We start from the raw sequence: 55687 nt of genomic DNA on the forward strand, positions 1-55687 counted from the left end.
GCCGCGGGCATCGGATGCGGTCAGGCAGGGTGCGGCGCCGACGGCGCAGTCGACGTCGGCGACCACCCCGCAGGACCGGCACGCGAGGTGGTGGTGGTTGTCCCCCACCCGCGCTTCGTAGCGGGCCAGGGAACCCATCGGCTGGATGCGGCGCAGCAGCCCAGCGGCGGTCAGCGCCCGCAGCACGTCGTAGACGGCCTGGTGGGACACCTTCGGGAGCACCTCCCGCACCGCACCGATGATCGACTCGGTGTCGGCGTGCGGGTGGTCGTGCACGGCGGACAGCACCGCGACCCGCGGCCGGGTCACGCGCAGTGCTGCCTCGCGCAGCATGCGCTCGAGATCGGCTGTCGTCGGCACGAGCGGCAGTCTGGCCGGTTTTCTGGACCGAATCAAGAGTGTTCCGCGGATCGATATGATTTCTATCAACACTGAAACTATCGACGATCATGAACCGGGACGGCGACCCCGCACGCGCCGCCGATCACCTTGAGCCCCCGCTCCGGTCACCGATCCGGGAACAGCGCCTGCGGCAAGGAGAATCCGGGGGAGCACCCCCACCCCACCCGCCGCCGCCCGTACCCGCTCCACCGCGGATGTTCAACGACTGCGCCGAGATCTACCCAGAAGTGTCCACTGTAGATGTCGGGACGCGCCGGGTTCGCTATGTTCGCGGTGCCCCCCTCGAAACGCAGTGAGGAGACGTGATGAGCCTGTCCCGGGAACTCCCGATCCACATGCAGCGCAACGGATTCGACCCGGTCCCGGAGCTGAGCGCGATACGGCGGCGCGAGGGGGTGGTGCGCAGCACCAGCCCGTTCGGCATGGACAGCTGGCTGGTCACCCGCTACGCCGACGTCCGGTGGGTGCTCTCCGACTGGGAGACCTTCAGCAACGTCCTGCCGATCTACTCCTCGCCACCCGGCTCCCCCGAGGAGGAGGACGAGAACGTCATGCGCCAGGCGGGCAACGTGCTCGTCGTCGACCCGCCCGAGCACACCCGGCTGCGGCGGACCGTCGCGCCGGAGTTCACCGCCCGGCGGCTGAGCCGGTTGGAGCCGCGCATCACCAGCATCGTCCACGACCACCTCGACGAGCTGGAGCGCGCCGGATCGCCCGGCGACCTCGTCACCGCGTTCTCCATCCCGGTCCCGTCGCTGGTCCTCTGCGAGCTGCTCGGCGTCCCGCACGAGGACCGCGAGGACTTCCTCCGGTACACCAACGGTTTCCTCAACACCGCCTTCACCGACGAGGAGCGCAAGGCGCTGCACGCCGAATCGCACGCCTACCTCGCCCGGCTCGTCGCCCGCAGCCGGGTCGATCCCGGCGAGGGGCTGCTGGGCCGGGTGACGCAAACCCACGGCGACGAGCTCACCGACGCCGAGATCGTCGGCCTGGTCAGCCTGCTCCTGCTGGTGGGGCACGAAACCACCGCGGACATGCTGTCGCTGGGCACGCTGGCGCTGCTGCAGCACCCCGAGCAGCTCGACCGGCTGCGGCGCGACCCCGAGCTCATCGACCCGGCGATCGAGGAGCTGCTGCGGTGGCTGGCGATCGCGCACGCCAGCACGGTCAAGGTCGCCACCCGGCAGGTCGAGATCGCCGGGCAGGTGATCAACGCGGGTGATCTGGTGATGTGCTCGTTCCCCGCGGCCAACCGCGACCCGGACTTCGTGGCGCGGCCGGACGAGCTGGACATCACCCGGGCCCCGTCCCGGCACGTGGCGTTCGGGCACGGGGCGCACCACTGCATCGGTGCGCCGCTGGCCCGCCTGCAGCTGCGGATCGCGCTGCCCCTCCTGCTCGACCGGTTCCCCGGGATGAAGCTGGCCGCCGACCCCGAGTTCCGCACCGGTCACCTGACCCACGGGCTGAAGTCCCTGCTGATCGCCTGGTGAACCGCGAGGTGGTCCGGCGCCGCCGGATCACCTCGCCGCCGCGACCCGGTCCCGCCGGGCGCTCCCCCGGCCCACCGGGATCACCAGGTGGGTCGGGGCGGGGGCGCTGTCGTCGATGCTCGCGGTGAACTCCTTGCCGTCGTCGCGGCAGACGAACTGCATCACCTGCCGCCCCGCGGCGGCGGCCCGGATCAGCCCGCCGGTGGTCGCCCACACCCCGGAGAGGTAGAAGTTCGCCAGGCCGGGCAGCCGCGGCCCGTGCTTCTTGATCACCTTCTCCATCGTCTCGCCGCCCTCCACGAACGGCTGCCAGCCCAGCACCGTGCCGTTGTAGTTGCCGGTGTAGCGGACCTGGGTGAGCGGGGTGGAGATGTCCCGGACGGTGACGGCGTCCTTCAACCCCGGGTAGCGCGCGTCGAGGAAGTCCACGATGACGTCCTTGACCCGGCGCTTGGCGGCGTAGTAGTCGGCGCCGCGGCGCACCGAGAGGGTGTGCCGGGGCTCGCCCTTGCGCATCCGGGTCGCCTGCTCCGGCCCGGTGGCCAGCTCCCGCCACGGTCCGATGTCGCAGAAGTAGGTGGCGTAGACGATGGTCCGGCCCTCCGGCGCGAGCTCCGGGTAGTGCGAGCTGCGGAACTGGACGTTGATGCTGGGGTGCCGGATGCCGGTCAGCTGCGCGGCCACCTCCTCGTCGAGCAGGTGGGTGGTGCACGGCTCGCCGTCCGGGAACGGCCGGTCCAGGCCCAGGAACAGCGCGAAGTAGCCCGGGAAGATGTTGCCGGGCTCGTCGATCGTGCTGGTGTAGAGCTCGCGGTGGGTGTCGGTGAGGTAGCGGCCGCCGAGCAGCTTCATCGTCGTGGTGCGGCCGTCGCAGGCCGACACCACGATGTCGGCGCGGAACTCGCGCCCGTCGCTGAGCCGCACGCCCACCGCGCGGTCGTCCTCGACGAGCACCTCCTCGACCTTCGCGTTGTAGCTGATCTCGCCGCCGAGGTCGCGGTAGCGGCGCTCGATCGACTCGGCCAGCCCCAGCGAACCGCCCTCCGGGACCCCGGCGGAGCGGTTGGCGTGCGCGGCGAGCTGGAAGTAGAACGGCAGCACCGGGAACGCCGGGTGCTTCTCGTAGAGGATGAAGTTGAACGCCTCCCGGAGCAGCGGTTCGCGGAACTTGGCGGAGTAGTCCGTCATCAGCGTGCCGATCGACCTGCGGATGAGGTTGAAGTACGGCGCGAACGAGGCCAGCATCCGCCAGCGCTCGAAGGTGCCCATCAGGCCGACCGGTTTGAGGAACGGGTAGACCGACAGCAGCTTGCGGAACTTGCGCAGGCCGTTGCAGAAGTCCCGGATCAGCTTGGCGTCGGCCGGGGAGATCTCCAGCAGGTGCTCCTGCAGCCGGTCCGGGTCGGAGTAGAAGTAGACGGCCCGGCCGTCGCGGCCGCGCACGATGTTGAACACGTCGAAGTGGCGCATCTGCTTGCCCTGCAGGGCACCGAGCTCCAACCAGATCTGGTGCATCTCGTTGCCCGGGCCGTTGCCCAGCAACCAGCTCACGCAGCAGTCGAAGGTGAAGTCCCCCTTGTCCCAGGCGGTGCAGCAACCACCCGGGATCTCGTGCATCTCGAAGATCTGGCTGCGGTACCCGTTCATCTGGGCGTAGCACCCGGTGGACAGGCCGCCCAGCCCACCACCGATGATGATCATGCTCTGCCGCGACATCCTCAGGCCTCCTCGGTCAGCTGCATCGGGCGGACGTCCAGTTGCGGTAGGTGGCCGAGCATCTCCGGCCGCCAGGGTTGGTCGTCGGGGCTCTCCCAGGCCCGGAACGGGATGCCGAGCTCCTCGCACAGGAACTGGATCGCGAACCGGCCGCTCGAAGCCGCCTTGATCAGCCCGCCACCACCGATCCACTGCCCGGCCATGGAGAACCCGGCCAGCCCGGGCAGCCGCATCCGCTGCCGGTTCACCAGCCGGGTGGCCAGGTCGTCGGCCTCGGTGAAGCCGATCCAGCCGAGGATGCTGCCGTTGTGGTTGCCGGTGTAGCGGTGGTTGGTCGTCGGCGTGGCCACGTCGACGACGTCGATGCGCCCGCCGATCTCCGGGTGGCGCTCCGCCAGGAAGGCCCGGACGAAGTCGGCGGCCTTGCGCTTCTGCGCCCAGTACTCGCGCCGGTTGCGGGTGCGCAGCTCCCGCCAGTACCCGAAGTCGCTGAAGTAGGTGCAGTGGAACAACGACTTGCCCGGCGGGGCGCAGCCCGGCCAGTAGCGCGACCGCAGCTGGACCACGAGGCTGTCCTGCATCACCCGCGGCAGCTGCGCGCTCTCCTGCGCGGAGAGCAGGTACGTGGTGCTGTGCGGGGTGTCCGGCGGGAGCTCGACGTCGACGCCGACGAACACCGACATCATGCCCGGGTACACCGCTTCGGGCTTGTGCAGCAGCTCGCCGTAGAGCTTGTCCAGCTCCGGGGTGGTGTACTCACCGCCCAGCAGGCGGTAGATCGTGGTGTACCCGTCGCAGGCCGAGATGACGTGATCGGCGTGGTGGCGGGTGCCGTTCTTGAGCTCGACGCCGACCGCCCTGCCGTCCTCGACCAGGATCCGCCGCACCCGCGCGCGGTAGCTGATCTCGCCGCCGAGCCCGGTGTAGCGGTCCTCGATGGACCTCGCCAGCCCCAGCGAGCCGCCCTCCGGGATTCCCGCGTTGCCGTGGTGGGCGCAGGCGATGTTGTACAGGTACGGCAGCAGCGGGAACTGCTCGTGGTCCTGGAAGAAGACGTTCGGGAACCCCCGCCGCAGCAGCGGGTCCTCGAACTTCGCGCTGAAGTCGGCCATCCGCCGCGCCGAGTTCCGCCAGAACAGCAGCAGCGACGGCAGCACCTCGCGCAGCACGGCCAGCTTCTCGGGCAGCGTCTTCAGCGGCGGTGGCTTCAGGAACGGGAAGACCTCGAGGTCCAGGAACCGCCGCAGGTCCCGGCAGAACGACTTGATCAGCCGCGCGTCGCCCGGCGAGAGCGCGAGCAGGTGCCGCTCCAGCCGATCCGGGTCGTGGTAGAACCGCACCTCCCGCCCGTCCTCGCCGACGACCCGGTTGAACACCTCGAAGTTGGTGATCTCCTTGCCGTCGAGCGCCCCGAGCTCCCGCCAGATCTGGTTGGCCTCGTTGCCCGGTGCGGTCCCGATCAGCCACTCGATGCAGTAGTCGAAGATGTAGCCCTCGCGCGACCAGGCGGTGCAGCACCCGCCCGGCAGCACGTGCTTCTCGAGGATGCGGCTGTCCAGCCCGCTCATCTGCGCGTAGCAACCGGCCGCCAGGCCCGCGATCCCGCCGCCGATGATCAGGACGCTCGGCTTGCCGCTGTCAGGCATCGCGGACCGCTCCTTCCAGGATCCCGCGCACCAGACCGGCGTTGGTCGGCAGGTGCGCCTCGTCGAGCATCTCGGCGTGGTCGCCCGACCCGCGGTGCACGTCGCTGCGCGTCGCGGAGCTGCCGTGCCAGCTGCCCGGGGCGCCGGTGGCGTACTGCTCGGCCTTGAGCTCGTCGGAGATCACGCTCACCGCGGCCCGCACCGTGCCGGTGTTCGGCGTCCGGCTGCTGTAGTCCAGGTAGTCCCTGGCCTGCTCGCGGGTCTCCGCGGCCACCACCTCCGAGCCGGTGTGCCTGCGCAGGTGCTCGGCCAGCTCGGTCTCGAACGCCGCGAGGTGCTCCTCGCCGAGCTGGAAGGACTCGCCGATCCGGTAGGAGTCCACGATGATCACGTCGGAGACCTCCCGGCCGCGCCGCTCCAGCTCACCGGCCACCTCGAAGGCCAGGTTGCCGCCCAGCGAGTAGCCGAGCAGCGCGCAGCTGCCGTCGGGCTGCAGGTCCTCGACCAGGTCCGCGTAGCGGGCCACCTTGTCGTCCCCGGTCAGGTAGTTGAACGCCACCACGCGGTGCTCCGGCAGGTGCTCGGCGAACTTGCGGTAGACCAGGCCGTGCCCGCCGGCGGGCGGGAAGCAGAACAGCGGGGCGCCGAGGTCGCCGAAGGTCAGGTAGGGCTGGGCGCCGCCGATCCGGCCGGTGATGATGTGCTCCAGCGTGGTCGCCATGCCCTGCAGGGTGGTGACCTTGAACAGCTGGCTGACCGGGATGCTGATGTTGAACTCGTGCTGCAGGTGGTGGATGAGCTCGATCAGCCTGATGGAGCTGCCGCCGACCTCGAAGAAGTCGTCGCGCAGCGCGACCTCCGGCAGGCCCAGCACGGACTTCCAGTGCTCGGCCATGCGCTCCTCGAACAGCGTCACCGGCTGCTCGTCGGCGTCGTCGCGGGTGACCTCGGGCTCGGGCAGCGCGGTGAGGTCGACCTTGCCGTTGGAGGTCAGCGGCAGCGCGGCCACCTCGACCAGGTGGGTCGGGATCATGAAGGTCGGCAGGTACTCCGCGAGGTGCCTGCGCAGCGCCCGCACGTCCAGCGCGGCCCCGTCGGCGGGCACGCAGTAGGCGCACAGCACGTTGTCGCCGTCGGCTCCGGCGCGGGTGGTGACGACCGCTCGCGCGAGTCCCGGCCAGGAGGCCAGCCGCGCTTCGATCTCACCGGTCTCGATGCGGTGGCCGTGCACCTTGACCTGCGAGTCGGCCCGGCCGAGCAGGTGCGCGGTGCCCTCGGCGTCCCAGCGGGCCAGGTCGCCGGTCCGGTACAACCGCACCGGTTCACCGCCGAACGTGCGGGTGACGAAGCGCTGCGCGGTCAGCTCCTCGTCGAGGTAGCCGAGGGACACCCCGTCGCCGCCGACCCACAGCTCGCCGGGCACGCCCGGCGGCACCGGCCGCCCGTGCCGGTCGAGGATGTAGAGCCTGCTGTTGGGCAGCGGTCGGCCGATGGGCACCAGCTGCCCCGGCGCCAGGTGGTCGGTCGGCCCCTCGAAGTAGGCGCTGTCGATGGTGGCCTCGCTGAGCCCGTAGGAGTTGACCACGCGGGTCCGCGGTCCGCACAGCTCCCGCAACCGCTGGTACTCCTCGACCTTCCACGCGTCGGAGCCGACGACCAGCAGCCGCATGAAGTCGAGCCGGTGCCCGGCGCGTTCGCAGTGCTCCACCAGCCCGCGGACCACCGCGGGCACGAACTCGGCGCAGTCGACGCGCTCGGCGCGCATCACGTCGTGGAGCCGGGCGGTGTTGAACAGCAGGTCCCGGTTGACCAGCACGAGGGTTCCGCCGGAGCACAGCGCCCGCACCAGGTCGCCGGTGAACACGTCGAAGGCGGAGCTGGCCAGCTGCAGGTGCACGTGGACGTCCTCGCCGAGCCGGTACTCCGCGTGCCAGGCGTGGTAGGCCGAGGACAGGTTGCGGTGGCTGACCCGCACGGCCTTCGGTCGGCCCGTCGAACCCGAGGTGTAGATGACGTAGGCGGGCGATTCCGGGTCCAGCGGGCGGTCGGCGGCCTCCGGCCCGGCCTCGGCGCGCAGCTCGGCCGGGGTCAGCACGACGCCCGCGCCGCCCAGCTGATCGCGGTGGGCGTCGTCGACGACGGCCAGCACGGCTCCGGCGTCGCGCACCATGTCGGACAGCCGGTCCGCCGGGTGGTCCGGGTCCAGCGGCAGGTAGGCGCCACCGGCGTGCAGGACCGCGAGCAGGGTGGTGATCAGCTCCGGCGACTTCTCCATGCACAGCGCGACGACCGCGCCGTTGGTGACGCCGAGATCGCGCAGCCGGTGCGCCATCCGCCGGGACTCCCGTTCCAGCTCCCGGTAGCTGAGCCGCCGCGTCTCCCCCGCCTCCGACGGCATCGAGACGGCGATCGCGTCGGGGTTCTCGGCGGCCGCCCGGCTGATCAGGCGGTGCACCGCCACGTCGTCGGCCGCCCGCCGGATCGCGCCGCTGAAGTTCTCCAGCAGCTGCTCGGACTCGACGTCGTCGAGCATCCGGACCTGGGTGGCGGGTTCGGCGGCGGGAGTGCTGGTCAGCGATTCGACCAGGTTGCGGTAGTGCCCGGCCATGCGGCGGATCGTGGCGGGCCGGAACAGGTCCGAGTTGTACTTGAAGACGCAGTGGAACCGGCCGTCCGCCTCGTCCTCGTAGGCCGACAGCGTCAGGTCGAACTGCCCCTCCTCCTCCGGCAGCTCGATGTAGTCCAGCCGGTAGCCGTACTTCTCGGTGGCCACCTTGTGCACCAGCAGGATGAACATGGCCTGGAACAGCGCCGACCGGCTCGGGTCGTGCTTGCCGCCGAGCTCGTCGACCAGCAGCACGAACGGGTACTCCTGGTGGTCCAGTCCGTTGAGGACGGTCTCGCGGGTGCGGGCCAGCAGCTCGCCGACCGTCGGGTCTCCGGACAGGTCCACGTACAGCGGCAGCGGGTTGATGAAGTAGCCGTACACCGAGGCGAACTCGTCCTGCGTGCGGCCGCTGACCGGGCTGCCGACGATCACGTCGTCCTGCCCCGAGTACCGGCTCAGCAGCAGGGTGTAGGCCGCGAGCAGGACCACGAACACCGTCACGTCGTGCTCGCGGGCCAGCGCGTGCACCCGCGCGGTCAGCTCCTCGTCGAGCACGAAGAACTCCGAGGCGCCGTTGTTGGTCTGCACGGGCGGGCGCGGGCTGTCGGTGGGCAGGTTCAGCACCGGCGGTTCGGCGGGCAGCGCCGTGCGCCAGTACTCGAGCATCCGGCGCGCGTCGTCGCTGGCCAGGAACCGGTTCTGCCAGTTGAGGAAGTCCAGGTAGGTGGCCGCCACCGGGGGCAGTTCGGCGCGGCGCCCGGCGCGCAGCGCCTCGTAGACCGCGAGCAGCTCCTCGATGAAGGTGAACGTGGAGATCGCGTCGGAGATGATGTGGTGCACCGCCTTGGTGATCACCCACCGGTCCGGCCCGCGCCGGAACAGCCGGAACCGGATCAGCGGGTCGTTCTCCAGGTCGTAGGGCTTGCGGTACTCGTGGATGATCAGCTGGTAGACGTCCTCCCAGGGCTGGTCCTGCACGTCGAACAGCTCGACGTCCGGCTTGACCTCCGCGGAGATCCGCTGCACCGGTTCGCCGTCGACGAGCGCGAAGTTGGCCCGCAGGCTCGGGTGGCGCTCCAGCATCGCGCGGAACGCCTCGAACATCAGGTCCGGGTCGAGCTCGGTGCGCACCTCCACCGCACCGCCGATGTTGTAGGCGAAGCCGTCCGGGTTGAGCTGCTTGAGGAACCACAGCGCCTGCTGGTTCTGCGTCAGCGGGTACTGCCGCTCGTCGTGGAACACCTCGACCTCCGCGCCGGGGCCGGCGTCGGCGCCGGACGCGTCGAGCTGCTCGTGCAGCCGGCCCACGAGCTCGGCGACCGGGGAGCTGCCCAGCAGGGCCACCACCGGCAGCGCGACGCCGAACTCGGCGTGGGTCCGGGCGCGGACCTCCATCGCCAGCAGCGAGTCCAGCCCGAGCGCGTTGAGCCCGGCGTTCTCGTCGACCTGCTCGGGCTGCACCCGCAGGACGGTGGCGACCAGCCCGGTGAAGTGCCGGGCGAGCAGGTCGCGCCGCTGTTCCGGCGCGGTGTTGCGGAACTCCTCCAGGAACCCGCCGCCCGCCTCGGCGCGGTCGGCCGCTTCCGCGCCCAGCTCGGCCACCAGCGCGGGCGGCGTGGTGTACCAGGCCAGGAACACCGGCCAGTCGACGATGGTGGCCACCAGCAGCTGCGCGTGCGCCTGGTCGACGACCCGTTCCAGCACGTCCATCCCGGCTTCCGGGGACAGCGAGCTCATGCCGCGGTTGGTGCGGTAGTGCTCGACCAGCCCGAGGTCGGCGATCATGCCGGTGGCCCACGGCCCCCAGTCGATGCTCAGCGCCGGGAGCCCGAGCGAGCGCCGGTGGTGGGCCAGCGCGTCGAGGAAGGCGTTGCCCGCCGCGTAGTTCGTCTGCCCCGCCGTGGTGAGCACCGAGGCGATCGAGGCGAACAGCACGAAGTGGTCGAGCGGTTCGTCCCGCAGCTGCCGGTGCAGCACGGTGGCGCCGATCGTCTTGGGGTCGTGCACGGCGTCGAAGGTCTGCCGGTCCATCTCCGGCAGCAGCGTGTCCGCGACGTTCCCGGCGAGGTGGAACGCACCGCGGATGGGCGGCAGGTCCTGCTGCCGGTAGTCGGCGAGCCAGGTCGCGAAGGCCGCTTCATCGGTGATGTCCAGCGGCACCAGGAGCGGCTGCGCGCCGAGCGCCTCCAACTCCTTGACCAGCGCCACCTTCTGGCCGATCGGGGTGTCCGGGTCGACCTCGCGCCAGCGCTCGCGGGCGGGCAGTTCGGTGCGCCCCACCAGGATCAGCCGTCGGGCGCCGCGCCGGGCCAGCGTCCGGCAGGCCAGCCGACCGAGCGCGCCGAACGCGCCGGTGACCAGGTAGGCGCCGTCGGAGCGCAGCCGCAGCGGCAGCGGTTTCAGCAGGTCGTCGGGCCTGCGGAGGCGGCTGGTGCGGCGGCGGTCGCCGCGCAGCGCGATCTCCTCCTCGTCGTCGGCGCCGATCTCGCGCAGCAGCGCGGCGGCGTCGGCGGGCACGTCGGTCCCGGCCGGGTCGAGGTCGATCAGCGTGACCCGGTTGGCGGTGAGCTCCTGCTGCCGCAGCACGCGGCCGATGCCCCAGGACGGCGCGGCCAGCGGCTCGACCTCGTCGTCCGCGGTCACCGCCTGCGCGCCGCGGGTGACCACGTGCAACCGGGCCCGGGACTGCTCGGCGGCCAGGGCCTGGGCCAGCGCGATCAGCGAGTAGGTGCCTTCGGTGCGCTGGCGCGCGAGCTCCGGTTCACCGGCGGTCTCGAACTCCGGCCGGTCCAGGTTCCAGAGGTGCACCACGGCGTCGAAGGGTCTGGGCAGTTCCCCGAGCAGGCGCCGCAGGTCCTCGGCGCTGCCGGGCACCACCTCGGACGCGTGCTCGCCGCGCCGGTAGGCGGTGCCGGGCCGGACCAGGTGGCAGCGGCCGCCCCGTGCGGTGACCTGCGCGGCGAACTCCTGCCCGATGCCCTGGGAATCGGCCAGCACCAGCACGTCACCGGGCACTTCGGGGGGTTCGGCGAGGTCCGGTGCCGGGATCCAGGTCGGGGCGAGCAGCCAGCTGTCGATGGTGGCCGCGGCGACACCGGCCGAGGCCTGCTCGACGTCCGCGGCGCGGAAGCCGTCGATGTGGCCGAGCACCGCGCCGTCGTCGCCGTGCACGGTGATCTCGCCGATGAGCTCGTCGCCGTCCCGGCGCACGATCCGGGCGTGCGCCCAGATCGGCCGGTCGCCGATCGGCTCGGTCCGCACCTCCGCGATGGACAGCGGCAGCCGGATGCCGGTCTCCGGCACGTCCTCGGCGGTCAGCGGCGTCAGCAGGGTCTGGAAGCAGGCGTCCAGCAGCGCCGGGTGGAAGTGGTGCTCGCCGGAGCCGCTGAGCGCCTCGCTCGGCCGGATGCGGGCCAGCGCCTCGTCCGGTCCGATCCAGACCTGCTCGATGCCCTGGAACGCCGGGCCGTAGTGGTAGCCGAGCTCGGCCAGCGCCGCGTAGCAGGCCGGGCCGTCGAGGTGCTGCGGGCAGCGGGCGCGGATCGCGTCGGCGTCCAGCCGCGCGCGCGGCCGGTCCGGGCGACCGGCGCGCAGCACCCCGGTGGCGTGCACCGATCGCCGGTCGTCGCTGACCGTGGCGATCGCGAACTCCGCGTCGGCGGTGCAGGACAGCTGCACCTTCCTGGCCTCGTCCTCGGGCAGGAACAGCGCCTTGCGCAGCTCGACGTCGGCCAGCGCGACCGACGTGCCGCCGGTCACGGCCCGCACCGCCTGCGCCGCCATCTCCAGGTAACCGGCGGCGGGGAACACCACGTCGCCCTGGATCCGGTGGTCGCGCAGGTACGGCGCCTGCTCGACGTCGAGGGTCGCCTCCCAGGACGGCTCGGTGGTGGGCATGCGGCGGCCCAGCAGCGGGTGGTCGAGGCGGCCGAGCCGGACCTGGGCCACCGCCTCGGGCTCCACCCAGTAGCGGTCGCGGCGCCACGGGTAGGGCGGCAGCGACACCGCGCGGCCGCCGGGTTCGAGCACGTCCCAGTCGATGTCGACGCCGAGGTTGTGCAGGTCCGCCAGGGACGTGGTGAACCGCTCGGCCTCGTCCTCCTCGCGGCGGATGGACGGCACCGCGGCGCCCTCGATCTGCTTGTCCAGCAGGCATTCCCGGATCGAGTGGGCCAGCACCGGGTGCGGCCCGACCTCCAGGAACAGCCGGTAGCCGTCGTCGGCGAGGCGGTCCACCGCCGCGCGGAAGCGGACGCTGTCGCGGACGTTGCGCCACCAGTAACCGGCGTCCAGCTCCGGGCCTTCGGCGGTGCCCTCCTGACCGGTCAGGTAGAGCGGCACCTGCGCCGGACCGGGCCGCAATTCGTCCAAAGAGGACAGCAACTCGTCCTTGATGAGGTCCATCCGGGCGCTGTGGTAGGGCACGCGGACGGCGAGGAACTTCGCGAACACCTGCTCCTCGCGCAGCTCGTCGGCGAGCGCGGCGAGCGCGTCCTCGTCCCCGGCCAGGGTGCACGCGGCGGGGGCGTTGATCGCGGCCACCGAGACGCGATCGCCGAAGCGCTGGACCCGCCGCTGCGCCTCCGCCTCGGACAGGCTCACCGCCAGCATCGTGCCGGTCCCGACGAGCTTCTGCTGCAGGCGGCTGCGGTGGACGATGATCCGCACCGCATCGGCCAGGTCGTAGACCCCGGCCTCGTAGAACGCCGCCACCTCGCCGGTGCTGTGCCCGACGATCGCGTCCGGCCGCACGCCATGGTGCCGCCACAGCGCCGCCAGCGCCACCTGGACGGCGAAGTTGGCTGGCTGGGCCAGCCAGGTCTCGGCCATCTGCGAATCGGCCTCGTCCGCGGTGAGCTCGGACAGCAGCGACCAGCCTGCGATCCGGGCGATCTCCCGGTCGCAGCGCTCGATCATCTCGCGGAACACCGGTTCGCCCGCCAGCAGCTGGCGGCCCATCGCCCACCACTGCGGCCCCATGCCGGTGAACACCCACACCAGCCGACGCTCGTCGCGGGCCTGACCGGTGCGCGCGAGCGGGTGCGCCTCGCCGCGCGCGCACTCGGCCAGCCGCTGCGCCAGCTCGTCCTTCGACGAGTACACGATGGACAGCCGGTGGTCGTGGTGCTGGCGGCGGTGCGCCAGGGTGTGGCCGAGGTCGGCCAGGTCGAGCGCGTCGAGCCGCTCCGCGATCCGCCCGGCCAGCTCCGGCAGCGCCGCCGGGTCCCGCGCGGTGAGCGGGAGGATGCGGTGCTCGCGCTGGGCGGGCCGCCGCTCGGGCTCCGGCCGCTGCGGCGCCTCCTCCAGGACGACGTGGGCGTTCGTGCCGCCGAAGCCGAAGGAGTTCACCCCGGCGCGGGCCGGGCCGTCGTGCTCGGGCCAGTCGGTGAGCCGGTCCGGGATCTCGTAGGGCTGGGCCGCCAGGTCGATGTCCGGGTTGATCCGGTTCAGGTTGATGTGCGGCGGGATCTTGCGCTCCGCCAACGACAGCGCGGTCTTGATCAGGCCGGCCATCCCGGCGGCCGATTCGGTGTGCCCGATGTTGGTCTTGACCGAGCCGATGTAGCAGCGCTCCCCCGGCTTGCGCCCGATCGCCAGCGCCCGGCCCAGCGCGTTGGCCTCGATCGGGTCGCCCACCGGCGTGGAGGTCCCGTGCGCTTCGACGTACTGCAGCGCGCCGGGTTCGATGCCCGCCTCCGCGCAGACCCGCTCGATCAGCTCGATCTGGGCGTCGGCGTTGGGCACCGTGATCCCGTTGGTGCGGCCGTCCTGGTTCACCCCGCTGGCGGTGATCACCGCGTGGATCGGGTCGCCGTCGCGCAGCGCGTCGTCGAGGAGCTTCAGCGCGACCACCGCCACGCCCTCGGCGCGCACGTAGCCGTTCGCCTCGGCGTCGAAGGTCCGGGACCGCCCGTCCGGGGAGAGGAATCCGCCCTTGGTCTCCGCGATGGTGTACTGCGGCGCCATGTGCAGCAGCGTGCCCCCGGCCAGCGCGAGGCTGCTCTCGCCGCGGCGCAGGCTCTGGCAGGCCAGGTGCACCGCCACCAGCGAGGAGCTGCAGGCGGTGTCGATCGAGACGCTCGGCCCGCGCAGGTCCAGGCAGTAGGAGATGCGGTTGGACGCCATCGTCATCATGGTGCCGGTCGCGGTGTGCGCGGCCAGCGTCTCGAAGCCCAGGTCGGCGAACTGGACGATCTTGTAGTCCAGGGTGAACGCGCCGACGAAGACGCCGACGTCGCGTCCGGCCAGCTCGTCGGGCCGCTGCCCGCCGTCCTCCAGCGCCTCCCACGCGACCTCCAGCAGCTTGCGCTGCTGCGGGTCCATGTGCTCGGCCTCGCGCGGGCTGATCCCGAAGAACGCCGGGTCGAACTCGTCGAACCCGGTGATGTAGCCGCCGCGCCCGCCGACCAGCCGCCCCGGTTTCGCCTTGTCCCGGCTGCCCAGCGTCGCCACGTCGTAGCGGTCCACCGGGGTCGGCACGATGCAGTCCTTGCCCTCGGCCAGGTTCTGCCAGAACGACCGGTGATCGGAGGCGTCCCCGGGGAACCGGCAACCGATGCCGATGATCGCGACCTTGGTGCCGGGAGCAGGATTCTGCGAATTCACCATCGTTTGATTCCTCAGGTCGGGCGCGGTGGCGCGAACATGAAAAGATCACTCGAATGTCTTGTACGGGCCGACGAACTGATCGAAGGAGGACGACGGGCATCAGCTGACCGAGCCGGTGCGAGCTCGAGCAGCAGGCTCATCCGGGAAGTCCCCGGGTCCGGGGCGGGCGACCTGCCGGACGCGTCGGGAGCATCTGCGAAACACCGCTGGTTGCAACGGGATTCGGAGCGCCTCGCGGGTCTCCCCCGATTCGCATCGAATCCCCCGTCTCGCGTCCCGACGATCTCCGCACACATCAATACCGGGGAACGGAACACCCCACCACCCGACTCCTCCTTCCAGGTGGAAAAAGTGGAATATGCCGGGAAAAGCGAAGAAATGTTGCAGTTTTCCGCGCCTCGGCAGGGGAATCGGAGATCGCTCCGATTCGGTACTGTGCACGACGGGAGAGAGGAGCGGGCATGATCGAGCAACCCAGGATCGGCCGATTCACCGCACCCAGCGACCGGGACGTCGTGGTGCTCCTGCTCGGCATGCGGATCAACACGCTCTCAGCGGTGCGCAGCTGGGCACCGGTGGTCGCCGGTTTCCGGCGGATGATCCGGGAGGTCGCCATCGACCAGGGCAGCGGTTACCTCGGCCACCTGGTCGTGCGCCGCCTGCCCCGGCTGGTGATGAGCGTGCAGTACTGGGAATCGGCCGAGCAGCTCTACGCCTACGCCGCGGACCCCGGCAAGCAGCACCGTCCCATGTGGACCAATTTCCACCGGCGCGCCAAGCGGGCCGGGCACCACGTCGGCATCTGGCACGAGACCTACCTCGTCCCGGCCCGATCGCACGAGAACATCTACGTGGACATGCCGGTCCTCGGCCTGGCCGGGGCCATCGGCAGCGCTCCGGTCGACCGCCGGACCAACCTGGCGGCCGACCGGTTGCGCGGCGACGGGTAACCGGTCAGTCCCAGTCGACCGGGAGGCTGCGCACGCCGTAGTTGACCGTGTCGTCGCGGATCGAGATCTGGTCCGGCGAACCCGCGAGCCGCAGGCCCGGCAGTTCCCGCGCCAGACCCGAGAACCCGATGCGCAGCACGGTGCGCGCCAGCTGCGCGCCGAGGCAGTGGTGCACGCCGTGGCCGAACGCCACGTGCCCGTTCGTGGAACGGCTGACGTCCAGCCGGTCCGGGTCGGGGAACTGGGCCGGATCGCGGTTGGCCGCCGACAGCGACAGGGTCACCAGGTCGCCGCGGCGGATCGTCTCGCCGTGCAGCTCGACGTCGGCCAACGCCACCCGGATCACCCCGAACTGGAGGATCGTCAGGTAGCGCAGCAGCTCCTCGACCGCCGCTTCGGCCAGCGAGGGGTCGGCGCGCAGCGCGGCGAACTGGTCCGGGTTGACCAGCAGGGCGTAGGTGCCCAGCGCGAAGGTGGTGGTCGTGGTGTCCTTCGCACCGGTCACCAGGAGCACGCCCATGGTGATGACCTCGTCGGTGGTCAGCTCGTCGTCGGCGACCAGCGCGCTGAGCAGGTCGTCACCGGGCCGCTCCGCCTTGTCCCGCACGAACTCCGCCACCACCTGGCACAGCTGCTCCCACTCGGCAATGCCCGGCTCGCCGTCCAGGACGAGCATCCGCTCGGCGACCCGGCGGAAACCCGCCTCGTCGGCGAGCCGGATGCCGAGCAGCTCGCCGATCACCTCGTCGGTCAGCGGCGCGGCGAAGGACGTCACCAGATCGGTGGGGCCGCCGGTGCGCCGCATCGCGGCCAAGCGCTCGCCGACGAGCTGCTCGACACGTGCCTCCAGCACCCGCATCCGGCGGGCGCTGAACCAGGACGCGAGCTTGCGCCGGTACCAGGTGTGCTCGGGCGGGTCGAGCACGCTGAACATCCCGGCCGGTGGCGGCAGTTCCACCTCCGGGATCTTCGGGAAGAACTGCAGTTCCAAGCCGGTGCCGAAGCGCGGGTCGACCAGCACCTCCCGGACCAGCGCGTGGCTGGTCACCAGCCAGCCGCGGCGCCCGCCGGGGCAGTGCATGCGCGCCAGCGGCCGCTCCTCGCGCAGCTCCCGCAACCCGTCGTGCGGGTCGAACGGGCAGCTGCGCGTGGTCGGGTGCACCACCGGTTCCGGTAGGGCCTCGGTCATCTCACGCTCCTGGAACTCCGCTGGACTGGCCGGTAGGCATGATCCGCCACCCCGCGGCGGCGAGCACCGCGAGTCACCCGACCAGTCCGCGCCCGGTGGCGTGAACGCCCTGGGGCGCAACGGAGTTCGGCAGCTGTCTCAGGTGTTCCGCACCTCCTCGGGGGTGGTCTCGCGCAGCGTCCCGTCCAGCAGCAGCCACCGGGTGATGCCGATCGACTCCAGGAACGGCACGTCGTGGCTGGCCACGATCAGCGCGCCCGCGTAGGACTCCAGGGCCGTGGTGAGCTGGCGGGCGCTGGCCATGTCCAGGTTGTTGGTCGGCTCGTCCAGCATCAGCAGCTGCGGTGCGGGCTCGGCGAGCACGAGCGCAGCGAGGGTGGCGCGGAACCGCTCCCCGCCGGACAGCTCCGCCACCGGCTTGTCGGCGCGCTCCCCGGTGAACAGGAAGCGGGCCAGCCCGGCCCGGATCCGGTTGTTGGTCGATCCGGGCGCGAACCGCGCCACGTTCTCCGCGATGCTCGCCCCCTCGTCCAGGACGTCGAGCCGCTGCGGCAGGAAGCGCAGCGGGACGTGCACGACCGCCTCCCCGGCCAGCGGCGCCAGCTCACCGGCGATCGTGCGCAGCAGCGTCGTCTTGCCGGACCCGTTCCGCCCGACCAGCGCGACCCGCTCCGGCCCGTGCAGGTCGAACCCGCCCGGCGCCTGCGTCCCGTAGCGCAGGCGCAGCTCGCGCGCGGTCAGCACGGTGCGCCCGGTCGGCACCGCCGTGCGCGGCAGGTCGACCCGGATCTCGTCGTCGTCGCGCACCGCCTCCGCCGCCTCGGCCAACCGCTCCGCGGCCTCGGCGAGCTTCGTCTCGTGCATGATGCGGTGCTTGCCCGCCGACACCTGGGCCGCGCGCTTGCGCTGCGCCATCACCGCTTTCGGCTCGCGCTTGGTGTCCCACATCTTCTGGCCGTAGCGCCTGCGCCGGGCCAGCTTGACGTTCGCGTCGACGAGTTCGCGCTGCTGCCTGCGCAGATCGGTCTCGGCGACGCGGACCATCCGCTGCGCCGCTTCCTGCTCGACCGAGACGGCCTCCTCGTACGCGGCGAGATCGCCGCCGTACCAGCTGATCTCGCCGTCCCGCAGGTCGGCGATCCGGTCCACCTCGGCCAGCAGCTCGCGGTCGTGGCTGACCACGACCAGCACCCCGGGCCAGGCCGCGACCGCCGAGCGCAGCCGCCGCCTGGCCCGGCGGTCCAGGTTGTTGGTCGGTTCGTCGAGCAGCAGGACGTCCGGCCGGGCCAGCAGCAGCGCGGCGAGCCGGAGCAGCACCGACTCCCCGCCGGAGACCTCGCCGATCGTCCGGTCCAGCCCGACGTGCCCCAGGCCGAGACCGTCGAGCACGGCCGACGCGCGCTCCTCGACGTCCCAGTCCTCGCCGATCGCGGCGAAGTGCTCCTCGCGCACGTCACCGGCGCGGACGGCGCGCAGCGCCGCGCGGATCCCGGCGATGCCCAGGGCTTCGTCGACGCGCAATCCGGTGTCGAGCGCGACGTTCTGCGGCAGGTAGCCGATCTCGCCGCTGACGCGGATCGCACCAGCGGTGGGGGTCAGCTCCCCGGCCAGCAGCTTCAGCAGCGTGGACTTCCCCGATCCGTTGAGCCCGACGAGCCCGGTGCGGCCGGGCCCGAAGGCGGCCTGCAGGCCGTCGAAGACGCGGCCGCCGTCGGGCCACTCGAAGCTGAGCCCGACGCAGCCGACGCCGGGGTGTTGGTGCGGGGACGATGACATGAGGACCTCCCGGAGTCCGGATCGAACGGTGTGCGCGACACGTTCGAGACGCCGCGAGCGACACAGCGGAGGTCCGCGCCCGGTGCACGGGTGGGAAGACGGCTCACATCGCAGAGGTCGCAACCGGTTCCGGGCTCAGCACGAGCCACGGCACAACGGCGTCTCGAGGACCTCAGATGAACAACGTCTCTCCCCGCGGGCGGCAGCAGAAGCACGGCGAAGCTACCGCCTGCCCGGACGGGGCGTCAACGGATTAAACCGGCCCCCGCTTCAGCGGGTCCGGAACGCCCGGCGGTAGGGCGTCGTGCCCAGCGCGCGGAGGAAGCGCCGGTGGAGGTTGGTCGCCGAGGAGAGCGTCCAGCGTGAGGCCGGAAGTCTCCAGCAGCTCCCGCGCCGCGGCGATCCGCCGGGACAGCAACCACTGCCCGGGCATCCGGCTCCGCTCGCTGTGGCGCGGGGACGACGGCGCGACTGCCCACGTGCTCGAGATGGACCCGAACACCTGCTGGGAGGGGATCGACGTGCACGACCCGGGTCCCGAGGAGGTGTTCGTGGCGTCCGGGGGGGCTTCAACGACGGCGTCCGGGACTACCCGGCGGGCTCCTTCATCCACGCCCCGGCCGGGACCTCGCACATCCCGCGGACGGCGACGGGCTGCGCGCTGTTCCTCTTCTACCCCGAGGGGTAGGCCGGAACCGGCCGTCCGCAACGGTTCGCGGACGGCCGGGTTGCACCACCGGGACCAGTCGGCATCCGCCGATCAGCCGAATCGCACCGGAACTGGCACCGACCGGTTACCGTGGGCGACATGCATCAGAACTCCCGGGACGCGGAGTTGGCGGCCAAGGTCTCGCACGCGGACCTCGACAACCCCAACATCGCGCGCATGTACGACTACCTGCTCGGCGGATCGGCGAACTTCGCGATCGACCGGGAAACCGCGGAGCGGGCGCTGGAGTTCGCCCCGACGGAGCGGGACTACTGCTACATCAACCGCGGATTCCTCGGTCGCGCGGTGCGCTTCCTGACCACCGAGGCCGGGATCGACCAGTTCATCGACCTGGGCTCCGGTGTGCCGACGGTCGGCAACGTGCACGAGATCGCCCACGCGCACAACCCGGAGGCGCGGGTGGCCTACGTGGACTGGGAGGCCGTCGCCTGCCACCACGCCCGGCACCTGCTCGGCGACGACGAGCGGGTGACGGTCACCGAAGCCGACGTCTGCGACCCCGACGCGGTGCTCAACGCCCCGACCGTGGCCGGTCTGCTGGACTTCTCCCGCCCGGTCGCGGTGCTCGCCTTCGGCATCCTCGACATCATCCCGAGCCCCGACGGCGCGTCGCTGGTGGCCCGCTACCGGGACGCCTGCGTGCCGGGCAGCGCGCTGGCGGTGTCCAACAACGCCCAGCTGAGCCGCACCGACGAGGAGATCGCCGAGCTCCGCGCGCTGCTGGCCGAGACCTCGACCCCGCAGATGCACATCCGCAACGCCGACGAGGTCGCCGCGCTCTTCCCCGGCTACACGCTGGTCGAACCCGGGGTCGTCCCGGCCGCCTACTGGCGCCCGGACCACCCGGTCGACGACGCCGCGGCGCGCCGCGGCAACGTCCTGGGCGCCGTCGGCTTCCTCGACCCGAAGCCCGCCTGACCACAGTGGACTGATCCGCCGGACGCGGGCGACGGGGGCGCGCCCCCGTCGCCCGCGCGGCGTCAGCCCTGCGCGTCCAGCCCGCGCTCGATGGCGGCGATGATGTCCGGGCGCAGCCGTTCCGGCCGGACGATCGCGTCCACCGAACCGACCTCCACCGCGCGCTGGATGCTGTGCACCGAGTCGAACTCCGCGGCCACCTCGCCGAGCTTCTCGGCCCGCACCGACGAGCGCAGTTCGGCCAGCTCGGTGGCCAGCGTGGCGCGCTCGACGTCGGCGGCCCCGGTCACCCGGGCCTCCAGCTCCTGCACCCGCGGGTCCTTCGCGGTGCGCGCGTCGACCTCGCCGGAGAAGACCACGGCCGCCGCCGGGGCCCCGCCGATGACCGAGGCGAACGACCCGTCCACCGCCAGCACGGTCATGTTCGGGTTGAGCGCCTTGGAGAAGACCACGAACGCCCCGCCGTGGTACCGCGAGATCACGCAGAACACGATCGGGCCCTCGAAGTTCACCACCGCGCGGCCGATCTCGGCGCCGTACTCCAGCTGCAGCTTGCGCATCGACTCCGGCGAGCCGTCGAAGCCGGACAGGTTCGCCAGCACCACCAGCGGCCGGTTCCCGCTGGCCGCGTTGATCGCCCGCGCCACCTTCTTCGACGACCGCGGGAACAGCGTGCCGGAGGTGTAGGTGTCCGGGCCGTCGGTGGGCGGGAAGCCCCGGCGCGGCACCGACCGCGACTCGATCCCGACCAGGCAGACCGGCAGCCCGCCGAGGTGCGCGTCCTGCACCACCGCGGTCTCCGCGTCGGCCATGCCCGCCCAGCGCTCCAGCACCGGGTGGTCCTGGTCGGCGATGGCGCGCATCACGGTGCGGATGTCGAAGGGCTTCTTGCGGTCCGGGTTGGTGGCCGCCGAGAAGATCTCGCCGACCGTGCTGAAGTCGCTGCCCACCACCGCGTGCGGGTAGTCGGAGATGTCGCGGTCCACCGGGTCGGAGGTCCGGGCCCGGCGCGGCGCGGTCTCGCCCGGCACCACGTAGGTGTGGTCGTAGTGCCCCATGAGCACCCGCCGGGCACCGGCCAGGTCGGCCGCCCAGTACTGGGCCTGCCCGTTCGGGCCCATCACCCGGTCGTAGCCGCCGATGCCGAAGTTGTCCTCGGCGGAGACGCCGCCGGAGAAGTCCAGCGACTGCTTGCCGGTGAGCACCATCGCCGAGTCCGGCGTCATCACCAGGATCCCCTTGGTGTGCATCAGCATCGTGGCCTCGGCGTTCCAGTACGGCTGGGCGCCCACGTTGATCCCGGCCACCACGACGTTGATCTCGCCGCCGTCCTGGGTGAAGTGCACGATCCGCTTCAGCGCGGCGGCCACCCAGTCCATGTTCTCGGTGCCGGAGTCCATCGAGATGCGGGCACCCGCCGACAGCGCGTACCACTCCACCGGCACCTGCTCGCGCTCGGCGAGGTCCAGGGCGGCGATCACCCGCGAGCACTCCGGTTCGGAGAGCGCGCCGAGCGCCTTGGTCGGGTCGCCCAGCAGCACCACGCGCTTGACGCCCTCCGGGTAGCGCTCGGTCGGCGTGCTGGCCACGCCCGCCACGATGCCCGCCTTGTTCAGGCCCTTCGGCCGGTCCACCGGGACCAGCGCGCCGGTGTCGTCCAGGTCGTGCTCGACGAAGGTCCCGTTGGCCCCGGCCACCACGTCGATCAGCTCGTACGGGTAGACGTTGCCGCGCCGCCGGGCGCGCAGCACCTTCTGGCCGTAGTCGTCCAGCGGCTGGATCGGCTCGGTCGGCGGTTCGGTCAGCTCGATGGTCAGCCCGGCCCCGGCCCCGTAGGCCAGCCGCAGCGCGACGTCGCTGAGCTCGCCGGTCTCCTGGTCCCGCTGCCGACCCAGGTACAGGACCTCCTCCAGCCCGGCGCCCGCGGTCCGCGGCGCCACCCGAGCGGCGACCGCGTTGAGGGCCTGCTCGGAGATGTCGCTGGACGGCCACACGTAGAGCACGATCCGGTTCGCGTCGAGCCGCTTCTTGGCCGGGCGTTGGGCCTGGACCCGGCGGATCGCGTCCAGGCAGGCGTCCAGCACCGCCTCGGCGGCGGGCAGCGCCACGACCCGGCCGTCGGAGTCGCGTAGCGGCGTCAGGTCGCGGATCTGCGCCATCGCGACCAACCGCTCGTCGGCCGGGTTCTCCGGCGCGACGCAGCGCAGCAGGTGGACGTCCTCGTCGGCCGACGGCAGCCGGGTGATGTCGAAGTTCTCCAGCCGGTGCAGCTGCAGCCGCTGGGCGACCAGCGGGTGCAGGCCGCGGATGATGCGCTCCTCGACCAGACCGCTCTCGCCCGGGCGGAAGGTGAAGTGGTGGTGCATCACCGCGCCGCGGCGGCCCGCCACCGTGGTGGTCACCCGCCGCAGCTCGTTCGGCAGCGGCAGGTCGGCCAGCGCGTCGCGCAGCGCGACGGCGGTGGCGTCGGCGTCCTCCGGCTGGTCGTTCCAGGCCAGGTAGATGTCCGCGACCAGCTCGGCCGACGGGCTGGCCGTCTCGGCGACCGCCCGGACCGCGTCGGCGAGCTCGCCGAACTCGGCGGCCGTGGCGACCAGCTGCAGGCGCTTGCCGTCCAGGTCGTACTCGGCGGTGACCAGCGAGCGGTCGCCGCTGCGCAGGCACCGCAGGTCCTCCAGCGCCCGGTCCCGGTAGTAGCGCCTGCTGAGCACCTCCAGCAGCGGCCCGTGGTCCGAGCCGTCGCGCCCGATCCGCTGGCCGAGCAGCCGCACCAGCGGTTCCGGGCTGGCCACCATGGCGGCGATGCGCTCGGGGCGGTCTGCTGCGTCGGGGTGCTCGTCGAGGTGGCGCAGGTGCCTGCGCACCTCGGTGTAGACCTCGGCGCGGGTGCGCCGCAGCATCGGCTGCGCGAACCAGCGGAACACCAGGCTGCGCGCGAGGTCGCCGACGACCGGGAAGCGCACCTGGGTCGCCACGATGAGGTGTTCGAGGGCGTGGCCCACCGTCTCCCGCACCGCGGCCGGGGGCAGCGGCTCGGTGAGCCACTGCTTGAGCAGCGTGGTCACCACGACCACGTCCGAGGCGGCCCGCTGCTGGGCCAGGAAGATGCGGAAGACCGCCTCCTCCAGCGCGGGGGTCCGGTCCAGGCCGTCGACGCCGTAGTGCCCGACCACGCGGGTGAGCCGGTTCTGGAAGGTCTCCGGGAGCCCGGCGCGCTCGACGTCGAGGCTCTGCAGGTAGGTGTGGAAGAACTCGCGCGGGCTGTGCACCTGGACGTCGGCGGTGGAGTCCTGCGCGGCCGGTTTGTTCCGGCTCAGCTCGGACAGGTCGGCGAAGACCCAGAGCAGGTCGACCTCGCCGGTCAGCGGCCGCTCGCCGGAGGCCACCAGCTCGGCGCGGGCAGCGAGGTAGTCGGCCAGCACGCGCTGCTGGTCGTGCGGGTCGGCGTCGAACCCGAGCAGGCGGCTGCGCAGGTCCTGCAGCCCGCGCTGCACGCGGTCCTGCGCGGACACCCCGGTGGGCGCCGCGGGCAGCACGACCTCGGCGGTGCTCGTCGCGCTCGCGGCCTCGTCGCCGTCCTCTCCGATCGGCTCCAGGCGCAGCAGCGGAGCGCCGGTCTCCACCTGGCTGCCGACCGAGACCAGGCATTCGCGCAGCCGGGCGCGGAACGGCGCGCGCAGCACCGTCTCCATCTTCATGCTCTCCAGGACGAGCACCGGTGCCCCGGCCTCGACCTCGGCGCCGACCTCCAGCGGGGTGGCGACCACGAGCGCCGGCGACTGCGAGCGCAGCACGCCGCCCTCGTCGCGGCTGATCCGGTGCGTCACGCCGTCCACCTCGACCAGGTGGATCGGGCCGTGCGTGCCGGTGACCAGCCGGAACCGCTGCCCGTTGACCAGCAGCTGGCCGGTGGCGGCGTCGAACCGCTCGAGCTCGGCGTCGACCATGCGCACGTCGTCGCCGTTGGCGAAGCCGACCCGGTAGCGCTGCGGGCCGACCTGGGCGACCAGCACGCGGTAGCTCGCGCCGCGCAGCTTGAGGTCGATCGCGCGGCCGCCCTCGTGCTGGACCTGCGGTCGACCGCCGTGCGCGGTGGACAGCAGCCGCTGCAGCTCGACCTGCGCCTCGTCCTCGTAGGCCTCGATCGCCGCCGCGGCCAGCGCGACCCCGGAGCCGCTGTCGCACACCAGGCGGCCCTGCTCGCGGACCCGGTCGATCCAGCCGGTGTCCGCGCTGCCGTCGATCACCTCGGGTTCGCCGAGCAGGTCGAGCAGGAAGCTCTTGTTGGTGGTGCCGCCCTCGATGATCACCGTGGTCTGGGACAGCGCGCGCCGCAGGCGGCCCAGCGCCTCGTCCCGGTTCCGCCCGTAGGCGATGATCTTGGCGATCATCGAGTCGAAGTCGGCGGGGATGGTGTCGCCCTCGCTGACGCCGGTGTCGACGCGGATGCCGGGGCCCGCGGGCAGGTCGAGCAGGGCGATCCGGCCGGGCGCGGGCGCGAAGTCGCGGTCCGGGTCCTCGGCGTTGAGCCGGGCCTCGACCGCGTGCCCGATCTCGGCCGGGGGCTCGCCGTCGAGCTTGCCGCCCGCCGCCACGTGCAGCTGGGCCTTGACCAGGTCCACGCCGGTGGTGGCCTCGGTGATCGGGTGCTCCACCTGCAGCCGGGTGTTGACCTCGAGGAAGGCGAACAGCTGCTCGGCGGGCTGGTACAGGAACTCGACGGTCCCGGCGCCGCGGTAGTCGGCGGCCAGCGCCAGCCGCTCGGCCGCGGCCTTGAGCTCGCGCACCTGCTCGGCGCCGAGCACCGGCGAGGCCGACTCCTCGATGATCTTCTGGTTCCGGCGCTGCACGGAGCAGTCCCTGACCCCGAGCGCCCAGGCCGTGCCCTGCCCGTCGGCGATCACCTGGACCTCGACGTGGCGGGCGCCGGTGACCAGCCGCTCCAGGAACAGCACCCCGCTGCCGAAGGCGCGCTCGGCTTCGAGGCTGGTGCGCTCGTAGGCCTCCGCCAACTCCTCCTCGGAGTGGATGACCCGGATGCCGCGGCCACCACCACCGGCGGTCGCCTTCAGCATCAGGGGGTAGCCGATGTCCTTCGCCGCGCGCAGCGCGCCGTCGAGGTCCTCGACCGCTCCGCGGCTCCAGGGCGCCACCGGCACCCCGGCCTCCTCGGCGAGGAGCTTCGCCCCGATCTTGTCACCGAGCCGGCGCATGGCCTCGGGGCTCGGGCCGATGAACGTCACGCCCAGCTTCTCGCAGAGCTCGGCGAACGCCGGGTCCTCGGCCACGAAGCCCCAGCCGACCCACACCGCGTCGGCGCCGGTCTCGCGCAGGGCGCGTTCCAGCACGTCGAGGTCCAGGTAGGGGCGCGCGGAGGCGGGGCCGAGGCAGTAGCCGATGTCCGCCTCTCGGACGAAGGTGGAGGTGGCGTCCACATCGGTGTGGAGCGCGATCGTCCGGATCTGCGCCGTGCCCTCGGCGTTGATCTCCCGGACGGCGTGGATCAGCCGCACGGCGGCCTCTCCCCTGTTCACGATGGCGATACGACTGAACACCGAGCCTCACATCTCCGACAACACGAGAAAGGCGACGGCCCCCGGTGCGGAAACGTCGCCGAACTTGACCTCAACCCTGCCTGATGGCGATCGGTTGCGAGAGGAGCAACGCGCCAGCATTCGAGACCGAGATTTGTAGGGTCCCGCCAAAAGCCCTCGCCCCGGGGTCCCTCCACCCCCACCGAAGCACGAGCGCATCACCCGATCAACACCGCCTGCGACCACCGAGCCACGCACGGAGATCACCCTCCGCGACGACCGCGGTCCCCGCCGCGACGTGATGATCACGACAAATCGCCGCGATCAGCCCGCATCCCGGTCCGCCGCCTTCGGCAGGCCCTGCGCCCGGTACCACGCGCCCCACTCCTCGAGCCGCTGGATGACGTCCTCCAGGGTCCTGCCGATCTCGGTCAGGCTGTACTCCACCTTCGGCGGCACCTGCGGGTACACCTCGCGGTGCACGATGCCGTCCGCTTCGAGCTCGCGCAGCTGCCGGGTCAGCATCCGCTGGGTGATCGACGGCAGCTCCCGCCGGAGCTCGCCGAACCGGTGCGGCCCGGCGGTGAGGTGCTTGAGGATGGCCATCTTCCACTTGCCCCCGACCACCTCCATCGCCGCCTCGACGGTGCAGTGCTCGGGCATGTCCGAAACGCTCTCCCGCACGCCGAACACCTCCTGGGTGGTATACGAACTGACACTACGGCACTTCGAAGACCGTACTTGTCCCAGCGCATCCGTCGGACGGAGGATCGTCCCGCGTCGATCGAGGACCGCGGCGCACCACCCGCTCTCCACGGAGGAACTGCGATGTCGATCCACCCTGCCCTGACCCCGGTTCGGATCGGCGGCACCGAGCTGCCCAACCGCGCCGTCATCGCCCCGATGTCCCGGGTCAGCACCGCCGGGGACGGCGTGCCGACCGCGCAGATGGCCGACTACTACGGGGGATTCGCGCGCGGCGGGTTCGGGTTGATCACCACCGAGGGCACCTACACCGACGACGAGCACAGCCAGGCGTACCCGGACCAGCCGGGCATCACCGCCGCTGCGCACGTCGCGGGCTGGCGGGAGGTCGTGCGCGCGGTGCACGACGCCGGGGGCCGGATCGCGCTGCAGCTCATGCACGCGGGAGCCCTGTCGCAGCTCGACCGGCGGTCGATCGCGCCTTCGGCCGTGGCCCCCAAGGGCGCCAAGATGCCCGCGTACGGCGGCGGGTCCGGGCCGTTCCGGACTCCCGAGGCCGCGACGGAGGAGCAGATCGCCCAGGCCGTCGCGGGCTTCGCCGCAGCTGCCGCACGGGCGCGCGAGGCCGGGTTCGACGGCGTGGAGGTGCACGGCGCGAACGGCTACCTCGTCGACCAGTTCCTCACCACCTACACCAACCTCCGCGAGGACCGGTACGGCGGATCCCCGCAGCGCCGCGCGCGCTTCGCCGCCGAGGTGCTCCGGGCGGTCCGCGGCGCCGTGGGGCCGGATTTCCCGGTCGGCATCCGGCTGTCGCAGACCAAGGTCAACGACTTCGGCTACCGCTGGCCCGGTGGCGTCGGCGAGGCGGAGGTGATCTTCGACTCGGTCGCCGCCGCGGGAGCCGACTACCTCCACCTCGCCAGCGAGGGCCGGGACTGGGCCGAGAGCGCCGAGCTCGCCCCGGGCGTGACGATCACCCGGCTGGCCAAGGAGCGGACCGGGCTGCCCGTGATCGCCAACGGCGGGATGCACGAGCCCGCGCGGGCGGAGTCCGTGCTCGCCGCGGGCGAGGCCGACCTGGTGGCGCTGGGGCGCGGCGCGCTGGCCAACCCCGACTGGCCCCGCCTGCTGGCCGACGGCGGGGAGGTGCGCGAGTTCGACCGCGCCATGCTCCAGCCCGACGTCACCCTCGCCAGCCAGGCGGCCTGGTCCGCACCGGCGCTGCGCTGACCCCGGGAGGCGGTCCGCCCGCAGACGGGCGGACCGCTGCTCAGCGCACCCGCAGCACGAACCAGGAGACCGCGGCCATCGCCAGCAGCACTCCGCCACCGGCGGCGACCGCGATGGTGAAGCCGCTGTCGAACGCGGTCACCGCCGCACTGCGCAGCGCAGCACCCGCTGGCCCGTCCAGCTCCGCCGCGATCTTCACCGCGGCGCCGAGGGAGCTCTGCGCCTCCGCGTGCTCTGCGGCCCCAACGCCCGGTAACGGCTGCAGGGCGCTCCGGTAGATCACGGTCGACGTCGTGCCGAGGATGACGATGCCCAGCCCGGAGCCCAGCTCGAACGAGGTCTCCTGGATCGCCCCCGCAGCACCGGCCCGGCTCGGGTCCGCCGCCGACATGATCGTGTCCGAACCGAGCGTCGTCACCACGCCGGTCCCCAGCCCGGAGCCCACCAGCAGCACGGCGACAGCGCCGTAGCCGCTGGAGCCGAGCAGGGCGAGGCCGAACATCGAACCGGCGAAGACGAACAGCGCGAGGGCGATGGCGCCCCGGTTGGTCAGCACCGCCCGCAGCTGGGGCGCGAAGACCGCGCCGAGGGCGTTGGCGACCGCCATCGGCAGCAGCGCCGTCCCGGCCAGCAGCGGCGAGTAGTCCGAGATGAGCTGGAAGCGCTGGGTGGTGAAGAACATCAGCGCGATGTAGCCCGCGAAGCAGGCCAGGATCGCCGCGGTGGCCACGGAGAACTTCCGGTCGGCGAACAGCGACAGCTCCAGGAGCGGTTCCCGGATCCGGCGCTGCCGCAGCACGAGCACGACGAGCAGCGCCACCGCCACCGCGCCGACGAGCAGGTACGGCGCGGAGACCGAACCGTGCTCGCCGATCTGCTTCAACGCGTACACCAGCCCGCCGAGGCCGAGGACCGACAGCGCGGCGCTGAGCGCGTCCCACCGGCGCCGCACCTCGTCCTTGGATTCCGGCACGACGACCGCGCCGACGACCAGCGCGACGACCACCACCGGCACGTTGATCAGGAACACCGACCCCCACCAGAAGTGCTCCAGCAGGAATCCGGCCGCGATCGGCCCGATGGCCGCGCCGACGCTGTGGCACGCCGACCACACCCCGATGGCGAACGCGCGCTCCCGCGCGTCGGGGAAGACGATGCGGATGATGGCCACCGTGGCGGCCGCGATCATCGCCGCGCCGAACCCGAGCGCGGCGCGGAAGCAGATCAGCATCGTGGGCGTGGTGGCCAGCGCCGCCCCCAGCGACGCCGCGCCGAACACGGCGAAACCGCCGAGCAGCACCTTCTTCCGGCCGATGCGATCGCTCAGCGTGCCGCAGGTGATGAGGAAGGCCGCCACGGTCAGCGGGTAGCTGTCGACCATCCACAGCAGTTGCGACGCGCTGGGCAGGAGGTGCTGGGACAGCGTCGGAACCGCGACGTGCAGGATCGTCAGGTCCATGCCGACCAGCAGCAGCGTCGAGCACAGCACCGCGAGCACCAGCCACTTGTGGTGCGCCGTCCCATCCCGCTGCGTCCCGCTGCCAAACCCCGCTCGGGGCATGCTCTCGATGTTCACGACGGAATCGTCGTCGGGCGGAGCAGAACCGCACAAGTACGGAATTCGTTGTGCCGTAGGCACATCGCGTATACCGACCTGATGTCCTGTCCCCTTAGGACATCGCTGCGCGCTTGTCGCTCAGGCTGCGGAGTTCGCGGACGCTGTCAGCGAGCGTGCGGTCACCGAGGGAGGCCAGCACCGCTTCCTCTGCTTCCGCGGTGAGTTTCGCGAAGTACTCGCTCGCGTGCTCCGTCACCAGGCACACCTGTTCGCCGTGCGGCGAGCAGTTCCACAGCGGCTTGTCGCCGACCGCGCACCGGTAGATCTCCGCCAAGGTGATGTCGTCCGCCGGGCGTCCCAGCCGCGCGCCACCGGCCCGCCCCTTCGCGCACACGACCAGTCCCGCGTCCACCAGCGGGACCAGGAGCTTGCGGACCAGGCTCGGGTTGGCGTCGAGCTTCCCGGCCAGCTGGGCGGAGCTCAACGCGGTCGAGTCGTGCTCGTCGGCGATCGCCAGCATGAGCATGAGCTTCAGCGCCCGGGAGAACCGGATGTCCAGCACGGCCGCCACCTCCCGCCCGCAGATCGGCGATGATCCTACCCGACCCATAATAGCAACTCTCACAGTTGCACTTATGCTCCGAAACTGTACTCTTGTCTCGAACATTTTCTGCCCGGCACGTCTGACAGGAGACCGCCACGGTGAGCACCCGCGCAGCTCAACTACTGTCCCGCCCGTTCGAACTGGGTTCGGCGACGCTGCCGAACCGGATCGTCATGGCCCCCATGACCCGCCAGTTCTCCCCGGGCGGCATCCCCGGCGACGACGTGGCCGTGTACTACGCCCGCCGCGCCGCGGCGGGCACCGGCCTGATCATCACCGAGGGCACCACCGTCGACCACCCGTCCGCCGGGTTCAGCGACGACGTCCCCCGATTCCACGGCGAGGAGCAGCTCGCCGGGTGGGCCCGGGTCGTGGAGGCCGTGCACGCCAACGGCGGCAAGATCATGCCCCAGCTCTGGCACGTGGGCGTCCAGCGCCCCGCCGGAGGCCCGCCGGTGCCCGGCGCGCCCTCCATCGGGCCGTCCGGGATCGGCCTGGACGGCACCCCCGCGGGCCAGGCGATGACGCTGACCGACATCGACGACGTCGTCCGCGCCTTCGCCGACGCCGCGCAGGCGGCCGAGCGCATCGGCTTCGACGGCGTGGAGCTGCACGGCGCGCACGGCTACCTCATCGACCAGTTCCTGTGGGAGCGCACCAACAAGCGCACCGACGCCCACGGCGGCGACCCGGTCGCCCGCACCCGGTTCGCCGCGGACATCGTGCGCGCCATCCGGGAGAAGGTCGCCCCCGACTTCCCCGTCGTGCTGCGCTTCTCCCAGTGGAAGGCCGACAACTACGACGCCCGGCTGGCCGAGAACCCCGGCGAGCTGGAGGCCGTGCTCGCCCCGCTGGCCGACGCCGGGGTCGACGCGTTCCACGCCTCCGGCCGCCGCTACTGGACGCCGGAGTTCCCCGAGTCCGGCTCCGAGCTCAACATCGCGGGCTGGGCGAAGAAGGTCACCGGCAAGCCGGTCATCACCGTCGGCTCGGTCGGCCTGAACAAGGCCTTCGAACCCGGATCCCTCACCGGGGCGGAGGCGGCCGCGGAGAGCATCGAACGGCTCCTCGACCGCCTGGAGCAGGACGAGTTCGACCTGGTCGCGGTCGGCCGAGCCCTGCTCGCCGACCCCCAGTGGGCGGAGAAGGTCCTCGCCGACCGCACCACCGAGATCACCCCCTTCAGCAAGGCTGCCGTCGACAACCTGCACTGACCCCGATCAACCGCAGTCGCCCGCATCCGCCGGTCCCACGGCGCGATGCGGGCACTGCGGCTCGACCGCGAGAGGCTGAGGCCCGAGGGGTATCCCGAGCACCGGATCGTGGAATCCGCCTGGATGACACCAGAAACCGGTCTCGACATCGTGGTAGTGCCCTCCTCGCCTGATCGGGAACACGGGCGGGAAACCGACTGCGACACCGCGGATGTCGAGCAGTTCCCCGGGCGAGCCGTCCGGATCGGTGATGACGGCGAAGAACCGCTCGTCTGCCCACCTGCTGGCGTCGTGGCGGATCGGTGACCGCTCGGAGTGCGTCAGGACCTCCCCGGTGTCGGGCTTGTACTCCCAGGCGGTGGCCCGCGCGTCCCCCAGTGCGGGCCCGTTGGGCCGCCGGTCGGTGTGCGCCCGCTCCGCCAGCACCGACCCGTCCCAGGAGAACTCGACCTGCTCGACGACGCCCCGGCCGTCCGGGGTCAACCGCTGCTTGGCGACCCGGCGGCCGAGGGGGTCGTAGCGGTAGCGCCAACGCGCCCCGTCCGGGGTCGTCACACCGACCAGCCGGTCCTCGTCGTCCCACGAGAAGTGCCAGCTGCCGCGGGAATCCCGGTGCAGCACTCGACGTCCGCGGTCGTCGCACTCGATGCGCTCGCCGCCGATCCGCTGCGGCCCGACCGCGGAACCGCCGCCGAACGTGCGCCGGGACCGCTGGTCGCCGATCACCTGCGCGACCTCCCGCCCGCGAGCGTCCCGCTCCCGGACCAGGACGACCTCGCCGCCGAGCGTGCGCCGGACCTCCCGCCCCGCCGCATCGTGGACGAACCGCAGCGTCCGCCCGGCGGTGCGCATCGCGACCGGTCGACCGGCCGCGTCGTACACCCAGGTGCTCTCCGCGTTCGACGGGGTCCGGCGGCGGACCCGCCGCCCCAGCGCGTCGTACGCCGAGGTCACGGTGCGCCCGTTGATGGTGTCGGTCAGCAGGCGACCGGCGCGGTCGTAGGTGAAGGTGACCTGGGTGTCGCCGTCCATCGCTGTCACGAGCCGACCGGCCGCGTCGTAGTCGAAGGTCGCGATCGCCGCGCCGCGCCGCCGCTCGATCACGTTGCCCTGCACGTCGCGGACCAACCTCAGCTCGACGCCACCCGCCAACTGTCCCACCAGCTGCCCGGCCGCGTCGTAGCGGTAGTCGGTCGCGCGACCGGCCGCGTCGATCTCGCGCACCAGCAGGCCGCGCGGGTCGTACTCGTACCGGTGGACCGCGCCCGATCCCCGGCGGACCTGCACCAAGCGCATCTCGGTGTCGTAGGTCCGTTCTTCACGGGTCAGCTCGGGGTCTGGCACCGCCTCGCACCGGTGCACCGCCCCGGTGGGCTCGGTGATCGCGGTGACGTTGCCGAAGGCGTCGCGCTCGTACAGCGTCGCGTTGCCGAGCGCATCGACCGCGGCCGTCGGCAGTCCGGTCGCGTTGAGCTCGAACGTGCGCGTGTTGCCGAGCGCATCGGTGATGGCGGTGACGTGTCCGCGGGAGTTGCGCGCGTAGGTCGTCGTCGCGCCCGTGGCGTCGACTTCGCGGATCAGGTTTCCGCGCTCGTCGCGGAACCAGCGGTGCACTGCGCCGTCGGGGTGGACCACTGCGATGACCAGCCCGAGCTCGTCGTAGTGCCAGCGGGTTCGGAGACCGTCGGGGCGTGTCGTCGAGACCCGGTTCCCCGCGTCGTCGTAGCTGTGCCGGGTGGTGCGGCCGAGCGGGTCGGTCGTGGCGAGCAGGTGACCGCGCTGGTCGTGCTCGAAGGTCGTTTCGCCGCCGAGCGGATCGACGATGCGCTCCACCCGCCCATCGGCGTCGATGTCGTAGGTGGTGCTGAACCCCAGCGAATCGGTGACCCGCCGGGACCGCCCCCGGTAGTCGATCGTCCCGCTGCGAACCCCACCCTCGCCCGCGGTGCGCACGCAACGCCCCGCTTCGTCGAAGACGTAGCGGAACCAGGCACCGTCCCGGTTCGCGATCCCCGACATCCGCTCGCCGTCGTATTCGAAGGCCGTCCGGGAGCCGTCCGGTTCCGACACCGCAGCCAGACGGCCTTCGTCGTAGGTGTAGGTCTTCAGCAGCAGGTCCTCGTCCGAGCCGCACAGGTGCAGCGCCGTGACCAGGCCCTCCGCCGCGTCGATCCGGATCCGGTGACCACCGCTGTGCTGGACTGCGACCGGCGCGCCCGCCCCGTCCCGCAGGAACTCGATCCGGTTGCCGTTCCGGTCGGTGACCGAGGTGATCGGCAGCTCACCGCCTTCGGATCCGAAGTGGAGGGTGATCGGACCGTCGACCACGGTGTAGGAGCCGTCGTCAGCGCGGACGAGCCGCCGAAGGGGGCCTCGCCCCGGGAGGGCGGAGCTCCCGGCCTGCGGAACCGGGAACTCGGCGATGGTGGCGTCCTCGGCGAGGAACCGCACCCCCTCCTCGCCCACCAGCAACCGCTGGTCCAATGTGGATGCCCACCCGGTGCCGAACGCACCCCGGAACCGGTAGGAGGACACGTGGGTCCGCCGGATGGTCAGCGGCGGGGAGCCGGGCAGCGCGACGTCGGTGTGCTCCGCGACGACCCGGCCGCTGGCGACGTCGACCCCGTTCCGCACGAGCGTCATCTCCGACGGGGCGCGGTCGTGCTCGGCAGCATCCCCGGTCGTGTACTGGGGGACGGTGATCTGCAGCTTCGCGCCGTCCGGCAGCGCGGCGACCTGTTCGGCGACCGGGCCGCGGATGCGCATGCACGCCACGGCGTCCTTGGCGGTGAGGTTCGCGTCGTCGTAGCCGCCGCCGAGCACGAAGAACCGCCACGGCACCAAGCGCTGATCCGGTGCCAGCGCACCGTTCTCGTCCTGCCACCGGGTGGCGAAGCTGCGGCAACCGCGCTGGTCGGGATCCTGCAGCAACCAGCGCGCCCAGTCCTCCAGGGACGGGCCGATCTCGGTGGTGCGCCCGGTCTCCGGGTCGAAGGTGACGACGCAGCGGCGGTCCCGCACGGCGAACTGCACCCCGAACAGGTCCTGGCCGAAGCAGAACAACCCGTCCGCCAACCCGCCGTAGGAGCCCTTCCAGGAGTCCGGGCGGTTCCAGGCCTGCAGCTCGGGGCCGACGCCGGGTTCCCCCGCGCGGAACACCTGAACACCGGCGTTGAACGCGAAGAACCCGTTCCGCGTGCTGAGCACGGCGGCCAGTTCGGCCAGCGGCCCCTCCCCCGCGTCGAGCTCGACCTCCCTGGGCAGACCGGCCGGGCCGCGGGACCGGTCGAGCAGCAGCTCCAGCGCCGAGGTCATGCCACTCCGGGAATCCGCGAGATGTCGACCCGCCCCAGCACGGCCTCCCTGATCTCAGGCGTCACCGCAGGCCGGAGTCTGGGCTGGACGACGGGGCCGGTCGGGGCGACGTCCCACACCTCGTACGGGTGCCAGTCAGGAAAAGCGTTGAGGATCAGAGCGCTGGCGAGGTCCACCTCACCGTCCTCGACCATGTGTCCCGCCATCCAGGTGGCCACGTACCAGATCGGCGGGTACTCCCCCGTCTCGTCGAGGAGCCTGCGAGCCACCCCGTACTGGCGGCAGTGGTGGGTGCCGCCCCACAGTCGGTAGCGCTCAGCCTCGTCCAGCTGCGTGAGGTCCCGCTCTGACAGTGCTTGCTCAATTCTCTTCAGCGGTTTGGACTCCCTGCTCCACTCGGAGCCACCGGAGAGTTCGAAAGCATCATAAGGACGGCCGTAGTTCTCCACGGTCCACCTCAGGCTCTTCCCCATCACGGTGTCGGCTGGCACGACTTCGCTCAGTGCGGAGAGGCGCTCGACCGGATCGAGGCCGTTGACCAACGCGCCGACCATCAGGGCTTCTCGGAAAGGAATCCGCTGCGCGAACAACCTTCCCGGATTCGCCGCCAGATCGCGGATGGTCGTTTCAGCCAAGTGCAGAGCATCTGCACTGCGATCGTGCCACCACAGCAGCTCGATGGCTGCCGCAGCGGCTGGCCAGATCAGATCGGCGGGCCGATCACGGCGCTCAGCAACCTCGAGCAGGAGATCCAGCTCCTTCACCGGAGAACCTCAATTCCTAGTCGACCACGATCTTGACCCTGTCACCGTTCTCCAAGTCTCTCACCTGATTCTTCATGGAGGCTCCTGCTCCTCGGTTGTCACTGGCGGAGATGTACTTGACGCTGGCGCCCTCTCCGCCCTCCGCGAACATTGCTGGTGGGTATTCGTCCCGGTCGAGATTCTCGGCTCCGCGACCAGGAATTCCGTGAAGCGCTTCCTTGCGGTTGAAGTCGGCGCCTGCCCGCTCGATCGTGAGCTCGGACGGCTTCGGAGGTTGCTCATCCCAAGTGCGCCCGTTCCAGATCTGCCCGCTCTGCGCCTCTTCGATGTGCAGGGCCGATTCGGGGTAGCGGCCCTCGTCGACGATGACGTACTGGGGGAGGTCGGCCTCCTCGGGTTCCGCTCCCATGGCGAGGGCGATCTCGTCGGCCTTCGCGCGCAGATCTTCCGCGCTCGCACGGCCGTCTTCGGCGATCTGCCGACCGAGCTCGCGGGTGCTCGTGATGATCTCCTCGGCGCGGCGGTCCCCCATCGCGTTGATCACGTGCCCGGCGGTTTCGATGGTCTCGTTGCCGAGGAGGCTGCCGACACCGCTCACCGCGCCGCCCAGGACGTCACCGCCGACGTCGTTGACCAGCCCGCTGAGCTGACCGACTCCTTCGACGGCCAGACCTCCGACCGCACCGGCCGCCTGGACTCCGTCGGCGACCTCGTTCAGGGCCCCGTGGGCGAGGTTTCCCGGGATGTCGGCGATGGTCTCGCCCAGATCGCCCAGCGCCTCCCCGATGCGCTCCAGCAGCGACGGTTCCTCCGGCGCGGGTTGCTGCGCCCGGATCAGCGCAGCAGCCGTCCGATTCGCACTCGCGTCCACGTCGGCGCGCGCCGCCTGCAGCTTCGCGGTCGCCTGCGCACGCAACGGCTCCCCGGGATCGCTGAACGGTGCGGCAGAAACACCGCCCGCGGCGGCTTGCACCGCCTGCCGGTGCTGTTGCTCCGCCCGCTCGGTGGCGGCCTCGCCCTGCTCCCACAGGCGAACGGCTTCCGCGGCCTCGGCCTGCGCCGCAAGCAGGTGGTCGGCGTGCTCGCCGATGGCTTCCGCAGCGGCGGTGAACGCGTCGCCGCTGGCGATCCAGCGGGTCGGTTCGCCGTCGAAGTACTCGTGGAACCGGTCGGCGGCCTCCCCGGTCCAGCCCCCGGTGTCCAGGTCCTGCAGGCCTTCCCCGATCTCCACCAGGGTTCGGCCGTAGGTGAGCAGGTGCTCGCGGGAGGAGCGGATCAGGTCTGCGTCGCCGGGGACCAGTGCTTTCGGATCGCTCGTCGCACCGAGATCAGACATCCCGGGCGCCGTCGAACTCGTCGAGGATCGCCTGCAGGTCGCGCTCCGCCTGCTGGTCCACTTCGAGGTAGTTGCCAGCGGTGTCGATCAGGCGCCGGGACAGCTCGCCGCCGTCCTCGGCCAGGAAGCCGAGCCCGCGCTGCCACCGCTCGGTGAACGATGCGTAGGCCTCGGACAACGTCGCGCTGCCCAGAGCGGCGGGCGCGCAGTCGATGTCCTCGACCCGCACCTCGTCCATCATGGCCAGCAGATCGGCCAACCCCAGTCCGGCATCCTTGAGCGCATCGATGTCGACGGAGAACCCGTCCGCGGCCACCTGCTGTCCTCCCCCGGCTGAACGACTTCCAGCGCAGGACGTTACGAAATGCGCGTTCTCCGGGAGGCGGAACCAGACACGTTCACCCGTTCGGCCCAGCCTGCGGGGCTAGTCGTCGAACTCCGCGTCTTCGGCGTCGGCTTGGCGGGTTCTCTCGGCCGCGATCTCCAGGGCTCGGCGGGCCGTCTGCTCGTCCGGGTAAGGGCCGAGGAGGTCGCTCGCGCGGCCCCGGTCGTGGTGTTCGACCTGGTGCGTGCGCAGGTTGAAGTACCAGCCCTGGTCCGGGTTCGGGTCCTCGGTCACGGTGCGCTCCTCTCCGCGGTCAGCTCGCCTCGGGGGTCAGCTCGACGGCGGCCTCGGGGGTGTTCAGCTGGAAGGCGAAGGTCTCCTCCAGGTAGAGCTCGATCGTCGTCGCGTCGTGGCCCAGGTAGCCGATCGACAGGTCACGGCCCAGGACCAGTTCGGCGTCGCCGCCGCGGGCGGACACCAGCAGGCCGCCGTCCAGGGCCGGTGACCACACGACGTCGCCGCCCACCACCCGCGACAGCTCCTCGATCGCGAGCCGCCCGCCGAGCACCGAGCCGCTGACCGCGGTGTGCACAGCCGTGCTCAAAAGCAGCGCGCAGGGACCGCCGACGCCCGACGAGCGCAGCGCGGTGCGCGCCTGCGCCACCGCTTCCGGGATCGCCGGGACGTCCGAGGGCAGGGCGACGGCCTCGTGGGACGAACCGCTGCGCAGACCTTCGGTGCGCGCGGACGCCAGGCCGTCGAAGACGGCGCTGTCCTCAGCCATCGCCATCTGCTGGGCGGCGGCGACCGCGGGCGCCCAGTCGGGGTCGCGGGCACCGCGCTCCACCGAGTCGACCGCCTCCCGCGAGACCCGGAAGGGCATCCGCAGTTCGACGACCGGTCGGGCCAGGCGCACCCGCACCTGCACGCCCGCCGCCGCGGTGCTGGGCTCGCCGAGGTGCCCGGTGCCCACCGCCGCCAGCTCGGGGCCCTTCGGCTCCGGCACGTCCACGACCCGGCGGGCACCCGCGTTGAGCGCGAACGCGTCGCGGACCTGGTCCTCCAGGTCCTGCCAGGCCGCCGCCGAGATCGGGGCCAGCTCGCGGTGCAGGTTGTTCATGGCTGTCGTCCCTTCAGGCTGCCGATCCGCAACGACGCGTCGACCTCCCGCGCGCGGCCCGGTTCCGGCGGCGGTGGCTGGTCGTCCAGGAAGTCCGCGGTGGGCACCACGAACAGCGATCCGGTGACCGCGGTCGAGAAGTCCAGGATCCGGTCGTGGCTGGCCTCGGCGGTGCCGAGGAACATCCGCTCCAGCATCAGCTCGATCACCGCCGGGTCGGCGGCGTAGCCGATGAAGTAGGTGCCGAACTCGCCGTCGCCGACGCGGCCGAACGGCATGTTGTCGCGCACGATCTGCCGCTCAGTGCCGTCCGGGTCGACGATCGTGTTGAGCGCGACGTGCGAATCGGCCGGTTTGACCGCGTCGTCCAGCTCGATGTCGTCGAGCTTCGTCCGCCCGATCACCCGCTCCTGCTCCTCGACCGGCAGCGCGTTCCAGGAAGCCGTGTCGTGCAAGTACTTCTGCACGACCACGTAGCTGGCGCCCTCGAACGGCGCGTCCTGCTCCGCGGTGACGGTCACCGCCGTGCGGGCCGCGGCGCCGCTGGGGTTCTCCGTGCCGTCGACGAATCCGAGCAGGTCCCGCTGGTCCCAGTACTTGAAGCCGTGCACCTCGTCGACCACCGAGACCGCGCCGCCCAGCCGGGTCAGCACCTGCGCGGCCAGCTCGAAGCACAGGAACATCTGCCGGGCGCGGATGTGCAGCAGGACGTCGCCCGGGGTGGACACCGCCCGGTGGCGGGGTCCGGCGTACTCCGGCAGCACGTGCAGCCCGGCCGGGCGGGGCCCGGCGTACAACCGGTCCCAGGCCGCCGATCCGATGCCCGCCACGCAGGCCAGGCCGCCCTCCGGGTAGCGGAAGCCCACCGCCCGCTGCAGCCCGGCCAGGTCGCCGAGCAGGTCCCGCACCGCCGCTTCGCCGCCGCCGTTGATCGTCAGCACCAGGAAGATCGCCGAGCCCGTCAGCGGGGTCAGCACCGGTTGCGGCTCCGGCGGCTCGTCGGACGGGTCCGCACTCGTCATCGCCACGCCGGTCCCTCCAGAACGTCACCGCGTCCTGCGGTGCTTCGCGGGAAGCATGCAGGAGCCCTTGCCGGTCGGCAACATCACGCGCCCCGGCGTCGATGGTGCTCCGTCCTCCCGCGCACCGTCCAAGACGTGCTTCCGACCGCGCGATAGGCCGAGCCGATGTCAGCTGGTCGCGGTGGGCGGGCCGACGTCGAGCGCACCGGCCGCGCGAACCTCCCGCGCTACCTGCACCAAGGCCCTGGTCAGCACCGATCCGGGCTCCACCGCGCTGGTGACCAGGGCGATCTCGGCGGTCACCGACGGGTCGCGCAGCTGCAGCACGCGCGCACCGGCCGGTGGCCGCAGGGTCCGGATCCAGGTGTGCGGCACGATGCTGGCCCACCGCCCGGTGCCGACGTGCGCGAGCAGCGCCACCACGGAGTCCGCTTCGAGCCGCGGGACCACCGCGAGGTCGTGGGTGGCCAGCGCCTCGTCGATCAGCTGGCGCCCGCGCATCCCCTCGATGAGCAGGCACATCGGCAGCTCCAGCGCGTCCGACCAGCTGATGGTGTCGGCCTGGCCGGTGAGCAGCTCGCCGCTGGCGATGAGCACGTGCTGCTCCTCGTAGAGCGGGGTGACCACGAGGTCGGCGGTGTTCAGCCCGTGCGGGTAGATCATCCCGGCGTCCAGCTCGAAGCGGTGGATGCGCTCGACGATCTCCGAGGACCGCAGGCTGGTCTCCAGCTGCACGCGCACCAGCGGGTGCTCGGCGCAGAACGGGTCGGTGAGCAGCGCGACGGTGCTCGCCGCGGCCGGGATCACGCCCATCCGCAGGTCGCCGGTGAGACCGGTCTGCAGGGCCGTGACCTCCTGCTTGAGGGCGTCGTGGTCGGCCAGGATGCGCCGCGCCCACAGCACCAGCCGCTCGCCCTCCGGGGTGAGCCCTTCGAAGCTGCGGCCGCGCCGCACCAGCGGCACCTTCAGCTCCTGCTCCAGCTTGCGGATGGCTTCGGACAGCGCCGGCTGGGACACGTAGCAGGCGGCTGCGGCGCGGGCGAAGTGGCGCTCGCGAGCGAGCGCCACGAAGTACTCGAGCTGGCGGAAGAGCATGCCCCATTCGACCACGCCGCACTCCGCCCGCCCGGCCGCGGCGCGGCGGTTGAACTCGGCTGATAACCGCGACCTATCGGGCCCTCGACGTTCGGACTTGGACGCGGCCGAGCGACTTCGGACAGACTGACCTGCGGTAACAGGATCGGAGGGGTTCGGCGTGCGCTCGCTGCGGACTCAGGTCCGGCCGCTCGTCCGCCTCGGCCCCGCCGAGAACGACCACCGGCACGCGTGCCGGGTCGCCGCGGGGTTGTTCGTCCCCGGGCTCGCCCTGCTGGTCGCCGGGCGGCCCGACCTGATCATCTACGCGGTCTTCGGCTCCTTCGCCGGGATGTACGGCCGGGCCGAATCCGACCGGCTCCGCATCGTGCACCAGGCGCAGGCGGGCGCGGTGCTGGTCAGCGGCGTGGGCGCGGGTGTTCTGCTGGCCAGCGCGCACGCTGCTCCGTGGGTGCTGGTGGCGACCGAGGTCGGGTGCGCTTCGGCGTGGTCGCTGCTGTCGGACCGGCTGGGGCTGCGGCCTGCCGGTCCGTTCTTCGGCATCTTCGCGCTGGGCGCCACCGCAACCGTTCCCGCTGGCCGGGTCGCCCCCTGGGCCGCGGTCTCGATCTGCGCCGCGACCGTGCTGTTCTGCCTGCTCGTCAGCTGCGCCAGCGCGCTCCGGTCCCGCGAGCGGTCCGGGCGGCGGGAGGTGGAGCGCGGGCCGGGTGCGCTGGTGCACGCCGCCCGCTACGCGGTGGCCGTCTCCGCCGCTGGCGCGGGCGGGCTGCTCCTCGGCGTCGAGCACGCCAACTGGGCCATGGCTTCCGCCGCGGTCCCGCTGGCGGCCATCGGGATTCGCCACCGGACCGCTCCCGGGATCCACGGCGTCGTGCACCGCGGGATCCACCGCGTGCTGGGCACCTTCGCCGGGCTCGCGGTCACCGCCGCGCTGCTGCTCCCCCAGCTGCCCGACACCGCGCTGGCCGTCATCGTGGTGGCCCTGCTGTTCCCGACCGAGCTGTTCATGGCCCGCCACTACGGGCTGGCGCTCGGGTTCTTCACCCCGCTGATCATGCTGATGACCGCGCTGGCCGCGCCCGCCGAACCGCTGGCGCTGCTCCGGGACCGCGCGATCGACACGCTGATCGGCGTCGCCGCCGGGATCGCGGCGGCCATCGTCATCCGGCGTCGAGCGGCGGCTGACCTGCGTCGTAGATGAGCACACCCCAGCCCGGGACCACGCGCGCCTCGGGGCTGGGGCGGTGCGGCCGCACCTTCCCGTCGTGCATCAGGTGGCCGACGTCCACCCCGCGGACCAGGACCAGGAAGTCGGCGATCATCTTGCGGTGGCAGCGCCACCACAGCGATTCGGCGCACATCACCGCGTTCAGCTCGGTGGCCGCGTCGGCGAGCAGGTCGTCGACGGCGGCCCGGAACCCGGCGGTGCGCATGTGCTCGGCGTAGCCGCGGAACGACCGGTTGCGCAGCGCGGTGTCGGGGCCGTCCGGGTGCGCCCGGCGCCACCCGCCGAGCCTCGACTCCCAGCGGTAGCCGATGCCAGCCGCGGGCAACCACTGCGACATCGCCGCGCGGGCGGCGTCGGGGTTGCGCCGACTGCCGGGCGCGGTGCGCACGTCGACCAGCTGGCGGATGCCCGCACCGCGCAGCAGCTCGGTCGTGGTGCCCGCATCGGCGGTTCCGTGCCCGAACGTCAGCACCCGCAGCGGCTCCGCTCGTTCGTCCACTTCGGACTTCAGGACCGGTTATCCGGGGTTTCCAGGGCGATGATGCGGGCGCGCACCTCGCCGCCCGGCGTCGAATAGCTGATGGTGTCACCGGCGCGGTGCCCGGCCAGCGCCAGTCCCAGCGGGCTGTCGGTGGTGACGGTTTCGTCCTGCTGACCGGCGGGGATCTCCTCGGTGATCGCCACCGCGCGAACCGTCCGCTCGGTGCCGTCGTCGAACCGCAGGGTGGCCGTGGTGCCGTCCGGCACGCGTCCCGGGACCGCCTCCGGCCCACCGGCGAGCAGGCCGGTCACCTCCCGGATGCGCTCGTCGACCGCGGCCAGGTCGTCGCCCTCCTCCAGCGCGTCGGCCTCGTCGGCGCGGTCCCCGACGTCGCTCTCCTGCTCGCGCATCGGGGCGACCAGCGCGCGGCGGCGTTCCCGCAGCGCCGCCAGCTCCGCCTCCAGCCGACCGCGGGTCCGGTTCTCGGTCATGTCCGCTCCTCCTCGAAGGTTCCCCGCCATCGTGCGCGGAAGACGCCCCCGACCGCAGGCCGGGCCGGTTTGCCCCCGTGCGGCCGCGGTGGTGCGATGCGGTGGTCGGGCGAGCACGGCAGGAGCGTGGCATGGACGAGACCAGCGGGCACCAGGGCGACGGCCGGTCGCCGGAGTTCCGGCCCTACCACCACCCGGCCGCCGGGTGGGGCGCCGCCAGGAGCGTGACCGAGTTCCTGGTCCGCGAGCGCGAGCTGGTGGACGGTCCGCGGGCGATCATGCGGATGAACCACGAGAACGGCGGCTTCGACTGCCCCGGGTGCGCCTGGCCCGACGACACCAAGGGCCTGCACCTGGACATCTGCGAGAACGGCATCAAGCACGTCACCTGGGAGATGACCCGCAAGCGGGTCGACCGGGATTTCTTCGCCGCGCACACCGTCGCGGAGCTGTCCGGCTGGAGCGACTTCCAGCTCGAGGACCAGGGCCGGTTGACCGAGCCGATGCGCTACGACCCGGACACCGACCACTACGTCCCGATCTCCTGGGAGGAGGCCTTCGCCCTCTTCGGCCGGGTCGTGGCCGAGCTCGACAGCCCCGACCAGGCGTCGTTCTACACCTCCGGGCGGCTGGGCAACGAGGCGACCTTCCTGTACCAGCTGATGGCCCGCGAGCTAGGCACGAACAACCTGCCGGACTGCTCGAACATGTGCCACGAGGCCAGCGGCCGCGCCCTGCAGGCCTCGCTGGGCACCGGGAAGGGCACGGTCGACCTCAAGGACTGGGAGATGACCGACGCCCTGTTCATCCTCGGCGTCAACGCCGCGTCCAACGCGCCCAGGATGCTCACCTCGCTGGCCGAGGCCTACCGCCGGGGCGCGCAGATCGTGCACATCAACCCGCTGGTGGAGGCCGCCGCCACGCGCACCATCATCCCGCACGACTTCGCCCGGATGGCCACGTTCCAGTCGACCCGCACCAGCACCCTGAACGTCCAGCCGCGCATCGGCGGGGACATGGCGCTGATCCGCGGCATGGCCAAGGCCGTGCTGGAGGAGGCGCGCACCGACCCGAAGGCCGTCGACGCCGAGTTCGTCGAGCGCCACACCGCCGGGTTCGACGAGTACCGCGCCCTGGTCGAGGCCACCCCGTGGGCGGAGATCGAGCGCCAGTCCGGCGTCGACCGCGCGGTGATCACCGCGGCCGCCCGCATCTACTGCGAAGCCGACCGGAGCATCTTCAGCTGGTGCCTGGGCATCACCCAGCACGAGCACGGCGTCGACACCGTCCGCGAGATCGTCAACCTGTTGCTGCTGCGCGGGAACCTGGGCCGCGAGGGCGCCGGGCCGTCGCCGGTGCGCGGGCACAGCAACGTGCAGGGCAACCGGACCTGCGGCATCGATCACCGCCCGGCCGAGGCGTTCCTGGACCGGCTCGCCGAGGTCTGCGGGATCGATCCGCCCCGCGCTCACGGGCTGGACACGATCGGCACCATCGAGGCGATGCACCGGGGCGAGGTGAAGGTGTTCGTCGGCATGGGCGGCAACTTCGCCCTCGCCGCGCCGGACACGCCCCACACCTTCGCCGCGCTGCGCAAGTGCGAGCTGACCGTGCAGGTCAGCACCAAGCTCAACCGCAGCCACCTCGTGCACGGCCGCCAGGCGCTGATCCTGCCGTGCCTGGGGCGCACCGAGAAGGACCACCAGCGCAGCGGGCTGCAGGTCACCTCGGTGGAGGACTCGATGAGCATGGTCCACCTCTCGCGCGGCATGAAGCGCCCGGCCTCACCGCACCTGCGCTCGGAACCGGCCATCATCGCCGGGCTCGCCAAGGCCGCGCTGCCGGACAGCCCGACCCCGTGGGAGCACCACGTCGCCGACTACGACCGGATCCGCGACACCATGGCGCAGGTCCTCGACGGGTTCGAGGACTTCAACCGGCGGGTGCGCCTGCCGCTGGGGTTCCGCATCCGGCAGCCCGCCCGCGAGCTGGTCTTCCACACCCCGTCCGGGCGGGCGGAGTTCTCCACCGCCGCGCTGCCCGACGTCGTCCCTACCGACGGGGTGCTGACGCTGGGCACGATGCGCTCGCACGACCAGTGGAACACCACGATCTACTCCGACGACGACCGCTACCGCGGCATCAAGAACCTGCGCACGCTGATCTTCATGAACGCCGAGGACATGCGCGCCCGGGGCATCGCGAAGTTCGACCGCGTCGACATCACCAGCACGGCCCGGGACGGCAGCACCCGCGCACTGCACGGGTACCTGGCCGTGCCCTACGACATCCCGCGCGGCTGCGCCGCCGGGTACATGCCCGAGATGAACGTCCTGTGCGCCATCGGCGACTACAGCACGCAGAGCGACCAGCCGCTGATGAAGCACGTCAAGGTCACCGTCGAGCGGTCGGCCTGACTACCAGGGGCGCGGCGCTTCGAGGACCTCGACGGTCGAACCGGCGGGAACGCCGCCGGGCGGGACCGCGGCGAGGCCGTCGGAGAGCGCCAGACCGCACAGCATCGCGGGACCGTCGAAGGGCAGCGCGGTCGCGGTGTTCTCGCGGAGCACCACCGGCAGCAGCCTGGTGCTGCGCGGGTGCCCCGGCAGGTCCGCGGCAGCGGCGGCCCGGTGCGGCACGATCCCCGCGCTGCCGTTGAGGCTGCTCAGCAGCGGGTGGACCAGCGTCGCGGTTCCGGCCACCGCGGCCAGCGGGTTGCCCGGCAGTCCGGCGAGCCAGCGGCGGCGGCCGTCCGCGGGCGGGAGCTCGGCGAGCAGCATGGGGTGGCCGGGGCGGACCGCCACCGAGTCGACCAGCAGCCGGGCGTCGAGGTCGGCCAGCGCCCGGTGCAGGAAGTCGACCGGACCGGCGGCGGTGCCGCCGGTGGTGATCACGACGTCGGCCGGGGAATCGCTGGTCGCGGCGCGCAGCAGGCCGAAGTCGTCGGCGATGCGGCGGCTGCCGATCAGCTCGCCGTCGCATCGCAGCCACGGCGTCAGCAGCGGGGTCAGGGCGTCGCGGACCCGGCCGCCGCGGGGTGGCCCGGAATCGAGAAGCTCGTCGCCGAGAACCAGCAGCTCCACAGTCGGGCGCCGGTGCACCGCGAGCCGGTCGTGCCCGGCTGCCGCGGCCAGGCCCAGCACCGCGGGCGTGACCGTCGTGCCGGTCGGGAGCAGCGGTTGTCCCTCGTGGCATTCCTGGCCGCGCGGCCGGACATCCCGGCCCGGTGCCACCGGGGTCGGTGCGCGGTCGAAGAGGATGCCGCCCGACGGGTCGACCTGGCCGTGTTCCCGGCGCAGCACGGCTGTCGCGCCGGGTGGTAGCTGGGCGCCGGTGGCGATGCCCAGCGCGGTGCCCGGTGCGAGCGGTTCGGCCTGGCCGCCTGCGAGCACCCGGTCGTCGCGGAGCTGCCACGGGCCCGGGCCTGCGACCGCCCAACCGTCCATTGCGGACGTGTCGAAGGCCGGGAGGTCGGTGCGAGCCGTCAGGGGTTCGGCCAGGACGTGGCCGAGGGCGTCGGAGAGGGGGCGTGTGACCGCGGGGAGTGGGTGGGGTGGGGCTGTGCGGGCGATCTCTCGGGCCTGCGGCCAGGTCGGCACCGGCGGATCCACCTCGGGCGGGGTGCCGGTGGTGAGGGTTGCCGGGTGCATCGGGTTCCTCGGGCTCGGGGGGGGGGAGTCCACAATGGACCGGTTGGCGTGGCTCGACAGATCCAGATTCGCCCGGTTCGGGCGGCTGGTCAAGCGGTGGTTCCTACCGGGTGATAGGTGGGGCTTTTCAAGGGCTTGGGGATTTGTGGTCATAGCCGGGTGGAGTTGGCGAGGATAAGTGCCGTTTGGGCGCGGGGCTGGGTTTGGGTTCAAAGCGGTGGGTGGTCGGCGTGGGCGTGTTGCAATTTCAATCGAAATTGCGTCGTTCTCGACGGAGCCTGCGGTGGCGACGTGGCAATTTCAATCGAAATTGCAATCGTCACCACCTCTCCGACGGCCGTGATCGCGGTGGGGGATGTGACCAGGCGGCTGGGCTCGTGGAGGGTGGGATGTGGCCGGGCGGCCGGGATCGTGGGGGGTGGGCCAGCGCTTTCTCTCGTTCGGGGTTGGGTTTTCGTTGTGATTTGGGGCACTTCTGGTTTTGTTCGGGTTTCTGGGTCTTGGGTTGATAGGTGGTGTTTATCGGGTGATCGGGAGTGGTTCTTTGACTTCTGCTGGTCGTGGGTTTTTGGTGGTTGTGGTGGTCTCCGAGCTGGGGGCCGGTGCGTGGACGAGGGGTGCGCGGTATGAGCGAGAAGGACGGTTTCGGCGGGGAGGCTCTTTCGGTCAGCGCTCCCAAGACCTGGGCTGCTGGTGTGCCCGCCGTGGCTCATGCGCTGGAGTACTCCCTGGGGCAGACCTCTCCTCGTCGGACCGCGTTGACGCTGTTGAACGTCAACCAGGCCAAGGGGATCGACTGCCCCGGGTGCGCTTGGCCCGAGCCCGGGCCCAAGCAGCGGCACCTCAACGAGTACTGCGAGAACGGCGCCAAGCACATCAACGACGAGGCCACCACTAGGCGGGTCACCGCCGAGTTCTTCCGCGAGCACCCCATCTCCGAGCTCGCCGACAAGTCCGACCAGTGGCTCAACCACCAGGGGCGGCTCACCGAGCCGGTGGTCAAGCGGCCGGGGTCGGACCACTACGAGCCGATCAGCTGGGACGCCGCGCTCAACTTGCTCGCCACCGAGCTCAAGGCGCTTGACTCCCCGGACGAAGCCCTGTTCTACACCTCGGGGCGGCTCAACAACGAGGCCGCTTTCCTGCTCCAGCTGTTCGCGCGGGCCTTCGGCACCAACAACCTGCCCGACTGCAGCAACATGTGCCACGAGTCCAGCGGTTCGGCGATGCTGGAGACGCTGGGGGTCGGCAAGGGCACCGTGAGCCTCGACGACATCCACCAGGCCGACCTGGTCTTCGTCGTCGGGCAGAACCCCGGCACCAACCACCCGCGGATGCTGTCCGCGCTCGAGGAGACCAAGCGCAACGGCGGCCAGGTGGTGGCCGTGAACCCGCTGCCGGAGGCCGGGCTGTTCCGGTTCAAGAACCCGCAGAAGGTCCGCGGCGTCCTCGGCCGCGGCACCGCCATCGCCGACCAGTTCCTGCAGATCCGGCCCGGCGGCGACCTCGCGCTGTTCAAGGCGCTGAACCTCTTGCTGCTGGAGGCCGAGGACACCGCGCCCGGCACCGTGCTCGACCACACCTACATCCAGGCCAACACCAGCGGGTTCGCGGAGTTCGCCGAGCGCGCCCGCGAGCTGTCCTGGGACCAGGTCCGCGACGCGACCGGGCTGACCCGCGAGGAGATCGAGCAGGTCCGCGACCGGGTGCTGGCCAGCAGGAGCGTCGTCGTCTGCTGGGCGATGGGCCTGACGCAGCAGAAGCACGGCGTGCCCACCATCCGCGAGGTCATCAACTTCCTGCTGCTGCGCGGGAACTTCGGCAAGCCCGGTGCGGGCGCGTGCCCGGTGCGCGGGCACAGCAACGTGCAGGGCGACCGCACGATGGGCGTCTGGGAGCGGATGCCGCAGTCCTTCCTGGACGCGCTGGAGCGCGAGTTCGGCTTCACCCCGCCGAGCAAGCACGGCTGGGACTCGGTGGACTCCATCCGCGCCATGCTCGACGGCCGCGCGAAGTTCTTCCTCGGCGTGGCCGGGAACTTCGTGCGGGCCGCACCGGACAGCGACCTCACCGAGCGCGCGATGCGCCGCTGCCGGCTCACCGCGCACATCTCGACCAAGCTCAACCGCTCCCACACCGTCTGCGGCGAGACCGCCCTGATCCTGCCCACGCTCGGCCGCAGCGACCGGGACGTGCAGGCCACCGGCGAGCAGTTCATCACCGTCGAGGACTCGATGAGCGCCGTGCACGCCTCCCGAGGTCGCCTCGACCCCGCCTCGGACGCGCTGCTCAGCGAGGTCGCCATCATCAGCCGCCTCGCGCGGCGGACGCTGGGTGCCGAGCCCGACATCCCGTGGGAGGAGTTCGAAGCGGACTACAGCACGATCCGGGACCGGATCTCGCGCGTGGTGCCGGGCTTCGAGGACTTCAACGCGCGGGTGGCCGAACCGGGCGGCTTCGTGCTGCCGAACCCGGTGAACAGCGGCGTCTTCCGCACCGCGACCGGCAAAGCGATGTTCACCGAGAACGACTTCGAGATGCTCACCGCTCCCCCTGGCCACCTCGTGCTGCAGTCGCTGCGCTCGCACGACCAGTGGAACACCATCCCCTACGCCCCGAACGACCGGTACCGCGGGATCCACAACGCGCGCCGGGTCGTGCTGGTCAACCCCGACGACCTGGCCGAGCTCGGGTTCGCCGACCGCGCCGAGGTGGACCTGGTGAGCGTGTGGCACGACGGGGTGGAACGCCGGGCGCGCAACTTCCGGGTGGTCGGCTACCCGACGGCGCGCGGGTCGGCGGCCGCCTACTACCCGGAGACCAACGTGCTGGTACCGCTGGACAGCGTGGCCGACATCAGCAACACCCCCACCTCGAAGGGCATCGTGGTCCGGCTGGAACCCGCCGGGGCCTGAGGAGTTTCGATGGGACGAGTCACCGCGCGGCGGCGGGTGCTGCGCATCCGCGACGGCGTGCCGTCGCACCGCCCGGACACCCTCGCCGCAGAGGAGCCGATGGAGATCCGGGTCGGCGGCCGCCCGCTGACCATCACCATGCGCACCCCGGGCCACGACTTCGACCTGGCGGCCGGATTCCTGGTCGGTGAAGGGGTCGTGCGCGCGGCCGAGGACGTGGTCGGGATCCGCTACTGCGCGGGCGCCACCGCCGACGGCAGCAACACCTACAACGTCGTCGACGTCGCCCTCGCCCCCGGCGTGGCGCTGCCCGAGGCCTCGCTGGAGCGCAACTTCTACACCACGTCCTCGTGCGGGCTGTGCGGCAAGGCCAGCCTGGACGCGGTGCGCACGAAGACGACCTGGCCCCTTGACGAATCCTCGCCGCGCATCGGCCTGGAGACGCTGACGGCTCTCCCCGACCGGTTGCGGGAGGCGCAGCGGGTGTTCGACAGCACCGGCGGGCTGCACGCCGCCGGGCTGTTCACCGCCGACGGCGAGCTCACCTGCCTGCGCGAGGACGTCGGGCGGCACAACGCGGTGGACAAGGTCATCGGCGACGCCCTGCGCGCGAACCGGCTGCCGCTGCGGGACTCGGTCCTGATGGTCAGCGGCCGGGCATCCTTCGAGCTGGTCCAGAAGGCGGTGATGGCGGGCATCCCGATGTTGGCGGCGGTGTCGGCCCCGTCCTCGCTCGCGGTCGACCTCGCCGCCGATTCCGGCCTGACGCTGATCGGCTTCCTGCGCGGCCGGTCCATGAACGTCTACACCGGAACCGACCGCGTGCGAACGGAACTCGCGGTGTCGTCCTAACCGGACGCCTCGCCCCTCCTCCAGCGGAGCGAACAGCTGCCCCTGCGTTCTGCTCCCATTCCGCAGGACCGAGGTTGTTCCTGGTCAGCCTCCAGATCCGCGCGAGGTTCCCACCAAGCGCACTCCGTCGAGGCCACCGGCGGGCGGAGGTGCTTCGGCGTGTCAGAACCTCCGCCCGGAATCGCTCAGCCCTACCGACCGCGCCCCAGGTGACGGCTCGCGCCTGGGCGCAGTGCTGCATCCTGAGGCATTTCGCGCTGCGGACCGGTGGACCTGCGTCGATAGGTGCGGGTTATCGGGAGTGCGGGAACTCCTCTTTGCCGCGGCCCGCGATTCCGGCGGAGAATTCCGGCCAGTTGGCGCGGGAGCTCCGCCGCACGGCGGCTTTCGGGCCCGGACACGGGAGGTGGGCCATGCCTGCTTGGCGGGTGCGCGATTTCCACGACGACGACCTGGACCAGGCGATCCGGATCTGGGACCAGAGCCGGGAGACCGGGGAGCCGGTGTTCTCCGCCGCCGAGGTGGTGTCGATCGCGCGGGCCGGGCACCCGGCCCTGGTCGCGGTGGTGGGGCAGGACGTCGTCGGCATGGCCGCCGCCCGGGTGGAGGGCGAGCGGGCCTGGCTGGCGCTGTTCGCGCTCGACGCCCGGTGGCGCAACCGCGGCATCGGCAGCGCGCTGCTGGCCGAGCTGGAGAAGAAGCTGCGCGGCGTCGGCGTGCACCGCATCACCAGCCTGGTGCCCGAGGGGGCCGCGGGATTCCGGGCGATGGTGAACTCCGGCTACCGCCCGCGCACCGACCTGACCTACTTCGAGAAGGTCGAGGAGCTCGACCCCGCCGACTTCGACGTGCTCGAGCACCTCGGCGGCATGCTGCTGCCGCCCGGGAAGTGGGCGGCGCTGGCCGGGATGCGGCGGGAGAAGGACATCATCGAGCGCCGCGTGGTGCTGCCGATCTCCCACCCCGACCAGGCCGAGCGCCACGGGGTGCTGCCGCCGAAGGCGATCGTGCTGTTCGGTCCGCCGGGCACCGGCAAGACGAGCTTCGCCAAGGCGATCGCCTCCCGGCTGAACTGGCCGTTCGTGGAGCTGTTCCCGTCCCGGCTGGCCGCGTCCTCCCCCGACGGGCTGGCGACCTCGCTGCGGGAGGTGTTCGCCGAGCTGGAGGAGCTCGACGACCTGGTCCTGTTCATCGACGAGGTCGAGGAGATCGCCGGGACCCGCACCACCCCGGCGGCCGGTCCGGCGCACGGCGTGACCAACGAGCTGCTCAAGCTGATCCCCGGGTTCCGGGAGCACGACCACCGCCTGCTGGTCTGCGCCACCAACTCGGTGAGCTCGCTGGACCCGGCGTTCCTGCGCCCGGGCCGGTTCGACTACATCATCCCGGTCGGGCCGCCCGACCCACCGGCCCGGCGCGCGATCTGGTCCCGCTACCTCGGCCCGGCCCGCGACAACGTCGACCTGGACCTGCTGGTCGAGCGCACCGAGCTGTTCACCCCCGCGGACATCGAGTTCGCCGCCCGCCAAGGGGCCCAGGCCGCCTTCGAGCGCGACGTCCTGCACGAGGACCGGGAACTGGCGACGACGGAGGAATACCTGAAGGCGATCGCCGACACCCGGCCCACGCTCACCGCCGAGGCCATCGCCGAGTTCGAGCAGGACATCGACGCCTGCACGCGGCTGTAGCCGCAGGGCCCGGAGGCGGTCCGCGCGATCCCTAGAATCGGTTGGTGGACGCGGTCGTCGACGGCGCTGCGGCGCGGGGAAGGTGTGGCTGCCGGTGCGCAAGGTGAAGGATCTGACCGGGCCCGGGATCACCGACTGCTTCGGGGTGGGCGGTACCGATCTCGGGGTCACCGCGATCGCCCCGGACGGGCGGCTCGTGTCGGTGTTCGGCGACACCTTCGAACGGGCGGGCGTGGGCGGCCCCGGCTGGCGATCCCCCGTCGTGCTCTTCGGGGACGCCGCGACCGCCCGGACCGGGATCCGGTGGACGGGGTCCATCGGGCCGCGCTCGCACTACGCCGACCAGGCGCTGGACTACGAGCACGACTCGATCGTCCGCGGTCGGCGGGTGAGCACCACGATCCCCACCGACGTCATCACCATCGGCCGCGAGATGTACCTGCACGTCATGGTCTGCGAGGGGCTGGGCAACGTGCACTGGACGGAGGTGCACCGCTCCACCGACAACGGAGAGACCTGGCACCGCACCGGGGCGAGCTGGCCCGGTGACCAGCACGGCGGGCTGTTCCAGATGCTGACCTGGGAGCTGGGCGAGGACGGCTACGTCTACGCCTTCTCCACCGGTTTCCAGCGGGACAAGGGCCTCATCCTGCAGCGGGTACCGGCGGATCGGATCGGCGATCCGCGCGCGTGGGAGGGGTGGGGCTTCCGCGATGGTGCGTGGGCGTGGGGGAACCCGCCGACGGTCGCCCTCACCGGTGCGTTCGGCGAGCTCTGCCTGCGCCGCGTCGAGGACCGGTGGCTGCTGTGCTGCTTCGACGCGGGCAACTACCGCATCGACGTCCTGGACCTCGACGGGCCCACGGCGAACCTGTACGAGGCCTCGCGCGGCACCGTGCTGCAGGGCACCTCGTGGCAGCACGAGGACCACGACCGCGGCCGGGTCGCCCAGCTCTACGGCGGCTACATCGTGCCCGGTTCGACGCTGGACGACCTGCACCTGGTGGTCAGCCAGTGGAACACCGAGCACAACTGGCCGTACCGGGCCATGCAGTTCGCCGGGAGCGTTCCCCGGCCCGGTTCGACGCCTCCGCCCGAGGCCGACGAGCCCGCCGATGCCCGCGGCGGCTCGGGAATCCTCCGCGCGGTGCGGGAGGTCGCTCGGCGCTTCACCGGTTAGGAAAGCACTCGCCGTCCTGGTCGGCCGTGCATGGGAACCGCCCGGACCTGGGTAACCCAGCAGCACGTGGAACTGTCCCGACCGGGTTGGATGGGGGCGTCGATGACCAGCACCCGGCGAACCGAGCCCGGTCTCACCGAGGCCTGGCCGAGCCTCCCGGTCGACGACTGGGTCGGCACCAGGGACACGCTGCACATGTGGACCCAGATCGTCGGCAAGGTCCGGTTGGCGCAGGCCCCGATGACCGCGCACTGGTGGCAGGTGCCGCTGTACGTGACGCCGCGAGGCCTGTCCACCTCGGCGATCCCGCACGACGGGCGGCTGTTCGACGCGGAGTTCGACTTCGTCGACCACCAGCTGCGGGTGCGCTCCAGCGACGGCGGTCAGCGCCAGGTGGCGCTGGAACCCAAGTCGGTGGCCGTGTTCCACCACGAGCTCATGGCCGCGCTCGCCGAGCTCGACCTCGAAGTGCCCATCTACCCGCGCCCGGTCGAGGTCGAACGCGCCATCCCGTTCGCCGACGACACCGAGCACTGCTCCTACGACCCGGACCACGCCCAGCGGTTCTGGGGACAGCTGGTGGCCGCGCACCGGGTGATCAGCCGGTTCCGGGCCCGGTTCCTGGGCAAGGTCAGCCCGGTGCACTTCTTCTGGGGCGCGATGGACCTGGCCTGCACCCGGTTCTCCGGGCGCACCGCCCCACCGCACCCCGGGGGCGCGCCGAACTGCGGTGACTGGGTCATGGTCGAGGCCTACTCGCACGAGCTGTCCAGCTGCGGCTTCTGGCCCGGCGGCAGCAGCGAAGGCACCTTCTACTCCTACGCCTACCCGGAACCACCCGGCTACGCCGAGCACCCCGTGCGGCCGGAAGCCGCCAACTACGACGCCGGTCTCGGCGAGTTCGTGCTGCCGTACGCCACCGTGCGCACCTCCGACGATCCCGAGGGGACATTGCTGGCGTTCCTGCAGACGACCTACGAGGCCGCGGCCGAAGCCGGTGGGTGGGACCGCCGCGCGCTGGAGGTCCCCGACCGGCTCGACGAACCCGGCTGACCGCGAACCCCGCAGGAGGCGGCGACGATGACGTCCGACGACCTACCGGCACCCGAGTCCGGGCTGGTGCTGACCCACTTCCTGACCGTGTCCGATGTGGCCCGCTCGCGGGCGTTCTACGCCGACGTCTTCGGCGGCCGGGTGGTGCTCGCGGAGAACCCGTGCATCGTCAAGATCGCCAACAGCTGGATCATCATGAACCCCGGCGGCGGTCCCACCCCGGACAAGCCCGACACGGTGCTGCGGCCGCCGGAATCCACCGAGGTGGTCTCGGCATTCCTCAACGTGCGGGTCGCCGACATCGCCGCCTTCTACGCCGAGGCGCGCGGCAAGGGCGCCGAGTTCCTCACCGAACCCCTCGACCGCAAGGCCGAGATCCGCTGCTACCTGCGCGACCCGGACGGCTACCTGATCGAGATCGGGCAGGCCACCGGGATGCTGGAGGGCATCTTCGCCGATCCACCGGCTGGCACGTGACCGCAGCTGGCCCCGGCTCCCCCGCGTCGGGCCGGTCCGCAGTCGGCGCGCAGCGGCGTGCTCCACCTCCGCCGGTCACGCAGAACGCGATGGGAAAGGTCTCATCTGCTCCTCCCGATCAGCGACTGGGCCAGGGCGTCGAAGGACCCGCGGGTTTCCGCTGGCATCGCCAACGAGGTCAGGCAGTCCTCGACCTCGGCGAGATGCCGGGCCGCCTCCTGCTCGGCGAACTCCCGGCCGCCCGCTTCCTCGACGAGCTCCGCCGCCAACCGCAGCTCGAAGTCGGTGCGGACACCGCGTTCGACGAGCACCCCCAGCCGCTCGCTCGCAGCGCCCCCAGCGGCCAGCGCGGCGATGACCGGCAGGGTCCGCTTGCCCTCGCGCAGGTCTCCGAACACCGGCTTGCCGGTGCGCACCGGGTCGCCCCAGATGCCCAGCACGTCGTCGGTGCACTGGAACGCCAGGCCCAGGTGGCGCCCGAGTCGGTCGAAGCAGTCCGCGACCGCCGCCTCGGCACCGCCCAGCAACGCCCCGCCAGCTGCGGAGAAGGCCAGCAGCGCACCGGTCTTGGCCTCCGCCATCGCCTGGTACTCGGCGACGCTCACCGCCTGCTCGCCCGTCCACGGCCGCGCGGTGAACCGGATGTCGTCGACCTGCCCCACGACCACCTCCCGCATCGCGGTGGCCAGGCGCATCGCCGCCGCGGGCGCGCCCGGGTGGCCGCTGCTCAGCAGGACCCCGAACGCCTCGGAGTGCAGCGCGTCGCCGATCAGGATCGCCGCCGGGACCCCGTACTCCTTCCACACCGCGGGCTGCCCCCGCCGCAGCTCGTCGTTGTCGATGATGTCGTCGTGGATCAGGCTGAAGTTGTGCACGAGCTCGACGGCCGCGGCCGCGGGCACCGCGTCCACCGCCTCGGCCCCCACTGCCTCCGCCGCGAGCACGGCCAAGGTGGGCCGCAGGGCCTTGCCCGCCGCACCGGAGCCCCCGGCCCACCATCCGAAGTGGTACCTGCCGATTCCGCCCAGCGACGGGCCCAGCCGGTCGACGAGCTCGCGCAGCACCGGTTCGGTGAGCTCGCGAGCGCGCCGGATCGCGTTGACCCCCAGCTCGTGATCAGCGCGCGCAGTGGCCGGAAACGTCATCGTGATCCGCCTCAATCCTGGTCTCGTCCCCCGGACCAGATCAACGCTAATCACCGGCGGCCCCGGTCGTATCGGCCGAAGTGTCAGCGAAGATCAACCGATCGGCCGAGATTGGCGCGGACCTTCTCGTACTTTCGGCCAGAAATCCGCCGACCACGGCGGTCCGCCCTCCCGACGTCCGCGGATCACCCAACGTCGGAGAACTCACCGCGAGCGCCGGCTCGCCACTCTGTCCACTTGGGACCGAAGAGTTCCCACCGCGCTCGGCCTCACAGCGAGGACCGCCACCGGGCCGAAGCCCGTGGCCCGGGAACGTCCAGCACGTCTACCCCCGGACCGACCGCAGGTCGTGCCCCGCCCGTTCAGCGCCCGGCTGGCAGGACGTTCTGGTTGCTGCGCAACAGGCCGGACACCGGCACGTTCGATCTAGCTGCTGTCTTCGGGGTTCTCGTTCTCGCCGCGTTTGACGGCGGTGAGCAGGAGTTGGGCGACGTCGACGACTTCGACGGATTCGGAGGCGACCTTCTCGCTTTGGCGGGCGGTCAGGCCGTCGGAGAGCATGACCTTGCAGAACGGGCAGCCGGTGGCGATCTTCGACGGTGCGGTGCCGAGTGCTTCGTCGACGCGTTCGACGTTGATGCGCTTGCCGATGCGTTCTTCCA

At 71.8% G+C, this 55687-nt stretch carries 35 protein-coding genes and 1 pseudogene (1 of these 36 running past the window's edge); 13 read left to right on the top strand and 23 right to left on the bottom strand.

Annotated features, from left to right (window positions below; genetic code table 11):
- A protein-coding gene (locus F1721_RS22755) for a Fur family transcriptional regulator (protein WP_150068828.1) crosses the window boundary here: on the bottom strand, positions 1–333 show its 5' portion. It extends 78 nt beyond the left edge of the window; the window shows 333 of its 411 coding nt (coding positions 1–333); its start codon is at positions 331–333; the stop codon falls past the left edge of the window.
- A gap of 374 nt (positions 334–707) precedes the next feature.
- Between F1721_RS22755 and F1721_RS22760 the strand changes: the two genes are divergently transcribed.
- Positions 708–1898, top strand: a complete 1191-nt coding sequence (locus F1721_RS22760) for a cytochrome P450 (protein ID WP_150068773.1) — start codon at positions 708–710, stop codon at positions 1896–1898.
- 27 nt (positions 1899–1925) lie between these two features.
- Here the strand turns inward: F1721_RS22760 and F1721_RS22765 are convergent, their stop codons facing one another.
- The 3 genes from F1721_RS22765 to F1721_RS22775 are packed head-to-tail and all read right to left on the bottom strand — an operon-like array spanning position 1926 to position 14477.
- Positions 1926–3614 (bottom strand): phytoene desaturase family protein, encoded by a 1689-nt coding sequence (locus F1721_RS22765; protein WP_211840573.1) that lies wholly within the window; start codon positions 3612–3614, stop codon positions 1926–1928.
- 2 nt (positions 3615–3616) lie between these two features.
- Positions 3617–5260: a phytoene desaturase family protein gene (locus F1721_RS22770; RefSeq protein ID WP_150068774.1), complete on the bottom strand. Its 1644-nt coding sequence runs from the start codon at positions 5258–5260 to the stop codon at positions 3617–3619.
- Complete coding sequence (locus tag F1721_RS22775; protein ID WP_150068775.1) at positions 5253–14477, bottom strand: non-ribosomal peptide synthetase/type I polyketide synthase; 9225 nt, start codon at positions 14475–14477, stop codon at positions 5253–5255. Before F1721_RS22775 ends, F1721_RS22770 begins: the two co-directional genes overlap by 8 nt.
- Before the next feature lie 461 nt (positions 14478–14938).
- Between F1721_RS22775 and F1721_RS22780 the strand changes: the two genes are divergently transcribed.
- Positions 14939–15427, top strand: coding sequence for a DUF4188 domain-containing protein (locus tag F1721_RS22780; RefSeq protein ID WP_150068776.1), 489 nt, complete (start codon positions 14939–14941; stop codon positions 15425–15427).
- A 4-nt stretch (positions 15428–15431) separates the two neighbouring features.
- Here F1721_RS22780 and F1721_RS22785 read toward each other — a convergent pair whose 3' ends face one another.
- A complete protein-coding gene (locus F1721_RS22785; protein WP_150068777.1) occupies positions 15432–16616 on the bottom strand; it encodes a cytochrome P450 in 1185 nt (394 codons plus the stop codon).
- A 138-nt stretch (positions 16617–16754) separates the two neighbouring features.
- Positions 16755–18392, bottom strand: a complete 1638-nt coding sequence (locus F1721_RS22790) for an ABC-F family ATP-binding cassette domain-containing protein (protein ID WP_150068778.1) — start codon at positions 18390–18392, stop codon at positions 16755–16757.
- A gap of 808 nt (positions 18393–19200) precedes the next feature.
- On the opposite strand from F1721_RS22790, the gene F1721_RS22805 reads away from it, so the two are divergent.
- Positions 19201–20040 carry an SAM-dependent methyltransferase gene (locus F1721_RS22805; RefSeq protein WP_150068779.1) on the top strand — a complete coding sequence of 280 codons (840 nt, stop codon included), beginning with the start codon at positions 19201–19203 and terminating at the stop codon, positions 20038–20040.
- A gap of 62 nt (positions 20041–20102) precedes the next feature.
- Here the strand turns inward: F1721_RS22805 and F1721_RS22810 are convergent, their stop codons facing one another.
- Positions 20103–25595, bottom strand: a complete 5493-nt coding sequence (locus F1721_RS22810) for an ATP-binding protein (protein WP_150068780.1) — start codon at positions 25593–25595, stop codon at positions 20103–20105.
- A gap of 303 nt (positions 25596–25898) precedes the next feature.
- On the bottom strand, positions 25899–26258 hold the full coding sequence (locus F1721_RS22815; protein ID WP_387510346.1) for a winged helix-turn-helix transcriptional regulator: 360 nt from the start codon (positions 26256–26258) through the stop codon (positions 25899–25901).
- Positions 26259–26402: 144 nt separating this feature from the next.
- Here F1721_RS22815 and F1721_RS22820 point away from each other — a divergent pair, with 144 nt between their 5' ends.
- Entirely contained in the window at positions 26403–27512 is a 1110-nt protein-coding gene (locus F1721_RS22820) for an oxidoreductase (RefSeq protein WP_150068781.1), read from the top strand.
- 40 nt (positions 27513–27552) lie between these two features.
- Here the strand turns inward: F1721_RS22820 and F1721_RS22825 are convergent, their stop codons facing one another.
- Positions 27553–29088: an MFS transporter gene (locus tag F1721_RS22825; protein ID WP_246155252.1), complete on the bottom strand. Its 1536-nt coding sequence runs from the start codon at positions 29086–29088 to the stop codon at positions 27553–27555.
- A gap of 94 nt (positions 29089–29182) precedes the next feature.
- Positions 29183–29632: an RrF2 family transcriptional regulator gene (locus F1721_RS22830; protein ID WP_170301574.1), complete on the bottom strand. Its 450-nt coding sequence runs from the start codon at positions 29630–29632 to the stop codon at positions 29183–29185.
- 140 nt (positions 29633–29772) lie between these two features.
- Here F1721_RS22830 and F1721_RS22835 point away from each other — a divergent pair, with 140 nt between their 5' ends.
- Positions 29773–30888 (top strand): NADH:flavin oxidoreductase, encoded by a 1116-nt coding sequence (locus F1721_RS22835; protein WP_150068783.1) that lies wholly within the window; start codon positions 29773–29775, stop codon positions 30886–30888.
- A gap of 6 nt (positions 30889–30894) precedes the next feature.
- Here F1721_RS22835 and F1721_RS22840 read toward each other — a convergent pair whose 3' ends face one another.
- The 8 genes from F1721_RS22840 to F1721_RS22875 form a co-directional block, all read right to left on the bottom strand.
- Positions 30895–34203: a DUF6531 domain-containing protein gene (locus F1721_RS22840; RefSeq protein WP_150068784.1), complete on the bottom strand. Its 3309-nt coding sequence runs from the start codon at positions 34201–34203 to the stop codon at positions 30895–30897.
- Entirely contained in the window at positions 34200–34967 is a 768-nt protein-coding gene (locus tag F1721_RS22845) for a hypothetical protein (protein ID WP_150068785.1), read from the bottom strand. The genes F1721_RS22840 and F1721_RS22845 overlap by 4 nt, the downstream gene beginning before the upstream one ends.
- 16 nt (positions 34968–34983) lie before the next feature.
- Positions 34984–36303: a putative T7SS-secreted protein gene (locus F1721_RS22850; protein ID WP_150068786.1), complete on the bottom strand. Its 1320-nt coding sequence runs from the start codon at positions 36301–36303 to the stop codon at positions 34984–34986.
- On the bottom strand, positions 36296–36619 hold the full coding sequence (locus F1721_RS22855) for a hypothetical protein (protein WP_150068787.1): 324 nt from the start codon (positions 36617–36619) through the stop codon (positions 36296–36298). The genes F1721_RS22850 and F1721_RS22855 overlap by 8 nt, the downstream gene beginning before the upstream one ends.
- 108 nt (positions 36620–36727) lie before the next feature.
- Positions 36728–36922 carry a hypothetical protein gene (locus tag F1721_RS22860; protein WP_150068788.1) on the bottom strand — a complete coding sequence of 65 codons (195 nt, stop codon included), beginning with the start codon at positions 36920–36922 and terminating at the stop codon, positions 36728–36730.
- A 19-nt stretch (positions 36923–36941) separates the two neighbouring features.
- Positions 36942–37748 carry a family 1 encapsulin nanocompartment shell protein gene (locus F1721_RS22865; RefSeq protein ID WP_150068789.1) on the bottom strand — a complete coding sequence of 269 codons (807 nt, stop codon included), beginning with the start codon at positions 37746–37748 and terminating at the stop codon, positions 36942–36944.
- Positions 37745–38770 (bottom strand): Dyp-type peroxidase, encoded by a 1026-nt coding sequence (locus F1721_RS22870; protein ID WP_150068832.1) that lies wholly within the window; start codon positions 38768–38770, stop codon positions 37745–37747. The genes F1721_RS22865 and F1721_RS22870 overlap by 4 nt, the downstream gene beginning before the upstream one ends.
- 168 nt (positions 38771–38938) lie before the next feature.
- The gene (locus F1721_RS22875) at positions 38939–39880 is read right to left on the bottom strand and encodes a LysR family transcriptional regulator (protein WP_246155253.1); all 942 of its coding nucleotides are present in this window, start codon (positions 39878–39880) and stop codon (positions 38939–38941) included.
- 145 nt (positions 39881–40025) lie between these two features.
- Here F1721_RS22875 and F1721_RS22880 point away from each other — a divergent pair, with 145 nt between their 5' ends.
- Positions 40026–41066 carry an FUSC family protein gene (locus F1721_RS22880; protein ID WP_150068790.1) on the top strand — a complete coding sequence of 347 codons (1041 nt, stop codon included), beginning with the start codon at positions 40026–40028 and terminating at the stop codon, positions 41064–41066.
- On the opposite strand, the gene F1721_RS22885 is transcribed toward F1721_RS22880, so the two are convergent.
- Both F1721_RS22885 and F1721_RS22890 read right to left on the bottom strand, forming a co-directional pair.
- A complete protein-coding gene (locus F1721_RS22885; protein WP_211840574.1) occupies positions 41026–41592 on the bottom strand; it encodes a DUF488 domain-containing protein in 567 nt (188 codons plus the stop codon). The genes F1721_RS22880 and F1721_RS22885 overlap by 41 nt on opposite strands.
- 8 nt (positions 41593–41600) lie before the next feature.
- Positions 41601–42065 (bottom strand): GreA/GreB family elongation factor, encoded by a 465-nt coding sequence (locus F1721_RS22890; protein ID WP_150068791.1) that lies wholly within the window; start codon positions 42063–42065, stop codon positions 41601–41603.
- 131 nt (positions 42066–42196) lie between these two features.
- On the opposite strand from F1721_RS22890, the gene F1721_RS22895 reads away from it, so the two are divergent.
- Positions 42197–44482 carry an FdhF/YdeP family oxidoreductase gene (locus F1721_RS22895; RefSeq protein ID WP_150068792.1) on the top strand — a complete coding sequence of 762 codons (2286 nt, stop codon included), beginning with the start codon at positions 42197–42199 and terminating at the stop codon, positions 44480–44482.
- Here the strand turns inward: F1721_RS22895 and F1721_RS22900 are convergent, their stop codons facing one another.
- The gene (locus F1721_RS22900; RefSeq protein ID WP_150068793.1) at positions 44483–45715 is read right to left on the bottom strand and encodes a molybdopterin molybdotransferase MoeA; all 1233 of its coding nucleotides are present in this window, start codon (positions 45713–45715) and stop codon (positions 44483–44485) included.
- 626 nt (positions 45716–46341) lie between these two features.
- Here F1721_RS22900 and F1721_RS22905 point away from each other — a divergent pair.
- From F1721_RS22905 to F1721_RS22930, 6 genes are all read left to right on the top strand, one after another.
- A complete protein-coding gene (locus F1721_RS22905; protein WP_150068794.1) occupies positions 46342–48630 on the top strand; it encodes an FdhF/YdeP family oxidoreductase in 2289 nt (762 codons plus the stop codon).
- 9 nt (positions 48631–48639) lie between these two features.
- Positions 48640–49482 (top strand): formate dehydrogenase accessory sulfurtransferase FdhD, encoded by an 843-nt coding sequence (fdhD, locus tag F1721_RS22910; RefSeq protein WP_150068795.1) that lies wholly within the window; start codon positions 48640–48642, stop codon positions 49480–49482.
- A gap of 413 nt (positions 49483–49895) precedes the next feature.
- Positions 49896–51170: an ATP-binding protein gene (locus tag F1721_RS22915; RefSeq protein WP_150068796.1), complete on the top strand. Its 1275-nt coding sequence runs from the start codon at positions 49896–49898 to the stop codon at positions 51168–51170.
- 94 nt (positions 51171–51264) lie between these two features.
- Entirely contained in the window at positions 51265–52350 is a 1086-nt protein-coding gene (locus tag F1721_RS22920) for a glycoside hydrolase family 183 protein (protein WP_150068797.1), read from the top strand.
- A 102-nt stretch (positions 52351–52452) separates the two neighbouring features.
- Positions 52453–53403: a DUF5996 family protein gene (locus F1721_RS22925; RefSeq protein ID WP_150068798.1), complete on the top strand. Its 951-nt coding sequence runs from the start codon at positions 52453–52455 to the stop codon at positions 53401–53403.
- A gap of 27 nt (positions 53404–53430) precedes the next feature.
- Positions 53431–53880: a VOC family protein gene (locus F1721_RS22930; RefSeq protein WP_150068799.1), complete on the top strand. Its 450-nt coding sequence runs from the start codon at positions 53431–53433 to the stop codon at positions 53878–53880.
- Positions 53881–53981: 101 nt separating this feature from the next.
- On the opposite strand, the gene F1721_RS22935 is transcribed toward F1721_RS22930, so the two are convergent.
- Both F1721_RS22935 and F1721_RS22940 read right to left on the bottom strand, forming a co-directional pair.
- Positions 53982–55025: a polyprenyl synthetase family protein gene (locus F1721_RS22935; RefSeq protein ID WP_150068800.1), complete on the bottom strand. Its 1044-nt coding sequence runs from the start codon at positions 55023–55025 to the stop codon at positions 53982–53984.
- 426 nt (positions 55026–55451) lie between these two features.
- Positions 55452–55687 (bottom strand): annotated as a pseudogene (locus tag F1721_RS22940) (Fe-S oxidoreductase); the annotation flags it as partial.

Origin of the sequence: Saccharopolyspora hirsuta, from assembly GCF_008630535.1 — a bacterium.
In the GTDB taxonomy this organism is placed as follows: domain Bacteria; phylum Actinomycetota; class Actinomycetes; order Mycobacteriales; family Pseudonocardiaceae; genus Saccharopolyspora; species Saccharopolyspora hirsuta.

What these genes read in the sequence shown, in the direction of transcription:
- F1721_RS22890 (WP_150068791.1), bottom strand. Translation starts at nt 42,065, where the DNA reads ATGACCGAGAACCGGACCCGCGGTCGGCTGGAGGCGGAGCTGGCGGCG.
- F1721_RS22820 (WP_150068781.1), top strand. Translation starts at nt 26,403, where the DNA reads ATGTCGATCCACCCTGCCCTGACCCCGGTTCGGATCGGCGGCACCGAG.
- F1721_RS22765 (WP_211840573.1), bottom strand. Translation starts at nt 3,614, where the DNA reads ATGTCGCGGCAGAGCATGATCATCATCGGTGGTGGGCTGGGCGGCCTG.
- F1721_RS22790 (WP_150068778.1), bottom strand. Translation starts at nt 18,392, where the DNA reads ATGTCATCGTCCCCGCACCAACACCCCGGCGTCGGCTGCGTCGGGCTC.
- F1721_RS22870 (WP_150068832.1), bottom strand. Translation starts at nt 38,770, where the DNA reads ATGACGAGTGCGGACCCGTCCGACGAGCCGCCGGAGCCGCAACCGGTG.
- F1721_RS22840 (WP_150068784.1), bottom strand. Translation starts at nt 34,203, where the DNA reads ATGACCTCGGCGCTGGAGCTGCTGCTCGACCGGTCCCGCGGCCCGGCC.
- F1721_RS22805 (WP_150068779.1), top strand. Translation starts at nt 19,201, where the DNA reads ATGCATCAGAACTCCCGGGACGCGGAGTTGGCGGCCAAGGTCTCGCAC.
- F1721_RS22760 (WP_150068773.1), top strand. Translation starts at nt 708, where the DNA reads ATGAGCCTGTCCCGGGAACTCCCGATCCACATGCAGCGCAACGGATTC.
- F1721_RS22915 (WP_150068796.1), top strand. Translation starts at nt 49,896, where the DNA reads ATGCCTGCTTGGCGGGTGCGCGATTTCCACGACGACGACCTGGACCAG.
- F1721_RS22770 (WP_150068774.1), bottom strand. Translation starts at nt 5,260, where the DNA reads ATGCCTGACAGCGGCAAGCCGAGCGTCCTGATCATCGGCGGCGGGATC.
- F1721_RS22930 (WP_150068799.1), top strand. Translation starts at nt 53,431, where the DNA reads ATGACGTCCGACGACCTACCGGCACCCGAGTCCGGGCTGGTGCTGACC.
- F1721_RS22900 (WP_150068793.1), bottom strand. Translation starts at nt 45,715, where the DNA reads ATGCACCCGGCAACCCTCACCACCGGCACCCCGCCCGAGGTGGATCCG.
- F1721_RS22925 (WP_150068798.1), top strand. Translation starts at nt 52,453, where the DNA reads ATGACCAGCACCCGGCGAACCGAGCCCGGTCTCACCGAGGCCTGGCCG.
- F1721_RS22935 (WP_150068800.1), bottom strand. Translation starts at nt 55,025, where the DNA reads ATGACGTTTCCGGCCACTGCGCGCGCTGATCACGAGCTGGGGGTCAAC.
- F1721_RS22775 (WP_150068775.1), bottom strand. Translation starts at nt 14,477, where the DNA reads ATGGTGAATTCGCAGAATCCTGCTCCCGGCACCAAGGTCGCGATCATC.
- F1721_RS22780 (WP_150068776.1), top strand. Translation starts at nt 14,939, where the DNA reads ATGATCGAGCAACCCAGGATCGGCCGATTCACCGCACCCAGCGACCGG.
- fdhD (WP_150068795.1), top strand. Translation starts at nt 48,640, where the DNA reads ATGGGACGAGTCACCGCGCGGCGGCGGGTGCTGCGCATCCGCGACGGC.
- F1721_RS22905 (WP_150068794.1), top strand. Translation starts at nt 46,342, where the DNA reads ATGAGCGAGAAGGACGGTTTCGGCGGGGAGGCTCTTTCGGTCAGCGCT.
- F1721_RS22850 (WP_150068786.1), bottom strand. Translation starts at nt 36,303, where the DNA reads ATGTCTGATCTCGGTGCGACGAGCGATCCGAAAGCACTGGTCCCCGGC.
- F1721_RS22895 (WP_150068792.1), top strand. Translation starts at nt 42,197, where the DNA reads ATGGACGAGACCAGCGGGCACCAGGGCGACGGCCGGTCGCCGGAGTTC.
- F1721_RS22785 (WP_150068777.1), bottom strand. Translation starts at nt 16,616, where the DNA reads ATGACCGAGGCCCTACCGGAACCGGTGGTGCACCCGACCACGCGCAGC.
- F1721_RS22865 (WP_150068789.1), bottom strand. Translation starts at nt 37,748, where the DNA reads ATGAACAACCTGCACCGCGAGCTGGCCCCGATCTCGGCGGCGGCCTGG.